At 74.0% G+C, this 55,623-nt stretch carries 50 protein-coding genes and 1 tRNA gene (1 of these 51 cut by a window edge); 26 read left to right on the forward strand and 25 right to left on the reverse strand.

Going from position 1 to position 55,623, the window contains the following annotated elements; genetic code table 11:
• The first annotated feature begins 1,159 nt into the window (after positions 1-1,159).
• Entirely contained in the window at positions 1,160-2,551 is a 1,392-nt protein-coding gene (locus ACIGXE_RS29885) for an aldehyde dehydrogenase family protein (protein WP_399752078.1), read from the forward strand.
• A gap of 44 nt (positions 2,552-2,595) precedes the next feature.
• Positions 2,596-3,675: a Zn-dependent alcohol dehydrogenase gene (locus ACIGXE_RS29890; RefSeq protein WP_399752080.1), complete on the forward strand. Its 1,080-nt coding sequence runs from the start codon at positions 2,596-2,598 to the stop codon at positions 3,673-3,675.
• A gap of 104 nt (positions 3,676-3,779) precedes the next feature.
• On the opposite strand, the gene ACIGXE_RS29895 is transcribed toward ACIGXE_RS29890, so the two are convergent.
• From ACIGXE_RS29895 to ACIGXE_RS29905, 3 genes are all read right to left on the reverse strand, one after another.
• The gene (locus ACIGXE_RS29895) at positions 3,780-4,766 is read right to left on the reverse strand and encodes a DMT family transporter (protein ID WP_399752082.1); all 987 of its coding nucleotides are present in this window, start codon (positions 4,764-4,766) and stop codon (positions 3,780-3,782) included.
• A 65-nt stretch (positions 4,767-4,831) separates the two neighbouring features.
• Positions 4,832-5,527, reverse strand: coding sequence for an ArsR/SmtB family transcription factor (locus ACIGXE_RS29900; RefSeq protein ID WP_399752085.1), 696 nt, complete (start codon positions 5,525-5,527; stop codon positions 4,832-4,834).
• 262 nt (positions 5,528-5,789) lie between these two features.
• On the reverse strand, positions 5,790-6,452 hold the full coding sequence (locus ACIGXE_RS29905) for a TetR/AcrR family transcriptional regulator (RefSeq protein WP_399752211.1): 663 nt from the start codon (positions 6,450-6,452) through the stop codon (positions 5,790-5,792).
• A 61-nt stretch (positions 6,453-6,513) separates the two neighbouring features.
• Between ACIGXE_RS29905 and ACIGXE_RS29910 the strand changes: the two genes are divergently transcribed.
• The 3 genes from ACIGXE_RS29910 (at position 6,514) to ACIGXE_RS29920 (ending at position 8,730) form a co-directional block, all read left to right on the forward strand.
• On the forward strand, positions 6,514-7,665 hold the full coding sequence (locus tag ACIGXE_RS29910; RefSeq protein ID WP_399752088.1) for an acyl-CoA dehydrogenase family protein: 1,152 nt from the start codon (positions 6,514-6,516) through the stop codon (positions 7,663-7,665).
• A gap of 71 nt (positions 7,666-7,736) precedes the next feature.
• Positions 7,737-8,024 carry a YiaA/YiaB family inner membrane protein gene (locus ACIGXE_RS29915; RefSeq protein ID WP_399752090.1) on the forward strand — a complete coding sequence of 96 codons (288 nt, stop codon included), beginning with the start codon at positions 7,737-7,739 and terminating at the stop codon, positions 8,022-8,024.
• 79 nt (positions 8,025-8,103) lie between these two features.
• Complete coding sequence (locus ACIGXE_RS29920; RefSeq protein ID WP_399752093.1) at positions 8,104-8,730, forward strand: TetR/AcrR family transcriptional regulator; 627 nt, start codon at positions 8,104-8,106, stop codon at positions 8,728-8,730.
• Here the strand turns inward: ACIGXE_RS29920 and ACIGXE_RS29925 are convergent.
• Positions 8,721-9,182, reverse strand: a complete 462-nt coding sequence (locus tag ACIGXE_RS29925; RefSeq protein WP_399752095.1) for a MaoC family dehydratase — start codon at positions 9,180-9,182, stop codon at positions 8,721-8,723. The two genes, ACIGXE_RS29920 and ACIGXE_RS29925, sit on opposite strands and share 10 nt — an antisense overlap.
• Before the next feature lie 118 nt (positions 9,183-9,300).
• On the opposite strand from ACIGXE_RS29925, the gene soxR reads away from it, so the two are divergent.
• Complete coding sequence (soxR, locus tag ACIGXE_RS29930; RefSeq protein ID WP_399752097.1) at positions 9,301-9,765, forward strand: redox-sensitive transcriptional activator SoxR; 465 nt, start codon at positions 9,301-9,303, stop codon at positions 9,763-9,765.
• A 145-nt stretch (positions 9,766-9,910) separates the two neighbouring features.
• Here the strand turns inward: soxR and ACIGXE_RS29935 are convergent, their stop codons facing one another.
• Positions 9,911-10,984 carry an RNA ligase (ATP) gene (locus tag ACIGXE_RS29935; protein WP_399752099.1) on the reverse strand — a complete coding sequence of 358 codons (1,074 nt, stop codon included), beginning with the start codon at positions 10,982-10,984 and terminating at the stop codon, positions 9,911-9,913.
• Between the two features lie 175 nt (positions 10,985-11,159).
• Between ACIGXE_RS29935 and ACIGXE_RS29940 the strand changes: the two genes are divergently transcribed.
• Positions 11,160-11,885 carry a hypothetical protein gene (locus tag ACIGXE_RS29940; RefSeq protein WP_399752101.1) on the forward strand — a complete coding sequence of 242 codons (726 nt, stop codon included), beginning with the start codon at positions 11,160-11,162 and terminating at the stop codon, positions 11,883-11,885.
• Here ACIGXE_RS29940 and ACIGXE_RS29945 read toward each other — a convergent pair.
• The gene (locus tag ACIGXE_RS29945; protein ID WP_399752103.1) at positions 11,831-12,544 is read right to left on the reverse strand and encodes a 3-keto-5-aminohexanoate cleavage protein; all 714 of its coding nucleotides are present in this window, start codon (positions 12,542-12,544) and stop codon (positions 11,831-11,833) included. The two genes, ACIGXE_RS29940 and ACIGXE_RS29945, sit on opposite strands and share 55 nt — an antisense overlap.
• Positions 12,544-13,155: a hypothetical protein gene (locus ACIGXE_RS29950; RefSeq protein ID WP_399752104.1), complete on the reverse strand. Its 612-nt coding sequence runs from the start codon at positions 13,153-13,155 to the stop codon at positions 12,544-12,546. The genes ACIGXE_RS29945 and ACIGXE_RS29950 overlap by 1 nt, the downstream gene beginning before the upstream one ends.
• A 112-nt stretch (positions 13,156-13,267) precedes the next feature.
• Here ACIGXE_RS29950 and ACIGXE_RS29955 point away from each other — a divergent pair, with 112 nt between their 5' ends.
• Positions 13,268-13,441, forward strand: coding sequence for a hypothetical protein (locus ACIGXE_RS29955; RefSeq protein WP_399752106.1), 174 nt, complete (start codon positions 13,268-13,270; stop codon positions 13,439-13,441).
• An 80-nt stretch (positions 13,442-13,521) separates the two neighbouring features.
• On the opposite strand, the gene ACIGXE_RS29960 is transcribed toward ACIGXE_RS29955, so the two are convergent.
• The 3 genes from ACIGXE_RS29960 to ACIGXE_RS29970 all read right to left on the reverse strand — a co-directional run bounded on the left by ACIGXE_RS29960 (position 13,522) and on the right by ACIGXE_RS29970 (position 17,477).
• Positions 13,522-14,718, reverse strand: coding sequence for a serine-threonine protein kinase (locus ACIGXE_RS29960; protein ID WP_399752108.1), 1,197 nt, complete (start codon positions 14,716-14,718; stop codon positions 13,522-13,524).
• 81 nt (positions 14,719-14,799) lie between these two features.
• Positions 14,800-16,146, reverse strand: coding sequence for an erythromycin esterase family protein (locus tag ACIGXE_RS29965; RefSeq protein WP_399752110.1), 1,347 nt, complete (start codon positions 16,144-16,146; stop codon positions 14,800-14,802).
• A gap of 77 nt (positions 16,147-16,223) precedes the next feature.
• Complete coding sequence (locus ACIGXE_RS29970; RefSeq protein WP_399752112.1) at positions 16,224-17,477, reverse strand: exo-beta-N-acetylmuramidase NamZ domain-containing protein; 1,254 nt, start codon at positions 17,475-17,477, stop codon at positions 16,224-16,226.
• A 161-nt stretch (positions 17,478-17,638) separates the two neighbouring features.
• Here ACIGXE_RS29970 and ACIGXE_RS29975 point away from each other — a divergent pair, with 161 nt between their 5' ends.
• From ACIGXE_RS29975 to ACIGXE_RS29990, 4 genes are read left to right on the forward strand one after another with little or no spacing between them, the layout of a single operon-like run.
• Positions 17,639-18,403, forward strand: a complete 765-nt coding sequence (locus tag ACIGXE_RS29975; RefSeq protein ID WP_399752114.1) for an SDR family oxidoreductase — start codon at positions 17,639-17,641, stop codon at positions 18,401-18,403.
• Entirely contained in the window at positions 18,400-20,220 is a 1,821-nt protein-coding gene (locus ACIGXE_RS29980) for an AMP-binding protein (RefSeq protein ID WP_399752116.1), read from the forward strand. The genes ACIGXE_RS29975 and ACIGXE_RS29980 overlap by 4 nt, the downstream gene beginning before the upstream one ends.
• A 29-nt stretch (positions 20,221-20,249) precedes the next feature.
• Positions 20,250-20,843: a TetR/AcrR family transcriptional regulator gene (locus tag ACIGXE_RS29985; RefSeq protein WP_399752212.1), complete on the forward strand. Its 594-nt coding sequence runs from the start codon at positions 20,250-20,252 to the stop codon at positions 20,841-20,843.
• 29 nt (positions 20,844-20,872) lie between these two features.
• Positions 20,873-25,198 (forward strand): caspase family protein, encoded by a 4,326-nt coding sequence (locus ACIGXE_RS29990; protein ID WP_399752118.1) that lies wholly within the window; start codon positions 20,873-20,875, stop codon positions 25,196-25,198.
• Here the strand turns inward: ACIGXE_RS29990 and ACIGXE_RS29995 are convergent, their stop codons facing one another.
• Both ACIGXE_RS29995 and ACIGXE_RS30000 read right to left on the reverse strand, forming a co-directional pair.
• Positions 25,199-26,413, reverse strand: coding sequence for an acyl-CoA dehydrogenase family protein (locus ACIGXE_RS29995; protein ID WP_399752120.1), 1,215 nt, complete (start codon positions 26,411-26,413; stop codon positions 25,199-25,201).
• A gap of 5 nt (positions 26,414-26,418) precedes the next feature.
• Positions 26,419-27,456: a phosphotransferase family protein gene (locus tag ACIGXE_RS30000; RefSeq protein ID WP_399752122.1), complete on the reverse strand. Its 1,038-nt coding sequence runs from the start codon at positions 27,454-27,456 to the stop codon at positions 26,419-26,421.
• Between the two features lie 163 nt (positions 27,457-27,619).
• On the opposite strand from ACIGXE_RS30000, the gene ACIGXE_RS30005 reads away from it, so the two are divergent.
• Entirely contained in the window at positions 27,620-28,903 is a 1,284-nt protein-coding gene (locus ACIGXE_RS30005) for an enolase C-terminal domain-like protein (RefSeq protein WP_399752124.1), read from the forward strand.
• 23 nt (positions 28,904-28,926) lie between these two features.
• Here the strand turns inward: ACIGXE_RS30005 and ACIGXE_RS30010 are convergent, their stop codons facing one another.
• The 6 genes from ACIGXE_RS30010 to ACIGXE_RS30035 form a co-directional block, all read right to left on the reverse strand.
• The gene (locus tag ACIGXE_RS30010; RefSeq protein ID WP_399752127.1) at positions 28,927-29,838 is read right to left on the reverse strand and encodes an MBL fold metallo-hydrolase; all 912 of its coding nucleotides are present in this window, start codon (positions 29,836-29,838) and stop codon (positions 28,927-28,929) included.
• Between the two features lie 303 nt (positions 29,839-30,141).
• Complete coding sequence (locus ACIGXE_RS30015; protein ID WP_399752128.1) at positions 30,142-30,456, reverse strand: DUF202 domain-containing protein; 315 nt, start codon at positions 30,454-30,456, stop codon at positions 30,142-30,144.
• A complete protein-coding gene (locus tag ACIGXE_RS30020; protein WP_399752130.1) occupies positions 30,453-30,848 on the reverse strand; it encodes a YidH family protein in 396 nt (131 codons plus the stop codon). The genes ACIGXE_RS30015 and ACIGXE_RS30020 overlap by 4 nt, the downstream gene beginning before the upstream one ends.
• A gap of 9 nt (positions 30,849-30,857) precedes the next feature.
• Positions 30,858-31,373 carry an NUDIX hydrolase gene (locus ACIGXE_RS30025; protein WP_399752132.1) on the reverse strand — a complete coding sequence of 172 codons (516 nt, stop codon included), beginning with the start codon at positions 31,371-31,373 and terminating at the stop codon, positions 30,858-30,860.
• Positions 31,374-31,424: 51 nt separating this feature from the next.
• The gene (locus tag ACIGXE_RS30030; RefSeq protein ID WP_399752134.1) at positions 31,425-32,189 is read right to left on the reverse strand and encodes a glucose 1-dehydrogenase; all 765 of its coding nucleotides are present in this window, start codon (positions 32,187-32,189) and stop codon (positions 31,425-31,427) included.
• Positions 32,186-32,848 (reverse strand): TetR/AcrR family transcriptional regulator, encoded by a 663-nt coding sequence (locus ACIGXE_RS30035; RefSeq protein WP_399752136.1) that lies wholly within the window; start codon positions 32,846-32,848, stop codon positions 32,186-32,188. Before ACIGXE_RS30035 ends, ACIGXE_RS30030 begins: the two co-directional genes overlap by 4 nt.
• A 94-nt stretch (positions 32,849-32,942) precedes the next feature.
• On the opposite strand from ACIGXE_RS30035, the gene ACIGXE_RS30040 reads away from it, so the two are divergent.
• The 3 genes from ACIGXE_RS30040 to ACIGXE_RS30050 all read left to right on the forward strand — a co-directional run bounded on the left by ACIGXE_RS30040 (position 32,943) and on the right by ACIGXE_RS30050 (position 38,711).
• Positions 32,943-34,610, forward strand: a complete 1,668-nt coding sequence (locus ACIGXE_RS30040) for an FAD-binding dehydrogenase (RefSeq protein ID WP_399752138.1) — start codon at positions 32,943-32,945, stop codon at positions 34,608-34,610.
• 76 nt (positions 34,611-34,686) lie between these two features.
• Complete coding sequence (locus ACIGXE_RS30045; protein ID WP_399752140.1) at positions 34,687-35,115, forward strand: hypothetical protein; 429 nt, start codon at positions 34,687-34,689, stop codon at positions 35,113-35,115.
• Positions 35,112-38,711, forward strand: coding sequence for a HEAT repeat domain-containing protein (locus ACIGXE_RS30050; protein WP_399752141.1), 3,600 nt, complete (start codon positions 35,112-35,114; stop codon positions 38,709-38,711). Before ACIGXE_RS30045 ends, ACIGXE_RS30050 begins: the two co-directional genes overlap by 4 nt.
• Here the strand turns inward: ACIGXE_RS30050 and ACIGXE_RS30055 are convergent.
• Together ACIGXE_RS30055 and ACIGXE_RS30060 are read right to left on the reverse strand one after the other, a co-directional pair.
• Positions 38,659-40,056 carry a gluconate:H+ symporter gene (locus ACIGXE_RS30055; protein ID WP_399752143.1) on the reverse strand — a complete coding sequence of 466 codons (1,398 nt, stop codon included), beginning with the start codon at positions 40,054-40,056 and terminating at the stop codon, positions 38,659-38,661. The genes ACIGXE_RS30050 and ACIGXE_RS30055 overlap by 53 nt on opposite strands.
• A gap of 54 nt (positions 40,057-40,110) precedes the next feature.
• Positions 40,111-40,647 (reverse strand): gluconokinase, encoded by a 537-nt coding sequence (locus ACIGXE_RS30060; RefSeq protein WP_399752144.1) that lies wholly within the window; start codon positions 40,645-40,647, stop codon positions 40,111-40,113.
• Between the two features lie 147 nt (positions 40,648-40,794).
• On the opposite strand from ACIGXE_RS30060, the gene ACIGXE_RS30065 reads away from it, so the two are divergent.
• The 4 genes from ACIGXE_RS30065 (at position 40,795) to ACIGXE_RS30080 (ending at position 45,388) form a co-directional block, all read left to right on the forward strand.
• The gene (locus tag ACIGXE_RS30065; protein ID WP_399752146.1) at positions 40,795-41,496 is read left to right on the forward strand and encodes a FadR/GntR family transcriptional regulator; all 702 of its coding nucleotides are present in this window, start codon (positions 40,795-40,797) and stop codon (positions 41,494-41,496) included.
• 312 nt (positions 41,497-41,808) lie between these two features.
• Complete coding sequence (locus ACIGXE_RS30070) at positions 41,809-43,293, forward strand: amino acid permease (protein ID WP_399752148.1); 1,485 nt, start codon at positions 41,809-41,811, stop codon at positions 43,291-43,293.
• A 380-nt stretch (positions 43,294-43,673) separates the two neighbouring features.
• The gene (locus tag ACIGXE_RS30075; protein WP_399752150.1) at positions 43,674-44,759 is read left to right on the forward strand and encodes an S-(hydroxymethyl)mycothiol dehydrogenase; all 1,086 of its coding nucleotides are present in this window, start codon (positions 43,674-43,676) and stop codon (positions 44,757-44,759) included.
• Positions 44,759-45,388, forward strand: a complete 630-nt coding sequence (locus ACIGXE_RS30080) for an MBL fold metallo-hydrolase (RefSeq protein WP_399752153.1) — start codon at positions 44,759-44,761, stop codon at positions 45,386-45,388. The genes ACIGXE_RS30075 and ACIGXE_RS30080 overlap by 1 nt, the downstream gene beginning before the upstream one ends.
• Here the strand turns inward: ACIGXE_RS30080 and ACIGXE_RS30085 are convergent.
• On the reverse strand, positions 45,372-46,304 hold the full coding sequence (locus ACIGXE_RS30085) for a pseudouridine synthase (protein WP_399752155.1): 933 nt from the start codon (positions 46,302-46,304) through the stop codon (positions 45,372-45,374). The genes ACIGXE_RS30080 and ACIGXE_RS30085 overlap by 17 nt on opposite strands.
• A gap of 62 nt (positions 46,305-46,366) precedes the next feature.
• A tRNA-Leu gene (locus ACIGXE_RS30090) sits at positions 46,367-46,454 on the reverse strand.
• 212 nt (positions 46,455-46,666) lie between these two features.
• On the opposite strand from ACIGXE_RS30090, the gene ACIGXE_RS30095 reads away from it, so the two are divergent.
• From ACIGXE_RS30095 to ACIGXE_RS30105, 3 genes are all read left to right on the forward strand, one after another.
• The gene (locus tag ACIGXE_RS30095; RefSeq protein ID WP_399752157.1) at positions 46,667-47,992 is read left to right on the forward strand and encodes a M20/M25/M40 family metallo-hydrolase; all 1,326 of its coding nucleotides are present in this window, start codon (positions 46,667-46,669) and stop codon (positions 47,990-47,992) included.
• A gap of 138 nt (positions 47,993-48,130) precedes the next feature.
• Positions 48,131-48,364, forward strand: a complete 234-nt coding sequence (chpH, locus tag ACIGXE_RS30100) for a chaplin ChpH (protein ID WP_399752158.1) — start codon at positions 48,131-48,133, stop codon at positions 48,362-48,364.
• 120 nt (positions 48,365-48,484) lie between these two features.
• A complete protein-coding gene (locus ACIGXE_RS30105; RefSeq protein ID WP_399752160.1) occupies positions 48,485-49,351 on the forward strand; it encodes a chaplin in 867 nt (288 codons plus the stop codon).
• A 54-nt stretch (positions 49,352-49,405) separates the two neighbouring features.
• On the opposite strand, the gene ACIGXE_RS30110 is transcribed toward ACIGXE_RS30105, so the two are convergent.
• The gene (locus ACIGXE_RS30110; protein ID WP_399752162.1) at positions 49,406-49,594 is read right to left on the reverse strand and encodes a DUF5703 family protein; all 189 of its coding nucleotides are present in this window, start codon (positions 49,592-49,594) and stop codon (positions 49,406-49,408) included.
• Between the two features lie 47 nt (positions 49,595-49,641).
• Between ACIGXE_RS30110 and ACIGXE_RS30115 the strand changes: the two genes are divergently transcribed.
• Positions 49,642-50,277, forward strand: a complete 636-nt coding sequence (locus ACIGXE_RS30115) for a hypothetical protein (protein ID WP_399752164.1) — start codon at positions 49,642-49,644, stop codon at positions 50,275-50,277.
• A gap of 115 nt (positions 50,278-50,392) precedes the next feature.
• Here the strand turns inward: ACIGXE_RS30115 and ACIGXE_RS30120 are convergent, their stop codons facing one another.
• Positions 50,393-52,612: a helix-hairpin-helix domain-containing protein gene (locus ACIGXE_RS30120; RefSeq protein WP_399752166.1), complete on the reverse strand. Its 2,220-nt coding sequence runs from the start codon at positions 52,610-52,612 to the stop codon at positions 50,393-50,395.
• Positions 52,609-53,592, reverse strand: a complete 984-nt coding sequence (locus ACIGXE_RS30125) for an aldo/keto reductase (protein ID WP_399752167.1) — start codon at positions 53,590-53,592, stop codon at positions 52,609-52,611. Before ACIGXE_RS30125 ends, ACIGXE_RS30120 begins: the two co-directional genes overlap by 4 nt.
• Positions 53,593-53,754: 162 nt before the next feature.
• Between ACIGXE_RS30125 and ACIGXE_RS30130 the strand changes: the two genes are divergently transcribed.
• Both ACIGXE_RS30130 and ACIGXE_RS30135 read left to right on the forward strand, forming a co-directional pair.
• The gene (locus ACIGXE_RS30130) at positions 53,755-54,804 is read left to right on the forward strand and encodes an LLM class F420-dependent oxidoreductase (RefSeq protein ID WP_399752169.1); all 1,050 of its coding nucleotides are present in this window, start codon (positions 53,755-53,757) and stop codon (positions 54,802-54,804) included.
• A 214-nt stretch (positions 54,805-55,018) separates the two neighbouring features.
• Positions 55,019-55,623 carry the 5' portion of a ferritin-like domain-containing protein gene (locus ACIGXE_RS30135; RefSeq protein ID WP_399752171.1) on the forward strand. 181 nt of this gene lie beyond the right edge of the window, so only the first 605 of its 786 coding nucleotides appear in the window; it begins with the start codon at positions 55,019-55,021; its stop codon lies beyond the right edge, outside the window.

Below are 55,623 nucleotides of genomic sequence, written 5' to 3' on the forward strand. Positions count from 1 at the left end.
ATACGGTGGCCTTGCCGCGCGTCCGGCCTTGCCGCGCGTCCGGCCGCCCGTGCGTCCGGCCGCCCGTGCGAACTCCGCGGCGGCCTCCCGCGCGGCCCGGCGCGTCGAGCGCGACCGCGCATACTGCCCTGGTCTCCGTCTCGGCGAGCCGCCCGCCTGCCCGGCGGGCTGACGCCACCTCGGCCGCCGCCTCTGTCGCCGCTGTCCGCCTCGGCCGCTGTCACCTCGGCGGCCCGCCCGGGGCGCCCGTACGCCGGTGGCGCCGAGGCCATGCCATGTGCCATCCGCCGTGCCCGTCTCCGGCGGCCGGCGAGCAGCGCGAGCGCCCCTTCGGGGCGCCCCTCGTGCACGGCCGGTTCCGCCCGCGCGCGACCGCTCACTGCGCCTCGTACCGCGCGCCTGGTGGCTCCCGTGCGACCTGACGTGATGGACCGTTCCGCCGGACCGGCCGGTGCTTCCGTGCCCGGATCGGCCGGCGCTTCCGCGCGCGGCTCGGCCGCCCGTCTCCGTGCGCGAACCGGGCGCGACCCAGGCCGTGTGGCCGGCACCACACGGCCTTCGCCCTCGGCGTCCCCGACGGCCGTCCCGGCCGGCTCGCGGGCCTCGGGCCCCGGTCGACTCCTCGATCAGCAGGTGCGGCGCGGCCGGAACGGCCGACTCGACGCCGGCGCGGTTGCCCCCCGAGCGCAGCCCCCGCCGCCTCCGTGAAGCGGTCCTGGGGCCGGGCAAGGCGGAATCCGCCAGTTCGCGGCGGTCAGGGCTGTCCGGGCGGGCCGTGGACAGGGCGGGGGGCGGGAGGCGACGATCGCTCCGTACCGGGACGTACCTGGGACGAGCCCGTGCGGAGGAGCCCGGCGGGCCGGAGGGGCAGGGGCCTGGCGCCAGAAAACTAACAGCGCTAGTTTGGGTACTCGCGCGTAGCCCGGCCCGGCGACGACGCCGCCCGGACCACGCGCGGAACCGGTCGCCTCGGGCACCGCCCGGCGACGACCACCCGGAGAACCCGGCCCGGCCCCCGGCCCCGGCCGGCCGCACCCCCGGCCCCCGGCCGTACGCGCGAACACGCCCGGCCCAGGCCGTACGCGTACGCGCGTCCCGGCCCGGCCGGAGCCCGACGCGCGGCCGGACCACCGTCACGACCAGCGAGGAGAGACAGCGGATGAAGGCCCACGACGCGATGTACATCGGCGGGGAGTGGCGCGCCGCCGCCTCCACGGAGACGATCCCCGTGCTGGACCCGGCGACCGAGGAGGTCGTCGCCCATGTCCCGGCCGGCACCGCCGAGGACGTCGACGCCGCCGTGCGCGCCGCCCGCGCGGCCTTCCCCGGCTGGGCCGCCACCCCGCCCGCCGAGCGTGCCGCCCGGCTCGCCGCCCTGCGCGACGCGCTCGCGGCGCGGGCCGAGGAGATCGCCGCCACCGTGACCACCGAGCTCGGCGCCCCGCCGCAGCTCGCCGCCGCCGTGCACACCGGGCTGCCGATCGCCGTGGCCGGCTCGTACGCCGAACTCGCCGCGACCCACCCCTTCGAGGAGAAGGTCGGCAACTCGACCGTCTACTCCGAGCCGGTCGGCGTCGTCGCCGCGATCACCCCCTGGAACTACCCGCTCCACCAGATCGTCGCCAAGGTCGCCCCGGCCCTCGCCGCCGGCTGCTCGATCGTCCTCAAGCCCGCCGAGGACACCCCGCTCACCGCCCAGCTGTTCGCCGAGGCCGTGCACGAGGCCGGGGTCCCGGCCGGTGTCTTCAACCTCGTCACCGGCCTCGGCACGGTCGCCGGACAGGCGCTCGCCGAGCACCCCGACGTCGACCTCGTCTCCTTCACCGGCTCCACCGCCGTCGGCCGGAAGATCGGCGCGCTCGCCGGCGGCGCCGTCAAGCGGGTCGCCCTGGAGCTCGGGGGCAAGTCCGCCAACGTGATCCTGCCGAGCGCCGACCTCGGCAAGGCCGTCGCCGTCGGCGTCGCCAACGTCATGTCCAACTCCGGGCAGACCTGCAGCGCGTGGACCCGGATGCTGGTCCCCGCCGACCGCTACGAGGAGGCGGTCGAGCTGGCCGCCGCCGCAGTCGCCAAGTACGTCCCCGGGGAGCGCGTCGGCCCGCTGGTCAACGCGAGGCAGCGCGACCGGGTCCGCGGCTACATCGAGCAGGGCGTCGCCGAGGGCGCCCGGATCGTCGCGGGCGGCCCGGAGGCCCCGCGCGAGACCGGCTACTACGTCGCCCCGACCGTCTTCGCCGACGTCACCCCCGACATGACCATCGCCCAGGAGGAGATCTTCGGCCCGGTCGTCTCGATCATCCGTTACGAGGACGAGGCCGACGCCCTCGCCATCGCCAACGGCACCGTGTACGGGCTCGCCGGCGCGGTCTGGGGCGAGCCGGAGGAGGCCGTCGCCTTCGCCCGACGCATGGAGACCGGCCAGGTCGACATCAACGGCGGCCGCTTCAACCCGCTGGCCCCGTTCGGCGGCTGGAAGCAGTCCGGCGTCGGCCGCGAGCTCGGCGCGCACGGCCTGGCCGAGTACCTCCAGACCAAGTCCCTGCAGTTCTGAGCGCCGTACGACCCTGGCCGCACCGACCCGAAGGAGCCCCCCGCGTGATCCGCGCCGCCGTCCTGCCCGCCGTCGGCTCTCCCCTGGAGATCATCGGCATCGAACTGCCCGAGCCCGGCCCCGGCCAGGTGCGGGTCCGGCTCGCCGCCGCCGGCGTCTGCCACTCCGACCTGTCGCTGACCAACGGCACCATGCGAGTGCCCGTCCCCGCCGTTCTCGGCCACGAGGGCGCCGGCACGGTCGTCTCCGTCGGCGAGGGCGTCACCCATGTCGCCCCCGGCGACGGCGTCGTCCTCAACTGGGCGCCGTCCTGCGGCAGGTGCCACCCCTGCTCGCTCGGCGAGGTCTGGCTCTGCGCCGACGCGATGAGCGGGGCGGCGAATGTCCACGCCCGCACCGAGGACGGCACCGAGCTGCACCCCGGGCTCAACGTGGCCGCCTTCGCCGAGGAGACCGTGGTCGCGGCGAACTGCGTGCTGCCCGTGCCCGACGGCGTCCCCCTCACCGACGCCGCGCTGCTCGGCTGCGCGGTCCTCACCGGCTGGGGCGCCGTGCACCACTCCGCCCGGGTGCGGGAGGGTGAGACCGTCGCGGTCTTCGGCGTCGGCGGCGTCGGCCTCGCCACCCTGCAGGCCGCCCGGATCGCGGGGGCCGCGACGATCGTCGCGGTGGACGTGTCGCCCGAGAAGGAGGCCCTGGCGCGGGCCGCGGGCGCCACCGAGTACGTCGTCGCCTCCGAGACCACCGCCAAGGACGTCCGGAAGCTGACGGGCGGCCACGGCGTCGACGTGTCCGTCGAGTGCGTGGGCCGCGCGGCGACCATCCGCGCCGCCTGGGACGCCACCCGGCGCGGCGGCCGCACCACGGTCGTCGGCATCGGCGGCAAGGAGGAGAAGGTCACGTTCCACGCCCTGGAGATCTTCCACTGGGGCCGTACGCTGTCCGGCTGCGTCTACGGCAACTCCGACCCGGCGAAGGACCTCCCGGTGCTCGCCGAGCACATCCGCGCCGGCCGCCTCGACCTGAGCGCCCTGGTCACCGAACGCATCACCCTGGAGGGCATCCCGGGCGCCTTCGACAACATGCTGGCGGGCAAGGGCGGGCGCGCGCTGGTCGTGTTCTAGACGGGACCCGGGCGGAGCCTTCGTCGCGAGGGCTCCGCCGAGGGCCCCGCCGCAGTCCCGGCCGGACCGTCGTCGTCAGGCCGTCTCCCTCGGGGGCGGCCCGCTCAGGCCGGTTCCTTCCGGGCAGCCGGCTCCGTTCCGGCCGGCTCCGTTGTTCCGGCCGGCTCCTGCCGGGCCGGCTCCGTGGGCCCGGCCGCAGGCACCACGGGGGCCTTCGGCCGGGACCGCGAGACCGCCACGCCCGCCAGGCACAGCGCGCCGCCGCCGAGCGTGAGCAGCGCGGGCAGCTCGCCGAGCAGCGCCCAGGCCATCAGCACCACCAGGGCCGGTACGGCGTACGTCGTCGCGCCCATCCGCCCCGCCGTCGTACGGGCCAGGGCGTAGGCCCAGGTGGTGAAGGCCAGGGCGGTCGGGAACACGCCGAGGTACAGCATGTTGAGGGTCGCCGACAGCGGTGCCTCGGCCGCCTCCTCGACGAGCTGCCCGGCGAACGGCAGACAGGCCACCGCGCCGACCAGGCACCCGAAGGTGGTCACCTGCAGCGCGCTGCCGTGGGCGAGCGCGGGCTTCTGGGCGACGACCCCGCCGGCGTACGCCATCGCCGCGATCAGGCACAGCACCACACCGAGGACCGAGGCGTGGCTCTCGCCGGAGCCGCCCGACATCGAGAGGCCGACGGCCACCGCGCCGGCGAAGGACACGCCCATCCCGGCGAGCAGCCGCGGCGGCAGGGCCTCGCCGAGCACCTTCGCGCCGAGCAGGGCGATCAGGATCGGGCCGATGTTCACGACCATCGCGGCCGTGCCCGCGTCGACCTCCTGCTCGCCCCAGTTGAGCACCACCATGTAGACGCCGAACCACATCAGTCCGGACAGGGCGATGCCCTTCCAGGCGGCGCGCGGCGGCAGGCCCTCGCGCCGTATCAGAAGGACGATCCCGAGGACGAGGGAGCCGGCGAGGAGCCGCCCGAGGGCGAGGGCGCCGGGCGAGTAGGCGGCCCCCGCGCTGCGGATGGAGACGAAGGCGGAGGCCCACAGGACGACGGTGACACCGGCGGCGGCGAGCGCGAGACGGGAGGTTCGGTTCGGCATGGGACGACCGTAGGGCGCGGACCGTTCGGCGGTCACCGCAATATCCCGCGGGGGCGCCGGCCGGGTCATCGGAGCGCCGCCGGTTCGATGCCGAGGGCCGTGCGCAGTGCGTGTTCCCCGTCCGCCGTCACCTTCACCGCGCGCTCGGAACCGATCCGTACGCACCATCCGGCGTCCATCGCGTGCCGGCACAGCGCCGCGCCGGCGATCCCGGCGAGGTGCGGCCTGCGCTCGGTCCAGTCCAGGCAGCCCCGCGCGACGGGCCGCCGCCCCCGGGCCACGAGCGGAATGCCCTGCTCGGCGAACCAGGCCAGGCCGCCGTCGGTGAGCGCGAACCCGGTGTCCTGGCGCAGCAGTCCGCGTACGGTCATCGCCTCCGTGATGGCGATCCCCAGCCGGCCGGCGAGATGGTCGTAGCAGGTCCGGCCGCGCGCCATCGCCTGCCCGGCGCTCGCGGCCCGCAGGGTGCGCGGCGCCTCGGGCACGGCCGGTTCGGAGCGGGCGGCGAGGTCCTCGACGAGGTGGGCGATCCCGGCGTCGGCGAGCCGCACGTAACGGTGCCTGCCCTGCCGCTCCTCGGCGAGCACCCCGCCCGCGACGAGCTTGCCGAGGTGCTCGCTGGTGGTCGACGGCGCCACCCGCGCGTGCCGGGCCAGCTCCCCGGCCGTCCACGCCCGCCCGTCGAGCAGGGCGAGCAGGAAGGCGGCGCGGGTCTCGTCGGCGAAGAGGGCGGCGAGGGAGGCGAGGTCTTTGGGGGCCATTCCCTCAGGATGCCGCAGTCATGCTTCGGCCCCGGCCGAACCGTCCCCGCGCTCCTCCGGCGCTCCTCCGGCGCCCGACGCCGCCCGCCCGGCGGCCGTGCCCGGCCCTCCGCGCCGTCCAGCCGCGCCCGGCCTCCTGGCCCTCCGCGTCTACTCCGCCCGTCCCGTCGCCGTCCGTGCCGCCGCGTCCATGCCGCCTCGGCCTCCCGCCTCGCGCCCGGCCCGCCTAGGCGTTCACGCCCCGCGCCCGGCCCGCGCGCCCTTACGCGCCCCGCTCCGTCCCGTACGCCGCGAACTGGGCCTGCAGTCCGTCGAGCAGGGCGCGCAGGCCCGTCGTGAAGGCGCCCTCGTCGACCTTCTCGCGGTGTTCGGCGAGCAGGTGCGCCTGGCCGAGGTGGGGGTAGTCGGCGGGGTCGTAGGCGGTCTCGTCGTCGACGAAGCCGCGGGCGAAGGAGCCGAGCGCGGAGCCGGTGACGAAGTAGCGCATCAGGGCGCCGATATAGGTGGCCTGGGCCGGCGGCCAGCCGGCCCGGACCATCGCGCCGAAGACCGCGTCGGCGACCTTCAGGCCCGCCGGGCGGCGGCCCGGGCCCTGGGCGAGGACCGGGACGACGTGTGGGTGGTCGGCGAGCGCGGCCCGGTAGGACACCGCCCAGTCGTGGAGTGCTGTGCGCCAGTCACGGGGGTCGTCCGCCGCGAACATGGACAGGTCGATCTTGGCGCTGACCGCGTCCGCGACGGCGTCCAGGATCTCGTCCTTGGTGCGGAAGTGGTTGTAGAGGGAGGGCCCGCTCACGCCCAGCTCGGCCGCGAGCCGCCGGGTCGACAGTGCGTCGAGTCCCTCGGCGTCCACGAGCGCCGCCGCCGTCGCGACGATGCGGTCTCGGCTGAGGAGGGGCTTGCGCGGTCGGGCCATGGCGCACATAGTAGGCCTGGCCACGAAAACTAGCAGTGGTAATTAAGTTCTGGGAGAAGGCGGTGGCGCGGTGAATCTGGAGCTCAGCGAGGAGCAGGAGGCCGTACGGCGGCTCGCCGAGGACTTCGTCGCCCGCGAGGTCGCCCCGCACGTCGTGGAGTGGGACCGCGCCGAGGACGTCGACCGGGCGATCGTGAAGAAGCTCGGCGCCGTCGGCTTCCTCGGTCTGACGATCCCGGAGGAGTACGGCGGCTCCGGCGGCGACCACCTCTCCTACTGCCTCGTCACCGAGGAGCTGGGCCGCGGCGACTCCTCCGTGCGCGGCATCGTCTCCGTCTCGCTCGGCCTGGTCGCCAAGACCGTCGCCGGCTGGGGCGACGAGGAGCAGAAGCGGACCTGGCTGCCCCGGCTCACCTCCGGCGACGCCCTCGGCTGCTTCGGCCTCACCGAGCCGGGCACCGGCTCCGACGCCGGGAACCTGGCCACCCGCGCGGTCCGCGACGGCGACACGTACGTGATCAACGGCAGCAAGACGTTCATCACCAACGGCACCTGGGCCGACGTCGTCCTGCTCTTCGCCCGCAGCAACGACACCCCCGGCCACAAGGGCGTCTCCGCCTTCCTCGTGCCCACCGACACCCCGGGCCTCACCCGCCGCGCCATCCACGGGAAGCTCGGTCTGCGCGGCCAGGCCACCGCCGAACTGGTCCTGCAGGACGTCCGCGTCCCGGCGAGCGCGCTGCTCGGCCCGGAGGGGAAGGGCTTCTCCGTCGCCATGTCCGCCCTCGCCAAGGGCCGCATGTCGGTGGCGGCCGGCTGTGTCGGCATCGCCCAGGCCGCGCTCGACGCGGCGGTGCGCTACGCGGGGGAGCGCGAGCAGTTCGGCAAGCCCATCGCCTCGTACCAGCTGGTCCAGGAGCTGATCAGCGACATCGCCGTCGACGTGGACGCGGCCCGGCTGCTGACCTGGCGGGTCGCCGATCTGATCGACCGCGGCGAGGAGTTCGCCACGGCCGCGTCGAAGGCCAAGCTGTACGCCTCCGAGGCCGCCGTGCGCTCGGCCAACAACGCCCTCCAGGTCTTCGGCGGCTACGGCTACATCGACGAGTACCCGGTCGGCAAGCTGCTGCGGGACGCCCGCGTGATGACCCTCTACGAGGGCACCAGCCAGATCCAGAAGCTCATCATCGGGCGGGCGCTCACGGGTGTGTCCGCGTTCTGAGTACCCCGCGGCACGCTGCTGAGTATCCGGGCGGATGTGGCCGAGGCCACGTCCGCCCGATCCTGTCCGGCATGAGCGACACACCGGTCAAGCAGCAGAACACCGCCGCCTACTACCTGCAGGCCGTCATCTCCTTCGGGCTCGCCCTGGTGGCGGTGACCGTCGGGATCTACCAGCTGGAGGCGAGCGCCTGGGTGCGGGCCTTCCTCGCCGTATCCGTCCTCTACCTCACCACCTCCGCCTTCACCCTCTCCAAGGTCGTCCGCGACCGGCAGGAGGCGGGGCAGATCGTCAGCCGCGTCGACCAGGCCCGTCTGGAGAAGCTGCTCGCCGAGCACGACCCGTTCCAGAAGCTCTGACACCGCCGCATCTCTCTAAGCGCTTGCTCACCGGCGTTGTATGGTGTTCGTCCTTGGACGGCCCGAGAAGGAGTGTGCGATGAGCGCGGCGGAGGAGACCCCCGGCGGCGAGGAGATGCCGTGGGGCGAGGTCACGCCCGAGGCCGCCCGGCGCCTGCTGGTCGCGGCCGTCGAGGCGTTCGCCGAGCGCGGCTACCACGCCACCACGACCCGGGACATCGCGGGCCGGGCCGGCATGAGCCCGGCCGCGCTCTACATCCACTACAAGACCAAGGAAGAGCTGCTCCACCGGATCAGCCGGATCGGCCACGACAAGGCCCTGGAGATCCTGCGGGAGGCCGCCGACGGTGACGGCACGGCCGCCGAGCGGCTCGCCGACGCCGTACGGTCCTTCGTCCGCTGGCACGCCGAGCGCCACACCACCGCCCGGGTCGTGCAGTACGAGCTCGACGCCCTCGGCGCCGAGCACCGCGACGAGATCGTGGCGCTGCGCCGCGAGTCGGACGCCACCGTGCGGCGGATCATCAACGAGGGCGTGGCGGCCGGGGAGTTCGACGTCCCCGACGTGGCCGGCACGGCGGTCGCCGTGCTCTCCCTCTGCATCGACGTCTCGCGCTGGTTCAACGTGCAGGGCCGCCGGACGCCCGACGAGGTCGGCGCGCTCTACGCCGACCTCGTGCTGCGGATGGTCGGCGGTCAGAAGTAGTAGCGGGAGACCGACTCGGCGACGCACACCGGCTTGTCGCCGCCCTCGCGCTCCACGGTCACCGTCGCCGTGACCTGCACCCCGCCGCCGGCCTCCGTCACGTCGGTGAGGACGGCGGTGGCGCGCAGCCGCGAGCCGACCGGGACCGGGGCGGGGAAGCGGACCTTGTTGGTGCCGTAGTTGATGCCCATCTTCATGCCCTCGACACGCATGACCTGCGGGACGAAGGTCGGCAGCAGCGAGAGCGTGAGGTAGCCGTGCGCGATCGTCCGCCCGAACGGGCCGGTGGCGGCGCGCTCCGGGTCGACGTGGATCCACTGGTGGTCGCCCGTGGCCTCGGCGAACTGGTCGATCCGCTTCTGCTCGATCTCCAGCCAGTCGCTGTGCCCCAGCTGCTCGCCGACCCCGGCGCGCAGCTCCTCGGCGGAGGTGAAGATCCTCGGCTCGGCCATGTTCCTCGTCCCGTCTCTCGGCAGTCTCAAAAGGTGGTGTCTAAGCGCTTGCTCAGGATGTGCGGGGAGGGCTCGCCTTGTCAACGGAACGGAACGGTCCTGACGTAGGGTCGACCGAGTGCCGCAGATTCCCGAGAAGATCCACGAGCTCACCGTCGGCCAGCTCTCCGCGCGCAGCGGGGCGGCCGTCTCCGCCCTCCACTTCTACGAGGCGAAGGGCCTCATCAGCAGCCGCCGCACCAGCGGCAACCAGCGCCGCTACGGCCGCGACATCCTGCGCCGGGTCGCCTTCATCCGCGCCGCGCAACGGGTCGGCATCCCCCTCGCCACCGTCCGCGACGCCCTGGCGCAGCTCCCGGAGGAGCGCACGCCCACGCACGAGGACTGGGCCCGGCTCTCGGCGACCTGGCGGACGGAACTCGACGAGCGGATCAAGCAGCTCGGCCGGCTGCGGGACCACCTCAGCGACTGCATCGGCTGCGGCTGCCTGTCCCTGGAGAAGTGCGTGCTCTCCAACCCCGACGACGTCTTCGGCGAGCGCCTGACCGGCTCGCGCCTGCTGCCCGAGCGCACGGAGGACTGACACCCCGCGGGGCCGCGGCGGCGGGAACGAAGGCGGCCAGCGAGCAGGAGCCCACCACCGCGGCACCGAAGGCGGCGGCGGAGAAAAGCGAGCAGGAGCCCACCACCCCCGTGGGTGGGCCCCTGCTCGGTCCGGGACGCGGGCGTCACTCGTACTCGGTGCCGCCCTTGCGGGTCAGATACGCCGGGCTGACCGCCTTCGCGATCGCCCGTCCGCCGACGACCGGGCTGTACCGCTCGGTCACCGGGCGGATCACGACCCCCTCGCGCAGATGCAGCGCGCGGCCGGAGACCGTCTCCCGACCGCTCGCCAGCGCGAGCACGGTGTCCAGGTCGTACGGACCGGTGTGCAGGCGCGGTACGAGCGGCAGCTCGCCCGGCTCCAGCACCTCGGCCGGGTCCAGCCAGCGCACCTGCCCGTCGATCTCGGCGGACACGTCGAACACGGCGAAGCCGAGCCCGTCCTCGGCGCGGGCGTTCGCCCCGTAGGCCAGGTCCTGCACCCCCGCGCCGTACACCTCGCCGAAGACGCCGACGCGGGTCGCCCCGAGCCGCTCGGCGAGGCGGGCGGCGACGGCGGGCACGCCGTGCGCGTGGACGGCGCGCCAGTACAGATTGCGCGGGTCCTCCTTCAGCGCGAGGCCCTTGGCGCCGAAGCCCTTGGAGGAGACTAGCGTCCGGTCCGCCTCGGCGAGATGGGTGACGAGGCAGGCCGTGCCGTGCAGCTTCTCGGTGAGGACCACCGGCTCGCCCGGCTCGAAGACGTCCGGGAAACGATGCAGGTTCTCGATCTCCACCCAGGGCAGCAGGTCCGGCTCCGCCGCCACCTCCCCGCTCATGGTCGGCGGGATCGGCGGCGCCCACTTGGTGATCCCGAGCAGCTCCGCGAAGTCCGTCCCTTCCTCCGCCGCCCGCCGGAGATCCACCCCGTCGAGCGCCTTCGGCAGGCACACCAGTCCCTGCGACAACTCCCCTCGCAGCCGTACCGCCTTGACCCGGTCGCTCGCCTTCCCGGCGAGCCGCCCGGTCAGCCCCAGTTCGTCGACCAGCGCGGCCGGCAGTACCGCCTGCTCCGGAATGTAGAGCGCGACGTCACCCGTGCGGTACCGGCCCTTGGCGACCACGGCCCGGTACAGCCCGACCTGCGCGAGTTCGAGCGCGTCGGCGTTGGGGTGGTCGTGGACGGTCAGGCTTTCGGCGGTGACGCGCAGCGTCGACATGTCAGAACTCCGGTCGCTCGGCGGGTTTCCCGTAGGTGGTCATCGCCGCACACTGTGCCGGGTCCGAATTCCCCTGGGCCAGCGGATTGTTGGCTGGTAGCGTCATCCTCTTCGCGGGGCGCGGCCCCGACGGAGTCCCGGCAGGACCACCGTGTCGACCGATCACCACACCCCCATGTCAGCGGCGCTCGCCGCCGCCCACCGCCGCGTGAAGCGGGTTTTCGCCGGCCGGACCGCGCGCCCCGGCGGCTGCGGATACTGCTACGCCCCACACGAGTTGGAGCTGCTGACGCTGCCCGACACGCCGGTCGGTGACGATCTTCTGCGGATGATGTTCCACGAGACGCCCGACCACTTCACGGACCATCCCGGTGTGATGCGGCGGCTGCTGCCGCAGTTCCTCGCGTACGCGGCCGAGGGCCGTTTCGCGGGGGCGGGATACCTGCCCACGGGCCTCGGCCGCACGGACTGGCAGCGATGGCCCCGTAAGGAGGCGGAGGCCGTCGACGCCTTCCTCGCCACCTGGTGGGCCGAGACGCTGGCCTCGCCCACGCCCCGTCCCGATGTGCGCACCGTCTACGAGCTGTGCGCCGACATGCGCCAGTCCGTGACGCCGATGCTCGACCACTGGGCGGCTCGCCTCGGCGCGGAGGCGGAGCGGCGGCACCTGGTGGCATGGCTGGACCACGGCATCGACGACCTCCTCCAGGACGACGCCTCGCGCTGGACGTCCGCCTGGGCCCCCGATCCGCTCGTGGAGGTGCGGGCCTGGCTCCTCCGGCACGCCTCCCACCTCGACGCCCGGGTCCCCCTGCTCGCGCTGCCGCCCGAGGAGCGGTGGATCGCCTACGCCGACATGGTCGCCGCGGCGGACTCGGCGAGCGCCGCCGACACCAGCTGAGCGTTCGAGCCCGCCGGCGTCCCGTCCGGGAGCAGCAGGGTGTCCTCCAGGCCGGTACGGGCGGCGAGGCCCAGCCGGCGCGCGAGCCGGAAGAGCGGCCAGGCCGCGGTCCCGCGGCCGTACAGCAGGACCGGGCGGGTGTGCGGCGAGCGGGCGAGCGTCGCGAGGAGGGCGATCGCCGCCTCCTCCGACGCGGCCTCCGCGAGGACGCGCGGCACCCGCGGTGCCAGGGAGGAGCGCAGGAAACGGGCCGGGCCGTCGGTGCCCTGGCGCAGCACCGCGTCGACGGCGACGCCCCGGTCGAGCAGCGCCGCCGCCAGGACCTCGGCGCCCGGTTCGTGCCACGCCACCGTCGCGCGGTCCGGCAGCGCCGTCCAGGAACGGACCCGGGCGAGCCGGCGGACCGGGTCGGGCTCCGCCGACGCACCGGTCGTCACGCCGACCGGCACGGTCACGGCCGCGCGGAGCGCGGCCAGGGTGTCGGCGAGCACCCGCGGCGAGAGCGTGTCGCCGCCGCAGGGCGTCCTGGGATGGACGTGCACCTCGTCCGCGCCGGCGGCCACGGCCGCCCCGGCCGCCTCGGCCATCGCGACCGGGGACATCGGCACCGCCGCGCCGTCCCCGGGCCCGCGGCCCCCGTTGAGACAGACCTGGAGCATCAGGCCACCGACGCCAGCCGCGGCACGCCCTCGCCGCGCGTCCGGGCGAGCGCCCGCGGCGTCAGCACGGCGCGGGGTATCAGCACCCCGCAGTCCGCGCACACCGGCCCGAACCACGGCTCGTCCCGCAGCTCGGCCCGCCATTCGATGTGCGGCCCCGCGCACACCGGGCAGCGCTCGCCCGGGCCGCGCCGCAGCGCGTCCACGAGCCGGCCCACCACCTCGGGCAGCGGCGCCGACGGATGGTGGGCGGGGTCGTCGCAGCGGGCCACCCCGTTGCCGCCCCAGATTTTGCGGTGCCACTCGTCGAGCGCGCCCGGCCGGCGCAGCCCGCCCTGTTTCTCGCGCCGCCGCCGCTCGGCGAACTCGCTCTCGTACGCGAGCCACACGGCCCGCGCCGCCTCCAGCTCCTCGAGCGCCGCCACGAGGCGCCCCGGGTCGGCGTCCCGGTCCTCGGGCCCGAATCCGTGCCTCCGGCACAGATGATCCCAGGTCGCCCTGTGCCCGTACGGCGCGAACCGCTCCAGGCACTTGCGCAGCGAATAGCGCCGCAGCGCCGTGTCGCTCCCAGGATCGCGGACCTGTCTCGCAAGACTCCGGAACCCGGCCATCGTCTGCCACCTCCGTCGCTAGCACCGGCGATATGAGATGGACGAACGAGCCGCCCGTCCTGTTCCATCGATTCGACGATGGAAGCCATCAAGGGTGCCGACGGGAGACACGGTGCGAGAGGCGCTGCTGGGACTCACCGAGAACCCGGCCCTGGCGGCGCAGCTGTGCGAGCGGCTCGCGAGTGGCGGCGAGGAGGAGCCGCTGCCCCCGGCTCGCGGGCCGCGAGGAACCGCCACCGCGCAGGTCGGAGGCCTGCTGAGGGTCAGTGAGGCGCCCCGCCGGTGACAATGGCCCGGCCCGTGCCCATGGCCCGGCCCCGGCCCCGACGGTGACGTGGCCCCGCACGTCATGCGGTCCGGCGCCGTTCACTCGCCGAAGCGGCCCGCGCGGGCCACCAGGCGGGCCAGCTCCTCGTGGCAGATGTCGCTGTGTTCGGACACCACCTGGGCGGCGTCCACGCTGATGCAGCCCGATGCCGGGAGGCCGTCGCGCAGGGCCGCTGCCAGGGTGCGGGTCAGGGTGCCGGGGACGGCCTGGACGCCGTCGTAGCCGATGGCCCACCAGCGGCGGTCCTCCTGGCCGATGAGCGAGTGGTCGTCGCGGGCCAGCCGGGAGGCCAGCGGGTAGAAGACGCGCAGGGCCGAGTCGTGCTGCGAGTGGCAGGCCACCAAGGGGCCGTCGACGCGCGACTGGAGGTCGCGGAGCGAGCCGCCGTGGTCCTGGGCGTGCGGCAGCCGGGCGGCGAAGGCGTAGTGCGAGAAGGCGCCCTGGATGAGCGTCAGCGACTTCACGTTGCGGGCGTCGGCGGGCACCCCGCGCAGCGCGTGGGCGACGAGCCGGCCGCCGAAGCTGTGCCCGACGAGATGGACGCGCAGGCCGGGCGCCGTGCGGGAGAGTTCGCCGAGCAGCGGGCCGAGCCCCCGCTCGCCGACCACGCCGGCCCGGCACTTCATCGTGTAGTACGTGGCCTGCCGCAGGGCCTCCCGGGCGCCCTTCCACAGGCGCTTCAGCCGGTCGCCGCCGAGCAGCGACTCCGCGACCCCCGGGCCCGCCGCGCTCTCCTGCGCGTCGGCGAACATCCCGTAGACCGCCGGCGGATCCCCGACCAGGAAGCCGGGGATGTCGGTGCCCGCCAGGCCTTGCCGGTCCGTGTCCGTCAACTCCCTGAGCAGCGCGGCGAACTCGACGAGCGCGGCCTCCTCCGCCGGCTCCTCCTCGGCCAGCTCCGCGAGCCGCCGGACGGTCGCCGCCCGCTCCGGCACGACCGCGGCCAGCGAGTGGAAGTCGGGGACCGGCTCGTCGGAGAACATCATCGAGGGCCACACCAGGCCGGCGTAGCCGAGCCGCACGCCCGGGCCCGTCACCCCGGGGAAGGGTTGGAAGAAGCGGTCGAAGAGGCCCGTCGCCACCGACGGCGAGTTGTTCCAGCCGTGGGCGAAGACCACCAGGTCCGTGCATCCCTGCCGGGCCAGGGCCGCCAGGGCGCCCGCCTGGCCGGCCGGGCCGTCGCCGTCCTTGTCGAACACGACCTCGCGGTACGGCTCGACACTCGTCACCGTCATGGCCCCGTCCCTCCGCGTCGAAGGCGCGCCGCCGCCCGGGCGTTCCCGGACATTCTTCCCCGGCGGAGGGACGGCCAGTCGTCAGCCGCGCCGCCGCGCCGCCGTGATCACCGGGAAGTGCACGACCGCGTCGTACGAGGTGCCCAGGCGTACGTCCGTCACGTCGCCCGGCCACGGGTACGCGGTGCCGATCGACCGGGTCGGCCGGGCCACGTCCAGCCACTTCCGGGCGGCCGGGGTCGCCCTGCGCAGGTCGAGCACGAAGGGGCGGGCCGCGACCCGGTCGAGGACGTGGGCGTTGCTGTCGGCGCCCAGCGGACCGACCGTGAAGACCCGTACCGGCTCGCCCGCCTCCCGTGTGTCGTGCGCGTTGAAGGAGCCCCGCCCGAAGGAGGCGCCGACGCTCACGTAGTCCCGGCCCAGCGCGTCGCGCAGGAAGGCGCCCTGGGTGCGCGGGTACTGCTCGGGCCAGGTGGTCTCGTACGTGAGGTGCCCGTTGTGCGCGGACACCACCATCCGGTCGCCGGTGTGCCGCTGCCACCACACGGTGTTCTCGGCCATGATCCGGTCGCGGTAGAGCATGGCCTGCGCCGTGCCGCTCTCGGTGCCGAGCTCGTACGTGTACTCCGTGCCGACCTGGGCGATCGCCCGGGCGTGCTGCACCGCCCACGCGTGCGCCGCGCGGTCCTCGGGAGCGGCGGGCCGCTGCCCCTCCAGGAGGGCGAGGGCCCGGTTCACGTCCGCGGCCATGGCCCGGCGCTCGGCGAGCGGCTTCGTCAGGTAGGCGCTCATCCAGCTGTCGACCGGGCCGGACGGGCGCGAGCTCCGGTACAGCTCGCGGAAGCGGGGGAGCAGCTCCGGCCGGGTCCGGGCGACGTAGCCGGTGACCTCGTCGAAGAGGTTGGGCCCCGCGTAGCCGAGGTCGTTGCCCACGAACCGCACCGGGTGGTCCGGGTGGCGCTCGTTGTGCCGGCGCATCCAGACGAACAGGTCCAGGTACTCCTCGTTGTTCCAGAAGGCGTACGAGTTCTGGAACTCGTCGCTCATGATCTTCCGGATGTCGCCCTCGCCGGTCCGCACATAGGCGTCGACGAGCAGGCCGGTGCTCCAGGGCGCCTCCAGCGCGAAGGCGGTGAACCCCTGTTCCTCCACGAGCCGCTCGAAGATCCGGTGCTTGGCCGTGAAGAACTCGGCCGAGCTGTGCGTGGCCTCGCCGAGACCCACCACCTTCGCCGCGCCCACGATCCGTTTCAGGGCCGGGCCGTCGTCCAGCGGGCGGGCGGTGACGGCGAGTTCACGGGCGGGATCGCGGGCCGGGCCGGGCCCGGGCGGTTCGGCCGCGACCGCGGCGGGGGCGAGCAGGCCCACGCAGAGGGCGGCCAGCAGGGCGGCGAGGGGGCGGCGGCGACGTCGTGAGAGAACGTTCATGACCTCAGCCTCCGTTCCGGGGACCGGGCGGGGACATCCCGCCCGCCCCCGTAACCGCGCGGGGGCCAGCCCCCCTCTCAGTGGTACATCAGATACTCCCGCCGCACCGCGTCGAAGGCCGCCAGGTCGCTCTCCCAGGCGCCCACCACCTCGTCCGCCGGCGCGCCGGCGTCGATCATCGTGCGGACGCGGGCCGAGCCGGTCAGCTTGTCGATCCAGTGGTCCGCCCGCCACGCGAAGCCGCTCCATACGCGCCGGGCGGTGACCAGCAGGGCGATCCCGGTCCGCACCGGGTCGAAGACCTCCCGGTCGTGCACCATCAGCTGCACCCCGCCGACGGTCCGGCCCTGGAACTTCGAGAAGGTCGGCGCGAAGTACGCCTCCCGGAAGCGGACGCCCGGCAGGCCGAGCGCGTTCGCGGCCTCCGCCCACCGGCCGTCGATCCCCTCCGCGCCGAGCAGTTCGAAGGGGCGGGTCGTGCCCCGCCCCTCGGAGAGGTTGGTGCCCTCGAAGAGGCAGGTGCCCGAGTAGACGAGCGCCGTCTCGGGCGTCGGCATGTTGGGGCTCGGCGGCACCCACGGCAGCCCGGTCGCGTCGAAGAAGTCACCGCGCCGCCAGCCGCTCGCCGCCACCGTCTCCAGCGCCACCGGCCGCGCCAGGAACTCGCCGTTGAACAGCCGGGCGAGCTCCGCCACCGTCATCCCGTGCGCCTGCGCGATCGGCTCGCGGCCCACGAAGGTCGCGAACGCCCGGTCCAGGACCGGCCCGAGCGCCGCCCGCCCGGTCACCGGGTTCGGCCGGTCCAGCACGACGAACCTCTTGCCCGCGAGCGCGGCCGCCGCCATGCAGTCGTAGAGCGTCCAGATGTACGTGTAGAAGCGGGCGCCGACGTCCTGGATGTCGAAGACGACCGTGTCCACGCCCGAGGCGGTGAAGACGTCCGCGAGCGGCTGACCGCTCTTCAGATAGGTGTCGTAGACGGGCAGCCCGGTCGCCGGGTCGTCGGAGCGGCCCTCCGAGCCGCCCGCCTGCGCGGTGCCGCGGAAGCCGTGCTCGGGGCCGAACACGGCCACCAGGTCCACCCGCTCGTCGGCGTGCATGACGTCCACGACGTGCCGGGCCTCGGCCGTGATCCCGGTCGGGTTGGTGACCACGCCGACCCGCTGCCCGGCGAGCGCCGCGTAGCCGTCGGCGGCCAGCCGCTCGAAGCCGGTGCGGACCCGCCGGCCCCGCCCGGCCGGTGCGTCGGCGGCCGCCGGGGCCGCTCCCGCGGCGGACCCCGCCGCCAGCGCGCCGCCCGCGGCCAGCAGACCTCGTCTGGACAGGCTCATGGAAACCTCCTTGATCGCCTTCCCTGACATGGCCCCGCACGCTAGCGCCCACCGCCGCCGCGCGGAACGAGGCGTGCGGGACGGGCTGCCGACGACCCCTTCCCCGACTCCATACCGACTGGTTAGTCTGCCAGCACAGCCGCAACGGAGAGGTGGACCGCATGAGCACGGTGCAGGGCGCGGGAGTCGTCGTCACGGGGGCGGGAGGCGGTATCGGCGCCGCGCTCGCCCGCCGGTTCGCCGCCGAAGGGGCCCGCGTCGTCGTCAACGACCTCGACCCGGACCGCACCAAGGCCGTCGCCGACGAGATCGGCGGCGTCGCCGTCCCCGGCGACGCGTCCGCCGTCGTCGAGGAGGCCCGGGCCGCGCTGGGCGGGACCGTCGACGTCTGGTGCGCCAACGCCGGGCTCGCCTCGCCCGGCGACGCGTTCGCCGACGAGGAGGTCTGGGCCGCCGCCTGGGACGTCAACGTGATGGCCCACGTCCGCGCGGCCCGGGCGCTGCTGCCCGACTGGCTGGAGCGCGGCAGTGGCCGCTTCGTCTCCACCGTCTCGGCCGCCGGACTGCTCACGATGGTGGGCGCGGCCCCGTACAGCGTCTCCAAGCACGGCGCGTACGCCTTCGCCGAATGGCTCTCGCTCACCTACCGCCACCGCGGCCTCAAGGTCCATGCCATCTGCCCGCAGGGCGTGCGCACCGACATGCTGACCGCCGCCGGATCGGCCGGCGAGCTGGTGCTCGCCCCCACCGCGATCGAGCCCGGGGCCGTCGCGGACGCACTCTTCGACGCCATCGACGCCGACCGCTTCCTCGTCCTGCCGCACCCCGAGGTCGCCGGTTACTACCGGGCCCGGGCGGCCGACCCCGAGCGGTGGATCGGCAACATGAACCACATCCAGCAGAAGTGGGAAGGGGCAGACGCATGACGGACGCCACGCGAGGAGCACGGGCCGGCGACGGTACGGGCACGGGTACGGACCCTGCCGCGCACGCCACGGGTACGGCCACGAGCCCGGCCGCTCACACCACGGGTACGAGCACCAGCCCCGCCACGGACGCCACGGCCACGGACGCCTCCCGCACGCACCCCGGCGGCGCCGGCTCGATCTACGCCGCCAAGCCCTGGCTCGGCAAACTCACCGACGCCCAGCGCGCGCCCGTGAACCCGCCGCCCACCGTGCTGCACGCCTTCCGGGCGGCCGCCGCCCGGACCCCCGACCACCCGGCGCTCGCCTACTTCGACGCCCGGATCTCCTACCGCGAGGTGGACGCGCTCTCCGACTCCGTCGCCGGGCACCTCGCCGCCCGCGGCGTCGAGCGCGGCGACCGGGTCGTGGTCATGCTGCAGAACAGCCCGCACTTCGTCCTCGCCCTGCTGGGCGCCTGGAAGGCCGGAGCCACGGTCGTCCCGCTCAACCCCATGTACAAGGCCGCTGAGGTCGCCCACGCCCTGCGCGACTCCGGCGCCCGTGCCGTGATCTGCTCCGACCGCGCCTGGGACGACTACGTGCGCGACACCGCCGCCGAGACCGGCGTCGCCGCCGCCCTCACCGCCGACGAGCGCCAGCTGCAGACCCGCGACGACGCCCGCGTCCTCGGTTTCGCGCCCGTCCCCACCGAGGTCGACGACCTCCTCGCGGTCGCCCGCGCCGGCCACCCCGCCCCGGCCGGGCGCGAGCTCGTCACCGACGACATCGCCCTGATCAGCTACACCTCCGGCACCAGCGGCACCCCCAAGGGCGCGCTCAACCTGCACCGGGGGATCATGCACAACGCCGAGCGCCAGCGCACCGGCCACCCGATCCCCCCGGGCGGCGTCTACTTCGTGCTCGCGCCGCTCTTCCACATCACCGGACACGTCTGCCAGCTGGCCACCTGCTTCGCCAACGGCGGCACGCTCGCCCTCGCGTACCGCTTCGAGCCGGGGGTCGTCCTCGACGCCTTCCTGGAGCACCGGCCCGCGTACACCGTCGGCCCCTCCACCGCCTTCATGGCGCTCGCCGCACACCCGGCGGCCACTCCCGACCACTTCTCGTCCTTCCTCGTGGTGTCCTCCGGCGGCGCTCCCGTGCCCCCCGCCCTGGTCGAGAAGTTCCGCGCGGGCTTCGGCCCGTACCTGCGCAACGGCTACGGCCTCACCGAGTGCACCGCGCCCTGCGCCGCCGTACCGCCCGAGCACGAGGCGCCCGTCGACCCGGCCTCCGGCACCCTCTCGGTGGGTCTTCCCGGGGCCGACACCGTCGTCCGGATCGTCGACGAGGACGGCGCCGACGTCCCCTTCGGCACCCACGGCGAGATCGCCGTCAGCGGCCCCCAGGTCGTCCCCGGCTACTGGCGGCTGCCGGAGGCCACCGCCGCCACCTTCCCGGGCGGCGAGCTGCGCACCGGTGACATCGGCTTCATGGACGAGGACGGCTGGCTCTACGTCGTCGACCGCAAGAAGGACATGATCAACGCCTCCGGCTTCAAGGTCTGGCCGCGCGAGGTCGAGGACGTCCTCTACACCCACCCGGCCGTCCGCGAGGCCGCCGTCGTCGGCGTCCCCGACGCCTACCGGGGCGAGACCGTCAAGGCGTACGTGAGCCTCCGCCCCGGCGCCGAGGTGAAGCCGGCCGAGCTCTCCGCGTACTGCGAGCAACGGCTGGCCGCGTACAAGTACCCGCGCGAGGTCGAGATCCTGCCGGAGCTCCCCAAGACGACAAGTGGGAAGATCCTCAGGCGGGACCTGCGTTCCCGCACATGAGCACGAGCACGAAGGAAAGGCGGCACCGCATGGCCAGGACGACCGACGGGAACGGCGTCCCCGTGCCCCAGAGACTCCTCGCCGCCGCCACCCGGCTCTTCGCGGAGCAGGGCTACGACCGGACCTCCGTCCAGGAGATCGTCGAGGCGGCGGGCGTCACCAAGGGCGCCCTCTACCACTACTTCGGCTCCAAGGAGGATCTGCTCCAGGAGGTCTACGCACGGGTCCTGCGGCTCCAACAGGAGCGGCTCGACGCCTTCGCGGACTCCGACGCGCCGATCCAGGAGCGGCTGCGGGGCGCCGCCGCCGACGTGGTCGTCACCACCATCGAGAACCTCGACGACGCGTCGATCTTCTTCCGCTCGATGCACCACCTGAGCCCGGCGAAGAACAAGCAGGTACGGGCCGAGCGGCGGCGCTACCACGAGCGCTTCCGGGCGCTGATCGAGGAGGGGCAGCAGGCCGGGGTGTTCTCCACCGCGACCCCCGCCGACCTGGTCGTCGACTACCACTTCGGCTCGGTCCACCACCTGTCCACCTGGTACCGGCCCGACGGCCCGCTGACCCCGCAGCAGGTGGCCGACCACCTGGCGGACCTGCTGCTGCGGGCCCTGCGCCCCTGATCCGCCGGACAGCGCGGTATAACTGCTCCGTGGCGGGGGACACGGAGCGCACGACGGGGGCCGGGGACACGGACGGCGCGGGGCGGCGCGAGCCGGGCCGCGAACTCGTGGTCGTCGGCGTGGGCAGCTACGACCACGCCGCCGAACTGGAAGCCGTCCCGGCGGAGTTACGGGCCGCCGTCCGCCTCTTCGGCGGGCTCGGCTACCGCCTCGACGAGCGGATCGACGACCCCACCGCCGAGGAGCTGCGCGGTCGTCTCCGCGACTGGGCCTACCGGGCCGACCGATCGGCCTCCGCCGTCGTCCTCTACTGGACCGGCCACGGCGTCGAGGAGGACGACCGGCACTACCTGCTCTGCCGCGACAGCCAGGAGGGCCGGCTCCTGGGGACGGCGATCGCCGCCGAGGACGTCACCCGCTACGTCCTGGAGTCCCGCGCCCGGCGCGTGCTCCTCGTCATCGACACCTGTCACGCCGGGCAGGGCGCGGACGACGCGGCCGACGTCGCCGAGCGGCTGACCGCCGCCGTCCGCGCCGGCGCCGGCGAGAGGCGCCGCAAGCTCACCGACTTCGTGGTCGTCGCGGTCGCCCGCGCCGAGGAGTTCGCCCACACGATGGCGTTCACCACCGCCCTGGAGACGGCGCTCGACCGGCTCTCCGTCTCCCGGAAGCAGCGCCGCCTCGCCGTGGAGCAGGTCGTCGAAGCCGTCAACGACGTCTACCGCGGGGCGGGCCTCGAGCAGACCGCCAGTGTCCATGTCAGGAGCCAGGGCTTCGCCTTCTTCTCCTTCGAGAACTCCGGCTACCGCCCCGAGGCCGCCGGGGACGACGCCCAGGACCTCGCCGAACTGCGGGTGCGGCTCAGCCCCGAGGGCCGCCGCCGGCGCGCCGAGCTCGAGAACCACTTCGCCCCCCGCGGCCGGGGCTTCACCGACGCCCAGGGCGCCCGCACCGGCTCCTACTTCGTCGGCCGCACCGCCGAGCTCGACCGGCTCACCGCCTGGCTGGGCCACCGGGAGAGCGAGTGGGGTCGTGGCGTCGCCGTCACCGGCGGGCCCGGCGTCGGCAAGTCCGCCCTGCTCGGGCGACTGCTGCTCGGCGCGGGCAAGGACGTGCACACCGCGATCCACGCCCGGCACCGCTTCCTGGAGGACGTCACGGCCGGCATCGCCGACGCCGCCGGGCTCGCCGGGGAGGCCGCCACCTCGCCGCGGGCCCTCCTCGCGGCCCTCGCCGCGCGCCGCGAACCCCTCCACATCCTGGTCGACGCCCTCGACGAGGCCGGCGAGACCGGTGAGGGAGGGCAGCCGGACGGCGCGGCCGGTCCGGCGGACGCGACGGACGCCTCGGAGCCCCGCCGCATCGCCACCGAACTCCTCGTCCCCCTGGTCCGGATCCCCTGCGTCCGGCTCCTCGTCGGCACCCGGCGGCACGTCCTGGACGCCTTCGACGGCGAGTTCTCCGTCCTGGACCTGGACACCACCCTGGAGGCGGCCACCGCCGACATCGCCCGCTACGCGCGCAGCCTGCTCCTGGCCCCCGACGGCCCCGGCAGCACCAGTCCGTACGACGAGGCCGCGGCCGCGCCCGTCGCCGAGGAGATCGCCGCCCGCGCCCTCGGCGCCTTCCTCTCCGCCCGCATCGCCGCCCGGGTGCTCGCCCGCGCCCCGCGCCCCATCGACGTCACCGAGCCCGACTGGCGCCACCAGGTCCCCGAACTCGGCGAGACCCCCGGCGTCACGTTCCTGCGCGTGCTGCGCCGCCGCCTCGCCACGACCCGGCCCGGCGAGGCCGAGCGCCGCCACGCCCTGCTCGCCGCCCTCGCGGTCGCCGAGGGCCCCGGCCTCCCGCCCGACCGGGTGTGGCGGGCCCTCGCCGCGGCCTGTCTGCCGCCCGGCTCGCGTCACGAACCCTTCGACTGGGACGAACTCGCCGGGCTCCTCGCCTTCGCCGGCGAACACCTCGTCGAGGAACTGGACGCCGACGGGCGGTCCGTCTACCGCCTCTACCACCAGGCGTACGCCGACGCCCTGCGCACCACCCTCGACCCGGACGTCCGCGAGCGGGCCGCCCACGCCCTGCACGCCCTCGTCCCCGAACGGCCCGGCGGAGGCCGTGACTGGGCGGCCGCCCCGCCGTACGTCCTGCGCCATCTGATCGAGCACGCCGAGGGCACCACCCTGCTCGACACCCTCGCCGGCGACCCGGCCCTGCTGCTCGCCGCCGACCCCTCCGCGCTCCACCGCGTCCTGAACCGCGCCGACTCCGGCCCCGCCCGGGCCGCCGGCCGGGCCCTCGGCCACTGCGCCGCGCTGCTGCGTGCCACCGACGACCCCGGCACCCGCGCCGCCCAACTCCGGCTCTCCGCCTTCCAGACGGGCGCCGACACGCTCGCCCACGCCGTACGGGAGCGCTGGCCGGACCTCCCGTGGGACACCGAGTGGGCCGAGGTGACACCCGTCCCGTACCGCACCATCGGCACCTTCACGGGCCGGGTGACCGGCGCGGCCGTCGCCGGCGTGCACGGGCGCCCGGTCCTGGTCACCGCCGAGGCGGAGGGCGGCGGCGTGCGGGTGTGGGACTGGGCCGACGGCGGGCCGCTCGGCGCGCTGCCGGGGGACTTCGGCCCGGTCCGGGCGGTGCGCACCGTGCCGGGCCGCCCCTGGGCGGCGCTGTGTGCCGACGGCCGGGCCTGGCTGTGGGACCTGGAGACCCGCGACCTGATCGACGCCGCCGAGGTGCCGGGGCTCGTCGACTGCGCCCTCGCCACGCGCGGGGGCGAGCCCGTCCTCGTGACGGTGGACGACCGCGGCAACGTGACCGCGGGGGCGGCGACCCACCGCCCGAGGACTCCGTCCCCCTACCGGCCGGCCCGGATCGCCGTCGCCCCGCACGGCGAGGACGGCGGCCTGCTGGTGGCCGTCGCCTGGCGGCACCGCACGCCGGGATCGCCACGGCGGGCCCTGCTCACGCTCACCGCCCTCGCGCCCGACGGCCGCGTCCTGGACCGCCGGCGGCACAGGCTGCGCGGGCGCACGGTCTCGGCGCTCGCGTTCCGGGACGGCACCCTCGCCGTCGCCACCGAGCGGGCCTTCCAGCTGTCCTCCCGGCGGCGCAAGGTGTACGTCACCGACACCGGCGGGCCGCGCGTGGTCGAGTGGGCGGGCGGCTCGCGCGCGGCGGCCGCGCTCCACCTCGCCCCCGGCCCGCTCTGTCTCGTCGCCGGCGCGCACGAGGTGGTGGCCGTCGACGTCGAGGGCCGCGTGGTGGGACGCACCGGCACCGACGCGGCCGTGACCCGCCTGGTGACCGTCGGGGACGGGCCCGAGGTGCTCTCCTGGAGCCGTAGCGCCTTCGCCGCCAAGGCCTGGCGGCTGGAGACCGCCACCGCCGGGGCTGCGCCGGCCCACGGCATGCTGCGGACCGGCGTGAGCGACGGCCGGCCGGTCGTGGTGTCCCGCCGCGGTCCCGTCGTGCGCATGGTGGACGGCGCCACCGGCGCCCTCCTGGGTGAGGTGGCCGACCCCCGCCACGACCTGGACGCCGTGGCGAGTACCGGAGCCCCCGTCCTCCGCCGGCCCCGGCGCGGCGACCTCGTCCACTGGACGGCGGGGAGCGCGACCCCGCTGCCCGACCAGAGGCTCCGCCAGGTGAAGTGGCTGGACGTGGCGGTGCTGGACGGCTCGCCCCGGCTCGTGGTCGTCGGCAGCCCCGCGCTGGACACGGACTGGATCGCCCTGCGCACCTTCGAGGGCGAGTGGAGCGCCAGGGCGGGCATGCCGCTCGACGCGGTGACCGGGCTCCGACAGGTGGAGGCCGACGGCGGGCTCGTCGTCGCGGTGCGGGGGCGCGAGGTGGTCAGCTTCCACTCGGGCGACGACCTGAACCTGGAGATCACGGAAACGTACCACCGGCTCGTCGTGTTCGCCCTGCCCGAGGCGGCGGTCTGGCGCACCCTGACCCTGGACACCGGCCACGAGCTGTTCGACCTGGGGCTGTGGCCCGACGGGCCGGCGCTCGGCGTCTTCACGGCGCGGGGCCGGCTCGTCGTGCACACCCACCTGGACGCGTTCCTCACCGGCCGTCACGGCAGGCGGGTGCCCCTGTACCAGCCGCGCACCGTCCCCCGCCCCGACACCGCTCCCGTCACCCGGCTGCGGCTGCAGACCCGGCACGGGCGGCCGACGGTCCTGACCGCCACCGCGGACGGCATGCTGACGCTGTTCGCCGCCGACACCACCGAGGTCCTGCACCGGATCTTCCTCGGGAGCGAGGTGCTGGACCTCGACTGGCTCGACGGCGAACTGCTGTCCGTGCACACCCCGACGGGTCTGCTCTGCCTCCGGCTGAGCTGATCAGAGGTACTTCTTCAGCTCCCGGCGGGCCAGCGACCGCTGGTGCACCTCGTCCGGACCGTCCGCCAGCTTCAGGGTGCGGGCGGCCGCCCACAGTTCGGCCAGCGGGAAGTCCTGCGAGACGCCGCCGGCGCCGTGCACCTGGACGGCCTTGTCGATGATGTCGACGACCGCGCGAGGCGTCGCGATCTTGATCGCCTGGATCTCGGTGTGGGCACCGCGGTTGCCGACGGTGTCCATCAGCCAGGCCGTCTTGAGGACGAGCAGCCGCAGCTGTTCGATGGTCACCCGGGCGTCCGCGATCCAGTTCTGCACCACGCCCTGCTGGGCGAGGGCCTTGCCGAAGGCCGTACGCGAGACCGCGCGCCGGCACATCAGCTCCACGGCCCGCTCCGCCATGCCGATCAACCGCATGCAGTGGTGGATGCGGCCCGGGCCGAGGCGGGCCTGGGCGATGGCGAAGCCGCCGCCCTCCTCGCCGATCAAGTTCGCGGCCGGGACGCGGACGCCGTCGAAGACCACCTCGGCGTGACCGCCGTGGGAGTGGTCCTCGAAGCCGTACACCCGCATGGCGCGCCGTACTTCGAGCCCGGGCGTGTCGCGGGGGACCAGGATCATCGACTGCTGGCGGCGGATGTCGGACCCGTCCGGATCCGTCTTGCCCATGACGATGAAGATCTTGCAGTCGGGGTTCATCGCCCCGGAGATGTACCACTTGCGTCCGTCGATGACGTACGTGTCGCCGTCCCGCCGGATCCGGGTCTCGATGTTGGTCGCGTCCGACGAGGCCACCTCGGGCTCGGTCATGGCGAAGGCCGAGCGGATCTCGCCCGCGAGCAGCGGCTCCAGCCACTGCTTCCGCTGCGCCTCGTCGCCGAACTGGGCGAGCACCTCCATGTTCCCGGTGTCGGGCGCGGCGCAGTTGAGGGCGGTGGGCGCCAGCTCGGGGCTGCGGCCGGTGATCTCGGCGAGCGGCGCGTACTGCAGGTTGGTGAGTCCGGCGCCGTACTCCTCGTCCGGCAGGAAGAGGTTCCACAGGCCCTGGCGCCTGGCCTCGGCCTTCAGCTCCTCGACGACCGCCGGGGTGTCCCACGGGGAGGCGAGGCGGGCGCGCTGCTCGTGGGCGACGGCCTCCGCCGGGTAGACGTGCTCGTCCATGAAGGCGAGGAGTTTCGCCCGCAGTTCCTCGGTGCGGGCGTCGAACGCGAAGTCCATGGCGGTCAGCCTTCCTGGAGGGTGGTGAGACCGTGTTCGATGAAGACGGGCACGAGTTCGCCGATGCGGTCGAAGCCGGCGCCGACGGTCTGGCCGAGGGTGTAGCGGTAGTGGATGCCCTCCAGGATCACGGCGAGCTTGAACCAGGCGAAGGCCGTGTACCAGGAGAGGGCGCCCGTGTCGCGGCCGGAGCGGGCGGCGTAGCGCTCGATCAGCTCCGCGCTGCTCGGGTGTCCGGCGGCGGAGGCGGTGGTCGAGATGGGGGAGTTCGGCAGGTCGAGCGGCGTGCTGTACATGACGAGCAGGCCGAGGTCGGTGAGCGGGTCGCCGAGGGTCGACATCTCCCAGTCGAGGACGGCCTTGATGCGGTCGTCCGGGCCGATGAGGACGTTGTCGAGGCGGTAGTCGCCGTGCACGACGGTGGCGGCGGGGGAGTCCGGCAGGCCGCGGCCGAGGGCGGCGTGCAGCTCGTCGATGCCGGGCAGTTCGCGGCCCCGCGAGGCGGCGAGCTGCTTGCCCCAGCGCCGCAGCTGCCGGTCGAGGAAGCCCTCCGGCCGCCCGAAGTCGGCGAGCCCGACGGCGGCCGGGTCCACGGCGTGCAGGTCGACGAGGGTGTCGACCAGGCCGAGGACGGCCGCGCGGGTGCGCTCGGCGCCGAGCGGGGCGAGTTCGGCGGCGGAGCGGTAGGGGGTGCCCTCGACGAAGTCCATGACGTAGAAGGGCGCGCCGAGCACCGACTCGTCCTCGCACAGGGTGATGACCTCGGGCACGGGTACGGGGGTCGTGTGCAGCGCGCGGATGACCCGGTGCTCGCGCTTCATGTCGTGCGCGGTGGCGAGGACGTGGCCGAGCGGCGGGCGGCGCACCACCCAGCGGCCGGTGCCGTCGGTCACGGCGTACGTGAGGTTCGAGCGGCCGCCTTCGATCAGCCGGGCCTGCAGCGGGCCGGTGACCAGGCCGGGGCGCTCACGGTCGAGGTGGCGGCGCAGCCGCTCGGGGTCGAGACCGGGCGGCGGGGAAGCGGGCTGCGCGGGCGAACTCATGCGGGCATACCTCCGGGGTGGGCGTCGGGGCCCATCATGACCGACCAGTCGGTATGCCGTCCAGAGAGGCCGGTCCTCGCGGCCTCGGACGATCCGCCCCATGTCCGGGAAACCCGGTGCGCGCCTCTGGCGCCTCGTCTCGGTGTCTGAATAGAGTTCACATATGGATTCAGCGCTGTACATCGACCATGTCCGCCTGACCCCCGTCCTCGTCGCCGACCCGCCGCTCCTCAACACCCAGGGCGTCCACCAGCCCTTCACCCCGCGCCTCGTCGTGGAGGTGGTCACCGCCGGTGGGGTCGTCGGACTCGGCGAGACCTACGGCGACACGGCCTACCTGGAGCTGGCCCGGCCGCTGGCCGATGCCCTTCCCGGCCGCTCGGTCACGGATGTGAACGCCCTGTTCGCCCTGGCCGCCGAGGTCTGCGCCCCGGCGGGGGCGGACGACGTGGACGGGCGGGTGGACGCCGGTGGCCTGCGCGGTGTCCGGACGGCCGACAAACTGCGGCTCTCGGTCGTCTCCGCCGTCGAGACCGCCTGCCTGGACGCCCTCGGCAGGACCCTCGGCCTGCCCGTGCACGCGCTGCTCGGCGGCAGGGTCCGCGACGAGGTCGAGTACAGCGCCTACCTCTTCCACAAGTGGGGCGCCCACCCGGGCGCCGGCCCCGACGCCTGGGGCGAGGCCCTCGACCCGGCCGGCGTCGTCGAGCAGGCCCGCCGCTTCGACCGCGCCCACGGCTTCCCCTCCTTCAAGCTCAAGGGCGGGGTCTTCGCGCCCGAGCGGGAGGCCGCGGCGATCCGCGCCCTCGCGAAGGAGTTCCCCGGCCGCCCGCTGCGGCTCGACCCCAACGGCGCCTGGTCCGTGGAGACCGCCGTCGCCGTGGCCCGTGAACTCGGCGACGTCCTCGAATACCTGGAGGACCCGGTGACCGGCACCGCCGCGATGGCCGAGACGGCCGCCCGTACGGACGTGCCCCTCGCCACCAACATGTGCGTCACGACCTTCGAGGAGGTCCCCGAGGCCTTCGCGCGCGGTGCGGTACGGATCGTCCTCTGCGACCACCACTACTGGGGCGGCCTGCACCGCACCCGCGAGCTCGCCGCGCTCTGCCGCACCTACGGCGTCGGGCTCTCCATGCACTCCAACACGCACCTGGGCATCAGCCTCGCCGCGATGACCCAGGTGGCCGCCACGCTGCCCCGTCTCGACCACGCCTGCGACACCCACTACCCGTGGCTGACGGAGGACGTCGTCACCACCACGCCCCGCTTCCGGGCCGGCCGCCTCGCCGTCTCCGACGCGCCGGGCCTGGGCGTCGAGCTCGACCGCGACCGCCTCGCCGACCTGCACCGGCGCTGGCGGGACGACGACCGCGGCCTGCGCGACCGCGACGACGCGGCGGCCATGCGCGCGGCGGACCCGGGGTGGCGGCCCACGCGCTGGTAGCCGCCGCCCCGGTGGTCCCCCCACTACGCGTGGCAGGCCACCGGCACGCCCCCGTTCATCGCCGCCATGTCCCCGAAGACGGCCACCGGGTCCAGCGGGTGCCCCTCCGGCAGGCCGTCCAGCTCCGCGTACGCGCGATGCAGATTGGCGACCAGCCGCTCGCTCTCCTGCCACGCGGCGAACTCGCCGAGATCGGCGGTGCGTGCCGTCTCCAGCGGCGTCGCGCCCTTCGCGTGCCCCTCGGCCGCCAGCTCCAGCACCCAGCGCAGATAGCGCTCGGTCGTGTCGTACGCCGAGGGGTCGGTGACCCGCCCGTGCCCCGGGACCACGGTCGGCGCGTCGAGCGAGCGCAGCAGGTCGAGCGCGCGCAGCGAGCCGGCCAGCGAACCCATCGGCAGGAACGGCGTGCCGCCGTGGAAGACCAGGTCGCCGGTGAACACCACGCCCTGCTCGGGGAGATGCACGATCGAGTCGCCGGTGGTGTGCGCCGGGCCCGGATGGATCACCCGTACCTCGACCTCGCCGACGTACAGCGTCAGCCGGTCCCGGTAGGTGAGGTGCGGCGGCAGGATGTCGACCCGCCCGAAGTCGGTCTGCGGCCACAGCAGATGGAGCTGGTGCCCGGCGGCGAGCTGCTCGGCGCGGCAGTTCTCGTGCCCGACGATCCGCGCCTCCGGCCGGAACACCCCGTTGCCGTAGGTGTGGTCGCCGTGGTGGTGGGTGGAGACGATCGTGCGGGGCGCCGCGAGGCCCGCGTCGCGGACGGCGTCGCGCAGCAGCAGGGCCCGCCGCTCGGTGGCGGCGGTGTCGACGAGCAGCGTCTCGCCGGAGTCCCCGACGAAGCCGGCGTTGTTCAGGCACCAGCCGCCGTCGGGCTGGACGAAGGCGTGGACGTTCGGCGCGAGCGCGACCACGTACGGATCGGTGGCAGGCAAAGGGAATCCCCCGGATGAGAGCCCAACTGGACAGGGGAAGAGTGCCAGTCGGCCCGGGGCCCGGGGAAGCCGGGGGTACGCGGGGAACGGAGCCGGGACCGGGGGAGGTTGAGGGGGGCGAGGAGCGGGAGCGGGACCGGGGGAGGCCGGGGTCGGCGAGGAGCGGGACCGCGGCCCGGAGGAGGTCGCGGCCGGGAAGCGCGGCCGGGACCGGGGGAGACCGCGGTCGGCGAGGAGCGGGCCCGGGCCCGGGCCGTCCCGTGTCCGCCCGTGGCGCACCGGCGGTGGGCCGGGCCCCGCCGATCAGACCAGCACGGCGACCGCGAACCCCGCGAACGCCACCGTGCACACCGCCGCGAGCAGTGCGCTCCGGTGCGACAGCGGCTGCGGCCGGGCCGTGCCGAGGGCCTGGATCCGGCGGTGGGCGACGGCCAGGAAGCCCACCCATGCCAGGGCCGAGAGGCCCGCCGCGACCAGCCCGGTCGCGGTCACCCCCTCGTGGATCGCCTGCTTGGCCGCGAGCACCGCCGCCACCGTGCACGCCAGGGTCGTACGCCGCCACGCGAGCCGGGTCCGCTCGGGCTGCAGGCCCGGGTCCCGTACGGCCGAGGGGCTCATCGCCCGGCCCAGCCGAAGACCACGACCACCACCATCGCGAGCGCGACCACCGCCACCGCCAGGCTGAGCACGGTCGGGAAGCGCGAGACGGGCAGGTCCTCCCCGCGCCGCATGGCCCGCTCGCAGCGCACCCAGTGGTTCACCGCGCGCAGCGCGCACAGCACCCCGGCCGCGATCAGCGCGAGCGCGAGCCCGACCCGGACGCCCCAGCGCAGGTCCGGCAGGAACTGGTCCACGGCGAAGCCGCCGCCGATCAGCGCGAGCGCGGTCCGGATCCAGGCGAGGAAGGTCCGCTCGTTGGCCAGGGAGAAGCGGTAGTCCGGGGTCTCACCCTCCTCGCGGAGGCGCTGCGGCGCGAGCCACAGTCGCAGGCTCTGTACGAAGTCGCTCACGGACGCACCCTAACGGCCCCGCCAGGTGAGCAGCCGCTCGTAGGCGGCGCGGCCGTCCGGCACCCACTCCCACTCGGCGAGCCGCGCCGTCAGCTCCTCCTCCGGCAGGAAGGCGTGCCAGGCCACCTCCTCGACCTGCGGCCGCACCGGCAGTTCGCAGCGCACCTCGTACACCGCCGACCACCACTTGCCGGCCACGCCCCGCGAGTCGTACAGGAAGCGGAACAGCGGTACCGGCCGGGGCAGCCCCGAGACGCCCAGCTCCTCCTCGGCCTCGCGCAGGGCGGCGTCGTCGTAGGACTCGCCGGCGCCGACGACACCGCCGACGAACATGTCGTGGAGGGAGGGGTAGACCAGCTTCGTCGGGGTGCGGCGGTGCACGAAGATCCGGTCCTGCCCGTCCCGGACCAGGATGAAGGTGCAGCGATGGATCAGGCCTCGCGCGTACACCTCGCCGCGCGGGGCCTGCCCCACCACCCGGTCGTGCTCGTCGACCACGTCGAGTACTTCGTCAGAGGCGCTCATGCGCCCATGAAATCACCGAAGCGGGCCGGTCGACGCCGTGGCCGGCGACCGTCACCGGCCCATGACGTACTTCACGGTGGGGCCGGTGGTCCAGCCGCCGTCGACGGCGAGCTCGGCGCCCGTCACGTACGAGGCGGCGTCCGAGAGCAGGAAGACGACCGCGCCCGCGATCTCGGGCGCCTCGCCGACCCGGCCCATGGGGGTGTTGGGGTAGTTGCCCTCGCCCCGCTCGATGCCGACGGAGGCGGTCATCGGGGTGTACGTCATCCCCGGGTGGACCGAGTTGACGCGGATCCTCGCCGTGCCGAGCTCCACCGCGCCGATCTTCGTCAGACCGCGCACGCCCCACTTGGAGGCGCCGTAACCGGCGGTCAGGGCCAGGCCCATGAGGCCGGCCGCGGAGGAGATGTTCACGATGGAGCCGCCGCCGGCCTCCTTCATGGCGGGGATGGCGGCCTTCATGCCGATGAACACGCCGGTCAGGTTGATGTCGAGGACCCTGCGGAAGTGCTCGACGGACTCGGTCTCCAGGAACGCGCCGGCGGATATGCCGGCGTTGTTCACCAGACCGTGCAGCCCGCCGAACTCCGCGACCGCGTACGCGACGGCCGCGGCCCACTCCTCCTCGGAGGTCACGTCGTGGTGGAGGAAGCGGGCTCGCTCGCCGAGCTCGGCCGCGGTCGCCTTGCCGTCCTCGTCGAGGACGTCGGTGATGACGACGTGGGCGCCGGCGGCCACGGCCTGGCGGGCCGCCTCGGCGCCCAGGCCGCGGGCGCCGCCGGTGATGAGCACGGTCTTTCCGGTGAGGTCGTTCATGCTGGTCCCTTCGGGATCGTCTCGGGGGGTCGGACGCTCCGGGGCTGTGCGGCCCGGAGGAGTGCGGTGGTGGTCTCGACGAGATCGGCGAGGAAGAGCGACTGACTTGTCAGGGGCTCGGAGCCGTCCAGGTACTGCCGGGCCCGGTCCGCCATGGCCGCGCCCACCACGGTCAGTGCCAGGTCGAGCCGCTCCAGGCGCAGCGGCTCGGGCAGTCCGTTCGCGGCGAGGCAGGACTCGAGCCGCTCGATGAGGCGCCAGTAGCAGGTGCCGGCGAGCGTGGGGTGCGGGGTGCGGGTGCGGACCCCGCTCTCGTGGCTGAGCTGCGCGGAGATCCGCAGGCAGCGCCGGCCCCGGTCGGTGCCCAGTTCGCTCGCCTCGGCCGTGACGAGCGCGCCGATCAGGTCGTGGGTGTCGTCGGCGGCGGCGTCGAGGAGCGGGGTGAGCACCCGCTCGGTGCGCTCCTGGCGGCCGGCCATGACGGCGTCGAGCAGTCCGGCGCGGGAGCCGAAGTGGTACTGCACGGCGGAGGGGTTCCCCTGGCCGGCGAGGCTCACGATGTCGCGCAGCTGGGCGCCGTCGACGCCCTTGGCCGCGAAGACCTCCTCGGCCGCGCGGATCAGTTTCTCCCGGGTCTCGGGCCCTGACGTCCTTGCCATGCCCCCATATTAATGCTCGGCATTAGAAAACGGGAGGGCCCGGAAGGCGGCCGGACCGTTGACTGGATACATCCGTGTATCCAAGATGCGGTCCATGTCATCCCATGCGTCGTACGACGCCGACGTCATCGTCATCGGGGCCGGCCTGGCCGGTCTCGCCGCCACCGCCGAGCTGGTCGACGCCGGTCGTTCGGTGATCCTGCTCGACCAGGAGCCCGAGCAGTCCATCGGCGGTCAGGCGCACTGGTCCTTCGGCGGGCTCTTCCTCGTCGACTCGCCCGAGCAGCGCCGGATGCGCATCCGCGACAGCCACGCCCTGGCCCTCCAGGACTGGCTCGGCACCGCGGGCTTCGACCGGCCCGAGGACGCCTGGCCGCGGAAGTGGGCCGAGGCGTACGTCGACTTCGCGGCCGGCGAGAAGCGGGCCTGGCTGCACGGCCTCGGGGTGCGCTTCTTCCCGGTCGTCGGCTGGGCCGAGCGCGGCGGCTACGACGCCAACGGCCACGGCAACTCCGTCCCCCGCTTCCACATCACCTGGGGCACCGGACCCGGCCTCGTCGCCCCCTTCGAACGCAGGGTGCGCGAGGGCGTCGCCCGCGGCCTGGTCCGCTTCCGCTTCCGCCACCGCGTCACCGGACTCGCCCGCACCGCCGGCGCCGTCGACACGGTGACCGGTGAGGTCCTGGCCCCCTCCGACGTCCCGCGCGGCAGCGCCAGCAGCCGCGAGACCGTCGGCGAGTTCGCGTACCGCGCCCAGGCGGTGATCGTCACCTCCGGCGGCATCGGCGGCAATCACGAGCTCGTCCGCAAGCAGTGGCCCGAGCGCCTCGGCACCCCGCCCGCCCGGCTGCTCTCCGGCGTCCCCGCCCACGTCGACGGCCTGATGCTCGGCATCGCCGAGGACGCGGGCGCCCACCACGTCAACCGCGACCGGATGTGGCACTACACCGAGGGCATCGAGAACTGGAACCCCATCTGGGCCCGCCACGGCATCCGCATCCTCCCCGGCCCGTCCTCGCTCTGGCTGGACGCGACCGGCAGGCGGCTCCCCGTGCCGCTGTTCCCCGGCTTCGACACCCTCGGCACCCTCGAACACATCATGCGGACCGGCCACGACCACACCTGGTTCGTGCTCGACCAGAAGATCATCGGCAAGGAGTTCGCGCTCTCCGGCTCGGAGCAGAACCCCGACCTCACCGGCAAGTCGGTCCGCGACGTCCTCGGCCGCGCCCGGGCCGACGTCCCCGGCCCGGTGAAGGCCTTCATGGACAAGGGCGCCGACTTCGTCGTCGAACGCGACCTCGCCGCCCTCGTCCGCGGCATGAACCGCGTCACCGGCCAGGACCTGATCGACGAGGCCGCGCTGCGCCGCGAGATCACCGCCCGCGACCGCGAGATCGCCAACCCCTTCACCAAGGACCTCCAGGTCACGGCGATCCGGGGGGCCCGCCGCTACCTCGGCGACCGGCTGATCCGGACGGCCGCCCCGCACCGCATCCTCGACCCCAAGGCCGGCCCGCTGATCGCCGTACGCCTCAACATCCTCACCCGCAAGTCCCTCGGCGGCCTCCAGACCGACCTGTCCTCCCGCGTCCTCACCGCCTCCGGCGAACCGCTCCCCGGCGTGTACGCGGCGGGCGAGGCGGCCGGCTTCGGCGGCGGCGGCGTCCACGGCTACCGCTCCCTCGAAGGCACCTTCCTCGGCGGCTGCCTCTTCTCCGGCCGCGCGGCGGGCCGCGCGGCGGCGGAGGCGGTGGACTAGGGCGTGTCCGGAAAGTAGCGTCGTCTGCCCGGAGGGCAGGGCCCGTGCTCCGAGGCGTCTGGGGCAAGATGGCCCGGTGACAAGACGCTTATGGCTCCTGGTCGTCGGCGCCGTCCTCGCCCTGGGCGGCCTCGCGGTCTTCCTCACCCTGCGCGGCCTGGACGCCGCCGACAAGTGGAGCAGTGTGCTCAGCCTGTTCTTCACGGTGGCGGGCTTCGCCCTGACGCTGGCCGGCCTCCTCGCCCGCGGAGCGGGACAGGCGGCGGACCGGGCCGTCGCCGGGGGAGACCTGCGGCAGATCCGCGGGGTCAAGGGCGACGTGGTCATCACCGCCGTGCGCGGCGGGCCGGCCGCGGTCGGCGACGGCGGCTCCGCTCCGGGCGACGACCCGGGGGCCGGCGGCGGGGCACAGTCCGCCCAGGGGGCCCGGGCCGGCGGGGACCTGACCCAGATCGACGGCGTCGACGGCTCCGTACGGATCGAGTCGCGGCCCGACACCCCGTGAAGGGGCTGTTCAGGCGCTGGCTGCGGGGGCCCGGCGGCCTCACCGCCGAAGGCGCCACCGCGGCCGGCAACATCACCCTCATCAGCCACGTCGAGGGCTCCGTCACCCTCGTGGACGCGCCGCCCCCGGCCGTGCCCGCCTTCGACGAGGCCCTCGCCCGCTACGCCGCTCTGGTGCGCCAGCGCTACGGCCGCCTCGACCTGGACGTCCTCACCCCGCTGCACGAGCAGGACGAACATCCGGCCGTCCGGCTCCGCGACGTCTTCGTGCCGCAGACGGTCAGGGCCGACCCGCCCCCGGTAGAACTGCCCCAGGAGCTCCTGCGCCGGCTGATGGACCCCCGGCAGGCCGAGTCCCTGCGGCTCCCGCCCGGCGTCGACCAGGAGACCGTGCGGCGGATCCGCCAGGCCTATCAGGCGCGGCCACCGCTCCCGGTGCTCGACGTCCTCGCGGGCCCGGGGCACGACCGCCTCGTGGTGCTCGGCCACCCGGGCGCGGGCAAGTCGACGCTCGCCCGTTACCTCGCCCTCGCCCTCACCGGCGACGAACCCCCGGCCGCCCTCCGGCCGCTGCGCGGCCGGGTCCCCCTGATCGTCGAACTCCGCGACTACGCCCAGGCCGCGTGGCGTGAGCGCGGCTTCGAGGACTTCCTGGAACACCGGTACGCGACCGAGGGGCTCGGCCTGCCGCGCGCCCTCCTCACCCCCGTACTCGAAGGCACCGGTCCGCGCACCGCGCTCGTCGTCTTCGACGGGCTCGACGAGGTCTTCGACCCGGGCCTGCGCGACACCGTCGCCCGTCGCATCGCCGGCTTCGCCGCACGCCATCCGAGCGCCCGGATCGTCGTCACCTCACGCGGTTACGGCTACCAGCGCGCGGTCCTCGACGGCGCGGGCTTCGCCGACGTCATGCTCCAGGACCTCGAACGCGAGCAGATCGGGTCCTTCACCGCACGCTGGTTCTCCCTCTCCTGCCCCGACGACCCCGGGCGGGCGGCCCGGCTGACCGAGCGGGTGCTCTCCGCCGTCGACGGCTCCCGGTCCGTACGCGAGCTCGCCGGCAACCCCCTCATCCTCACGATCCTCGCCATCATCGGCCGCCGCCGCGAACTCCCGCGCGACCGCCGGGCCGTGTACGAACACGCCGTGGCCGTCCTCGTCGAGCACTGGGACCCCGGCAAGTACCTCAAGGACCGCCGGGTCGAGGAACACCTGCCGTACCTCGGCGCCGAGGACCGGCTCGAACTGCTGCGTCTCATCGCCCGTCGGATGCAGGAGGGGCACGGAGGCATCGCGGGCAACCACATCGCCGGCCCCGACCTCATCGGCGGCTTCGAGGACTACCTCAAGGGCCGCTACGAACTCCCCGCCGACCGGGCGGTCCTCGCGGCCCGCGTCATGCTCGACCAGTTCCGGCACCGCAACTTCGTCCTCAGCCGCTTCGGCGGCGAGGTCTACGGCTTCGTCCACCGCACCTTCCTGGAGTACCTGGCGGCGGCGGACATCGCCCACCGCTTCCACCAGGAGCGCTCCCTCTCGCAGGAGGAGCTGCAGGAGCTCTTCGCGACGAAGGCCGAGGACCCCGCCTGGCACGAGACCCTGCTGCTGCTCGTGGGGATGCTCGACGAGCGTTTCGTGGCGGGGGTGGTCGAGCGGCTGCTCGCTCCGCGGGTGCCGGCCCGCCGGCTCGCCTCGGAGGCCGACCGGGCCGCGGCCGGCCTGCCGTTCGCGGCCCGCTGCCTCGCCGAGGTGCGCAGGCCCGGGCTGCTCGCCGCTCAGACCACCCTGCTCGTCGACCGGCTGATCCGGCTGCTGGAGCTCTGCCGGGAGTACCGCGAGGGCTTCGACATGCGCAGCCCCGGGCTCGAGGACGTCGCCGCCGCCTTGCGCGGGCTGGGCGAACGCGCCCCGCGCCGCTTCCTGGAGTGGCACGACGACTGGTGCCGCGGCAACGAGGGGCGGGGACCGCGGGCCGTCTCCCTGGGGGTTGGTTCGGAGGCCGCCGAGATCCGCCTCAACCTGCTGCGGGGCGGGCCCGAGCCATGGCACCTGGCGGTCCGGCGCCTGGCGGTGGAGAGCCCCGATCCCTGCACCCGCTGGGTGGCGGCCTGGACCGCCTCCGAGGAGGGGCTGCCCGGGGCCCCGGAGCTGCTGCGGGACCGCGCCGGCGACGACCCGCATCCCGCCGTGCGGGCCGTCGTGACGGAGGAGATCGGATACGACCCGGAGCCGGGACCGGAGACGGTGTCCTTCCTGCTCGGCCGCCTCCGGACGGAGACCGATCCCGCGGTGCGGAGAGCGGTGTTCGCGAGTCTGACGAGGACGGCGCTGGAAGCCCCGGAAGCGCGGGCATGGCTGCTCGGCGTGCTGCGGGACGGCGACGCCGAGGCACGCGTCGGCATCGCCGACGGGATCACCCTCGACCAGGTCCCTGACCCCGAGATCCGGGCCCTGATGATCCGGATCGCCAGGGACGGAGGACCGGGGGAGTGCCGGAGCGCCCTGCGGTCCCTGGCCTTCACCCCCGATCGTGGCGACGACCCCGAGCTGCTCGCCATCGCCCTGTCCAGGGCCGGGGATCCCCGTGACTCCGGTGTGCGCCTCGCCGCCCTGGACGCCCTCGCGGGTCTCGCCGAACGGCACGAGGGGGCGCGCGCCGCGGTCCTGCGCGGGGCCCGTTACGACCCGGACCCGCAGATCAGGGCCAGGACCGTGGAGATCGTCGGCCGCTGGCGGATCTCCGGCGGGGACGTGCGGGACCTCCTCCTGGACCGGGCGCGACACGACGGGAGCCCGGAGGTCCGGGCGGCGGCCCTCCACGCGTACGGCCTGGTGCACACGCTGCGCGTGGTGGACGTCGCAGCCGTCGAGGTGATCGTGGGGCGGGCGTGGTCGGACGCGTCGCCCGCGGTCAGGCGGGCTGCGGGCGAGGCCCTGTTCGCGCTCGACGCGCTGACCGAGGTCGCCGCCCCGGAGCTGCTCGCCGTCGCGCGCCGGCTCGCCGTGGAGGACGCCAGCCCCGAGGTCCGCGCCGCCATGCTGGGCGTCTTCATGGACCGGGCCGACCGGGCCGACGGGGCCGACCGGGCCGACCGGGCCGGCCAGGAGGAAGGGGCGGACGGGCCCGGCGGGGCGGAGGGGGCGGACGGGGTCGGCGTGGCGGAGGGGGCGGACGGGGTCGGCGTGGCGGTTCGGGGCGAGCGCGTCGACCGGTCCGCCGGGTCGCGCCTCGTCCGCGCCCGGGCCGTGGACGATCCGAGCCCCGAGGTCCGCGCCGCCGCGCTCGGGCTGCTGCGCGAGGGGCGTCGTGACCTCGACACGCTCACCCTCGCGCGGGACCGCGCGGAAAGCGACGAGGACCCGGAGGTGCGGCAGACCGCCCTCCGGGTCCTCGGTGATCTGGGCCGCGACGATCCGCGGACCCTGGACCTGCTGCGCCGAGCCGTGGACCGGGACGGCTCGGCCGACGTCCGGGGCCGGGCCGCGGGGCTCCTCGGGATCCTGGAGAGGGGAAGCCGTGAGCAGCAGGCGGCCCGGGCCGGCGTCACATCACCAGCGACAGCAGCAGCACGAGGACGATGCCGACCACCGAGATGATCGTCTCCATCACCGACCAGGTCTTGACCGTCTGACCGACGCTCAGCCCGAAGTACTCCTTCACCAGCCAGAAACCGGCGTCGTTGACGTGGCTGAAGAAGAGCGAGCCGGCGCCGATCGCCAGGACCAGCAGCGAGACCTCGCCCGTCGACATGCCCTCGGCGAGCGGGGCCACCAGGCCGGCCGCCGAGATGGTCGCCACCGTGGCCGAGCCGGTCGCGAGCCGGATCGCGACCGCGATCAGCCAGGCGAGCAGCAGGGCGGGGATCGACCAGTCCTTCGAGAAGTCGAGGATCATCTGGCCGACGCCGATGTCGATCAGGGTCTGCTTGAAGCCGCCGCCCGCGCCGACGATCAGCAGCACGCCCGCGATCGGGGCGAGCGACTTCTCGACGGTGGAGGAGATGCGCTCCTTGCTGAAGCCGGCCGCCCGGCCCAGGGTGAACATCGCGACTATGACGGCCGCGAGCAGGGCGATCAGCGGCGAGCCGATGACGTCGGTGACCTTCTGCACGCCGTTGTCCGGGTCGTCGACGACGATGTCGACCAGCGCCTTCACCAGCATCAGGACGACGGGAAGCAGCACGGTCGCCACGGTGACGCCGAAGCCGGGCCGCTTCTCGAGCTCCTCCGAAGGCCGGGTGGGGATCATCCGCTCCGGGGCCGGGACGTCCACCCAGCGCGCGGCGACCCGCGAGAAGAGCGGACCGGCGATGATCACGGTCGGGATCGCGACGAGCAGGCCGAGGGCGAGGGTGAGGCCCAGGTTGGCGCCGACCGCGTCGATCGCGACGAGCGGGCCGGGGTGCGGCGGGATGAGCCCGTGCATGACGGACAGACCGGCGAGGGCGGGGATGCCGATCCGCATCAGCGAGTAGTTGCCGCGCTTGGCGACGAGCAGCACGACCGGGATCAGCAGCACGATGCCGACCTCGAAGAACAGCGGCAGGCCGATCACCGAGGCGATCAGGACCATCGCCCACGGCATGGACCGGCCACCGGCCTTCGCGAGGATCGTGTCGACGATCTGGTCGGCACCGCCGGAGTCGGCGAGCAGCTTGCCGAGGATCGCGCCGAGCGCGATGAGCACGCCCACACCGGCCACGGTGTTGCCGAGCCCGGTGGTGAAGGACTTGATGGTGTCCGCGAGCGGGGCGCCCGCGAAGGCGCCGAGCGCCAGCGACCCGATGGTCAGGGCGAGGAACGCGTGCAGCTTGAACTTGGTGATGAGCAGGACGATGACGGCGATGCCGGCGAGGACGGCGATGCCGAGCTGGGCGTTGCCCGCCGAGGTGATCGGTTCGGCGGCGTCCGCTGCCAGGATCTCGACGCTGAGACTGGTCACGGTGGGTCCCTTGGGGGTCAGAGGGATGGGGACGGGGGGTGCGGGGGGTGCGGATCAGTCGGCGAGTCGGCGCAGGGCGGCGACGGCCCGGGCGGTGATGTCCTCCGGGGTGCCGGAGACGTCTACGGCGACGCCGGCCTCGTCCTCCTGGAGCGGCTGCAGGGTGGCGAACTGCGAGTCGAGGAGCGCGGTCGGCATGAAGTGGCCCTTGCGCGCCGCCATGCGTTCCTCGATGAGCGTCCGGTCGCCGGTCAGATGCAGGAAGACCACGCCGGGGGCGGCCGCCCGCAGCCGGTCCCGGTAGCTCCGCTTCAGCGCCGAGCTGCTCACCACGCCGCCGAGTCCGGCGCGGCCGTGCGCCCACGCCCCGATGGCGTCGAGCCACGGCTCCCGGTCCGTGTCGTCGAGCGGGACGCCGGCGGACATCTTGGCCACGTTGGCCGCGGGGTGGAAGTCGTCGCCCTCCGCGTAGGGGAGGCCGAGGGCCCGGGCCACCATCGGGCCGATCGTGGTCTTGCCGGTGCCGGCGACGCCCATCACGACGACGACCGGGGGACGTTCCGTCGTGCCGGGCCGGGGGGTGGTGCTCATGGGTGGTGCCTCGCTGTCTTCTTCGACATCGATCCGTCGCGCTCATGAAACCCATTGAGTACGACGTATTCAAGAGCCTGTGACATAAAAGTCGTACTTTTTGTTCCCGGCTGTGGTCCCGTCACGGAACGCGCATAGGCTGACCACATGACGACACCGGCCCAGGGGCTCCACCCGCACGTCCTCGGCACCCTGGGTCTCGCGATCACCGCCGGGGAGTACCCGCCCGGCAGCGTGCTGCGCACCGACGAGCTCGCCGAGCGCTTCGACGTCTCCCGCACCGTGGTGCGCGAGGTGGTCCGCGTGCTGGAGTCCATGCACCTCGTCGAGTCCCGGCGCCGGGTCGGCGTCATCGTGCTGCCGACCGAGCGCTGGAACGTCTACGACCCCCAGGTCATCCGCTGGCGCCTGGCCGGCGCCGACCGGCCCCGGCAGCTCCGCTCGCTCACCGTGCTGCGCTCCGCGATCGAACCCGTCGCCGCAGGGCTCGCCGCGCTGAACGCCACCCCCGAGCAGTGCCGCGAACTCACCGAGCAGGCCCTCGGCATGGTCGCCACCTCGCGCGGCCGCCGGCTGGAGGCCTACCTGGTGCACGACATCGCCTTCCACCGGGTCGTCCTCAACGCCTCCGGCAACGAGATGTTCGCCCGGCTCGGCGACGTGGTCGCCGAGGTGCTCACCGGCCGCACCCGCCACCAGGTGATGTTCGAGGACCCCGACCCGGCCGCCGTCACCCTCCACGTCCAGGTCGCCGAGGCCGTGCGGGAGAAGGACTCGGCCCGGGCCGAGGAGCTGACCCGGCAGATCGCGGTCGGCGCGCTCAAGGAACTGGACGTCCTCGCTCCGTGACGGCGCCTCGGCGGTCCGTCCCTCCGTACCTGACCTCGGCATCACGCCGTACATCCGTACGTGACCTCGGCATCGCGCCGTACATCCACACGTGACTTCCGAACCACGCCGTACACCCGCGCGTGACCTACGAATCACGTTGTACACCCGCGCGTAACCTCTGAACTAGCTCAAATATGGGCGTTCAGTGACATCCGCCACAGTCAGCGGCCGCCGTTGCCGTGAGGATGTGCGCGGGCCGTGCCGGAAGTCCCCACAAGGGCACGGCCGGGTACCGCACAGACCCTCCCCCTCACGAAGGCGAACAACTCCATGAGTGACCGCAGCACTGCGGCCGACCCGCTGTCCGCCACCCCGGCGACTCCCACAGCGGCTTCGTCGGCCCCCTCGGTGTCCTCCCACGTGGACGCCGGCGACGCCGGATACCGCAAGGACCTCAAGTCCCGGCACATCAACATGATCGCCATCGGCGGCGCCATCGGCACGGGCCTCTTCCTCGGCGCCGGTGGGCGCATGTCGAACGCCGGCCCCTCCCTCTTCATCGCGTACGCGGTGTGCGGCCTCTTCGCCTTCTTCGTGGTCCGCGCCCTCGGCGAGCTGGTGCTCTACCGCCCGTCCTCCGGTGCCTTCGTGTCCTACGCCCGTGAGTTCATGGGCGAGAAGGGCGCCTACACGGCCGGCTGGCTGTACTTCCTCAACTGGTCGACCACCGCCGTCGCCGACATCACCGCCGCGGCCACCTACGCCCACTTCTGGTCGATGTTCAGCGACATCCCGCAGTGGGTGCTCGCCCTGATCGCGCTCGCGATCGTCCTCGCCGCCAACCTCATCTCGGTGAAGTACTTCGGCGAGATGGAGTTCTGGTTCGCCATCGTCAAGGTCGCCGCCCTGGTGATCTTCATGGTCGTCGGCATCTTCCTCGTCGCGACCTCCCACGACGTCGGCGGTCACACCCCGGGCCTGCACAACATCACCGAGAACGGCGGCATCTTCCCGAACGGCGTCATGCCGATGCTGCTGCTCATCCAGGGCGTCGTCTTCGCCTACGCCTCCGTCGAGCTGTGCGGCGTCGCCGCCGGCGAGACCGAGAACCCCGAGAAGATCATGCCCAAGGCGATCAACTCGATCATGTGGCGCGTCGGCCTCTTCTACGTCGGCTCGGTCGTCCTGCTCGCGCTGATCCTCCCGTACACCGCGTACTCGGGCGACCAGAGCCCCTTCGTCACCGTCTTCGACAAGCTCGGCATCCCCGGCGCCGCCGGCGTGATGAACCTCGTCGTGCTCACCGCCGCGCTCTCCAGCCTGAACTCCGGCCTCTACTCCACCGGTCGCATCCTGCGCTCGATGTCCCTGGCCGGCTCCGCGCCGAAGTTCACCGGCGTCATGAACAAGGGCGGCGTCCCCTACGGCGGCATCCTGCTCACCGCCGGCTTCGGCGTCGCCGGCGTCGTCCTCAACGCCCGGATGCCCGAGGACGCCTTCGAGCTGGTGCTCAACTTCGCCTCCATCGGCATCATCGGCACCTGGGCGATGATCATGGTCTGCTCGCTGCTCTTCGCCCGCCGCGCCAAGGAGGGCAAGCTCGTCCGCCCCTCGTACCAGCTGCCCTGGGCCCCGTACACCCAGATCGTGACGCTCGGCTTCCTCGCCACGGTGCTGGTCCTCATGTGGATGGACGGCGGCGTCGGCCGCACCACCGTCAACTGCCTGCCGCTCATCGCCGCGGCGCTGGTCGGCGGCTGGTTCCTGGTCCGCGGCCGGGTCCGCGCCACCGCGGGCGCCCGCCAGGAGGACTGACCTCCCCCCTTCCCGCCCCAACGGGAAGCCCCTCCTTCCCCCCACGGGAAGCGCGAGACCCCCGCGAGCAGCCCTCCCTGCCCGCGGGGGTCTCGTCCGTCAGCGCCCGCCGACGGCGTGGGTACGGGGACGGGCGTCGGCTCGGTCGCGATCTCCCGCGGTCCGCCGCTCTGACCCGGCTCCGGCCGGATCACCGGCGACACGGCCAACGCGTCCACGAACGGCTCGAGTTCACCGGCCGTCCGTTCCCCCTGAGGCTGCGTCATGTCATCACCGGCGAAGACCTGACAGGGACGGGCGAAGGTCGCGGGCTGGGCGTAACCTGGCCGATATCGTCACATCCGTAACGCGGATCACCGTTTCGGAGGAAGGAAGTCACGATGGCGCAGCAGGTCCAAGGGGTCATCGCCCCCGCCAGGAACGAGCCGGTGCGGGTCGAGACGATCGTCGTGCCCGATCCCGGCCCCGGCGAGGCGGTGGTGAAGATCCAGGCCTGCGGGGTCTGTCACACCGACCTCCACTACAAGCAGGGCGGGATCAACGACGAGTTCCCCTTCCTCCTGGGCCACGAGGCCGCCGGGATCGTCGAGTCGGTCGGCGCGGGCGTGACCGACGTCGCCCCGGGCGACTTCGTGATCCTCAACTGGCGTGCCGTCTGCGGCCAGTGCCGGGCCTGTCTGCGCGGCCGCCCCTGGTACTGCTTCGCCACCCACAACGCGAAGCAGCGGATGACCCTGCTCGACGGCACCGAGCTCTCCCCGGCGCTCGGCATCGGCGCCTTCGCCGAGAAGACCCTCGTCGCGGCCGGTCAGTGCACCAAGGTCGACCCGGCCGTCGCCCCCGAGATCGCGGGTCTCCTCGGCTGCGGTGTGATGGCCGGCATCGGCGCCGCGATCAACACCGGCAACGTCGGCCGCGGCGACTCCGTCGCCGTCATCGGCTGCGGCGGCGTCGGCGACGCGGCCGTCGTCGGCTCCCGCCTCGCCGGGGCGGCGAAGATCATCGCCGTCGACATCGACGACCGGAAGCTGGCCAAGGCCACGGAGATGGGCGCCACGCACACGGTCAACTCCCGGACCACGGACCCCGTCGAGGCGATCCGCGAGCTCACCGGCGGCTTCGGCGCCGACGTCGTCATCGAGGCGGTCGGCCGACCCGAGACCTACCAGCAGGCCTTCTACGCCCGCGACCTGGCCGGCACCGTCGTCCTGGTCGGCGTCCCGACCCCCGAGATGAAGCTGGAACTCCCGCTCCTCGACGTCTTCGGCCGCGGCGGCGCCCTCAAGTCCTCCTGGTACGGCGACTGCCTGCCGTCCCGCGACTTCCCGATGCTCATCGACCTGCACCAGCAGGGCCGGATCGACCTCGGCGCCTTCGTCACCGAGACCATCGGACTCGGTGACGTCGAGAAGGCCTTCGCGCGGATGCACGAGGGTGACGTCCTGCGCTCGGTGGTGGTCCTCTGATGGCGGCCCGCATCGACCACCTGGTCACCTCCGGCACCTTCAGCCTCGACGGCGGCACCTGGGACGTCGACAACAACGTCTGGATCGTCGGCGACGACAGCGAGGCGATCGTCATCGACGCCGCCCACGATGCCGAGGCCATCCTCGCCGCCCTCGACGGGCGCACCCTGCGCGCCATCGTCTGCACCCACGCGCACGACGACCACATCGACGCGGCCCCGGCCCTGGCCGCCGCCACCGGCGCCCGGATCCTGCTGCACCCGGCCGACCAGCCGCTGTGGAAGCTGACCCACCCCGATCACACCCCGGACGGGGACCTCGCCGACGGTCAGGTCCTCACCATCGCCGGGACCGACCTCCGCGTCCTGCACACTCCCGGCCACGCCCCCGGCGCGGTCTGTCTGCACGCCCCCGACCTGGGCACGGTCTTCACCGGGGACACCCTCTTCCAGGGCGGCCCGGGCGCGACCGGCCGGTCTTTCTCGGACTTCCCGACGATCGTCGCGTCGATCCGGGAGAAGCTCCTGGTCCTGCCGCCCGAGACCACGGTCCGCACGGGCCACGGCGCCACGACCACGATCGGCGCGGAGGCCCCGCACCTGGAGGAATGGCTCAGGCGCGGCCACTGAGCCGCAGCCGGCTCTCGAACCGCAGCGGGCCGCCGCCGAAGGGGTCGGTGAACTCCAGGCTTCGCGCGAGCAGTTGCAGCGGCCGCTCGAAGTCCTCCGCCCCCTCCTCCCGCACGACCGGGAACAGCGGGTCGTGCAGGATCGGCAGCCCGAGCGCGTTCATGTGCACCCGCAGCTGATGGGTACGCCCGGTCGCCGGCACCAGCCGGTACCGGGCGAGTCCGCCCGCCAGCCGCTCGGCCGACTCGATCCGGCTCTCGCTGTTGGGCTCGCCGGGCACCTCCCGCGCGGCCAGGGTGCCGCGCTCCTTCTCGATCCGGCTGCGCCGGGTCACCGGCAGTTCGAGCCCGGGGTCGTACCCGGCCACGGCCTCGTACTCCTTGCGCACCGCCCGGTCCCGGAACAGCGTCTGGTACGCCCCCCGGTCCTCCGGCCGTACGACGAACAGCACGAGTCCCGCCGTCAGCCGGTCCAGCCGGTGCGCCGGCTGCAGCGCCGGTATCCCCAGCTCCCGCCGCAACCGGGCGACCGCCGTCTCCGTCACGTGCCGCCCCCGCGGCATCGTCGCCAGGAAGTGCGGCTTGTCCGCCACGACGATCCGCTCGTCCCGGTACACCACCCCGACCTCGAACGGCACCCGCTGCTCCGCCGGGAAGTCCCGGTGGAACCAGAGGTACCGGCCGGCGGCGTACGGCTCGTCGCCGTCCACGGCCCGCCCGTCGGCCCCGACGAACCGCCCCTCGCGCACCATCGCGGCGACCCGCGCCTCTCCGACGGCCCCGCCGTACCGCGCCACGAGATGCTCCCGCACGGTCCCCCAGGCCCCGTCCGGGTCCTCGGGCAGGCGCAGCCGCACGGCGTCGATGCCGTCCCGCTGCGGGAGAGGGGAGGAGGGGGCCTGGGATCTGCGTCTCACCCGACCACCCTAAACGTCCCCTGACATGCGAAAAGGCCCCACATCAGTGGGGCCTCTCCGGCTGGTGTCCGAGGGGGGACTTGAACCCCCACGCCCGATAAAGGGCACTAGCACCTCAAGCTAGCGCGTCTGCCATTCCGCCACCCGGACCAGGTGTTTTCGTCTTCTTGGGCCGTTCGGCCCCTTCCGACGAGGAAAACCATAGCAAACATTCGAGGTGGTCGATCACCACCCCTTCCCGGTCTCGGCATGTGACAGCCGCATGTCGGCCCGCGGACGCCCTTGGGCGTCGAGCGGGGCGCGCGGGAGGATGGGGGAGATCAGCAGCAGTCCACGTGGGGCACGTAGGGGAAGGAAGCAGCGTGAGCGAGTCGAACACCGGCCGGGGCGTCACGGGCGAGGACGAGGTCGTCGACCTCTGTCGTGACCTCATCCGCATCGACACCAGCAACTACGGCGACCACTCGGGCCCGGGCGAGCGGGCGGCGGCCGAGTACGTCGCGGAGAAGCTCGCGGAGGTCGGCCTCGAGCCGAAGATCATCGAGTCGCACAAGGGGCGGGCCTCCACCGTCGCCCGGATCGAGGGCGAGGACCCGTCGCGGCCGGCCCTGCTCATCCACGGCCACACCGACGTCGTCCCGGCGAACGCCGAGGACTGGACCCACCACCCCTTCTCGGGCGAGGTCGCCGACGGCTGCGTCTGGGGCCGGGGCGCCGTCGACATGAAGGACATGGACGCGATGACCCTCGCGGTCGTCCGTGACCGGCTGCGCAGCGGCCGCAAGCCGCCGCGCGACATCGTCCTCGCCTTCCTCGCCGACGAGGAGGCCGGCGGCACCTACGGCGCCCGCCACCTGGTCGACCACCACCGTGACCTCTTCGAGGGCGTGACGGAGGCGATCGGCGAGGTCGGCGGCTTCTCCTTCACCGTCAACGAGAACCTGCGGCTCTACCTCGTCGAGACGGCCCAGAAGGGCATGCACTGGATGCGGCTCACCGTCGAGGGCACCGCTGGCCACGGCTCGATGACCAACGACGACAACGCCATCACCGAGCTGTGCGAGGCCGTCGGCCGGCTCGGGCGGCACACGTGGCCGGTGCGCGTCACCAAGACCGTACGGTCCTTCCTGGACGAGCTCTCCGACGCGCTCGGCACCCCCCTCGACCCCGAGGACATGGACGCCACGCTCGCCAAGCTCGGCGGCATCGCCAAGATGGTCGGCGCCACCCTGCGCAACTCCGCCGCCCCGACCATGCTCGGCGCCGGCTACAAGGTGAACGTCATCCCCGGCCAGGCCACCGCGCACGTCGACGGGCGCTTCCTGCCCGGCTACGAGGAGGAGTTCCTGGCCGACCTCGACCGCATCCTCGGCCCCCGCGTGAAGCGCGAGGACGTGCACGGCGACAAGGCCCTGGAGACCAGCTTCGACGGCGCCCTGGTCGACGCGATGCAGCTGGCCCTGCGTGCCGAGGACCCGATCGCCCGGGCCGTGCCGTACATGCTCTCCGGCGGCACCGACGCCAAGTCCTTCGACGACCTCGGCATCCGCTGCTTCGGCTTCGCGCCGCTCCAGCTGCCGCCCGAGCTCGACTTCGCCGGCATGTTCCACGGCGTCGACGAGCGGGTCCCGGTCGACGGCCTGAAGTTCGGCGTCCGGGTCCTCGACCGGTTCATCGACGCGAGCTGACGATCGGAAAATCGGCCACCCGTTCAGGTCTGCCCGGAAAGAGTGAATGCCCCAGGGGGCTCGTAGCCCCCTCCCTTCCCCCTCGTTGGAGGTGATGCGGTCCGCGGCTGGGACCGCTTTTGCCAACAAGGAGGAATAATGATCAAGAAGGTCGTCGCTGCTGCGGCTGCCACCGGCGGTCTCGTTCTCGCGGGTGCGGGCATGGCCGTTGCCGACGCGGGTGCCCAGGGTGCGGCCATCGGTTCCCCCGGTGTCCTCTCGGGCAACGTGGTCCAGGTGCCGGTTCACGTTCCCGTCAACGTGTGCGGCAACACGGTGACCATCATCGGGCTGCTGAACCCCACCTTCGGCAACACCTGCGTCAACGCCTGACGTCGCGCCTCGACCCCCTGAGGGTCTGAGCCAAGGCCGGCCCCGGAGTGCGCGCCATGCACTCCGGGGCCGGTGGTCATTTCTCGCGAGCCGAGCAGGCAGGGAAGCAGGTCATCAGCAATGCGACAGGTCACACGCATCATCACCCGCAAGAGCATCTTCACCGTCGCCGCGGCGGGCGGCATGATCGCCCTCGGCGGCGGCTACGCCCACGCCGACGCGGGCGCCGCCGGTGCGGCGTCCCACTCGCCGGGCGTCGCGTCCGGCAACAACGTCCAGGTGCCCGTCCACGCGCCGGTCAACGTCTGCGGCAACACCGTCAACGGCGTCGGGCTCATGAACCCGGCGTACGGCAACTCCTGTGCCAACAAGAGCGGCCAGGGGGGCGGCTATGGCGACGAGTACGGCTCCGGCTCATCCGCCGGCGGCCACGCCTCGAACTCGCCCGGCGTCGCCTCCGGCAACCACGTCCAGGTGCCGATCGACGCCCCGGTCAACGTGTGCGGCAACAGCGTCACGGCCGTCGGCCTGGGGAACGCGGCGTCCGGCAACGACTGCGGAAACGGCACCGGACCGACGCACCCGGGGAATCCGGGGAACCCCGGCAATCCCGGGAACCCGGGGAATCCTGGGAACCCCGGCAACCCGGGCAATCCCGGGAACCCCGGCACCCCCGGCAACCCGGGGACGCCCGGCACTCCGGGGAATCCCGGCACCCCCGGCACCCCCGGTAACCCGGGGAATCCCGGCACCCCGGGTACGCCCGGCGGTCCCGGCGACTCCGGTGGCCACCAGCCCGGGAACCCCGGCACGCCCGGCGGCCCGCAGGGGCCGAACACGCCCGGTACGCACACGGTCACGCCGCACCGGCCCACCGAGGAGCTCGCGCACACCGGTGCCGGGACGCTCGGGGTGGCCGTCCCCCTCGGCGCGGGCATGCTGCTGGCCGGCTCGGTGATCTACCGCCGGGCGCGCCGCGGCGCGTAGCACGTCCCCCCTGGGAAACCGGAAGGGCCCCGCACCGCGGGGCCCTTTCTCATGTCACCAGGTGGCTCGGATCTGACGGATGATGCGCCGTCGCAGCCGCACCCGGCGGCTGCCGTCCCGGTGCAGGCTCAGGCGGTCCAACTCCCAGTGTCCGTACTCCGCACGGTCGGTCAGAAGCCGCGTCGCCTCCTTGCGGGAGACGCCACGCGGCACGTACACGTCGACAAATTCGTATTCCGGCATCGCATCTATTGTGCGGCCAAGGGGTCGGTACGGATAGCGTCTGTCCTATGTCTGATGCTGCGCAGCCCACCGCTGCCGAGGTACGTGCCGCCGCCGAGGCGGTCAAGGCCGCACTGGACCGTCACCTCGCGGCGGTCGAACGCCGCACCGGGGACGACGACCCGGCCGTCTACGAGGCCTTCAACGCGCTCGCCGCGGCGGCGGAGGCGTACGACGAGGCCCTGTACGACCGGTACGACGAGGTCACACCCTTCGAGATCCCCGGCGCCGACGACTCCCTGCCGCCCTACGCGGGGCCGGAGGAGCCGCACGCGCTCAGCGTGCTGATCCGCCGAGACTACGCCGTGGTGGAGCCGCAGCGGCTCATCGCTCAGGCCCGGCGTGTCACGGACCTCGAGCGGGACGAGGAGGCGGGGACGACCCACGCCGCGCTCGGTGTCCTCTTCGGCGAGTACGAACCTGACGAAATCGCGTCCCGTCACAAGGAATTCGGCCTGGAGGAGGGCGACTCCACCCTGTGGGTCGAGGTCGCCGAGGACCTCCCGGAACCGGGCGAGTGGCTGCACGCCCCCTTCGACCACGCCGACCCCGAACGGATCGTCTGCCGTTTCGACATCAGCGCCGTCTTCGACGACGAGGACGAGCCGGACGAGGAACCGCTGGAACGCGTCCCCCGGGCCTGACGGAACGCTTCGACCGGACGGCGGCCGGGAGCGACAGCCGTCACCGAACGCTGCTCACGGGCGCTCCTCCCGCATGTGTCACGCGGGAGGGGCGCCCGTCGGCTCGTGGTGCCCCTCAGGCCTCGTCGTCGTCCTTCAGGAGCGCCTCCAGGAGCGGGCGGAGGCGGGTCGTGCGCTCCGCGGGCAGACCCTCGGCGACCGCGCGCGGCAGCGCCTGGTCCACGCCGTGGACGACGGACAGATGCCGCTCGGCGCGCCCGAACGCCGTGTAGACCCAGGCCCGGCTCAGGCCCCCGGCCGCGTCCCCGGGCAGCACCACGACTGCGGCCGGCCAGCGCGCGCCCGCCGCCTGGTGCGCGGTCAGCGCCCAGCCGTGCCGCAGTGCCGGCTCGACCCGCTCCTTCGGCACGACGACCCGCTCGCCGCCGCAGTCCAGGTGCAGGCCCGCGGCGTCGGCCGACACGACCGTGCCCGTGACCGTACGGCCGGGGGCGGGGGAGTGGGCCACCCGGTCGCCCGGGTCGTAGCCGCCGAAGCGGCCCGGGCCCGGGTTGAGCCGCTGCTTCAGGGCGGCGTTCAGGGCGCGGGTGCCGGCGGAGCCGCCGTGCCCGACCGTGATCACCTGGGTCTGCTCGGCCGGCACGCCGATCGCCCGCGGGATCGAGTCGGCGACCAGCTGCACCGTGCGGTGCACCGCCTCACCGGCGTCCCGGACCGGGACGATCACGACCTCCTTGCCGGGGGCGTCCACCTGGTGCAGCTCGCCGATGCCGATGCCCGAGACCAGCTCGCCGAGCGGGCCCGGGTCCGGCGTGCGGGAGGCGATCTGCGGGGCGAGCCGGGCGGCGAGCAGATCCGCGAAGACCCGGCCCGGACCGGGCGCTCCGAGGACGTGCGGGTCGCCGGACAGCACCAGACGGCAGCCGTCGGGCAGCGCCTCGACCAGCGCGGCGGCGCTCTCGACGTCGAGCTGCGGCGCGTCCAGGACGCACAGCAGGTCGAGGGCGAGCGCGCCCTCCGCGTCCCGGCCCGGGCCGGCGGCGCCGGACAGCAGGGCGGCGAGGGGCACGGCGCCGTCGCGGGCGGTGTGCGCCGCGAGCGCGGCCCGCAGGCCTCGGGCGCGGGCGGCCTCGGCCAGCGCGGCCGGCTCGGCGCGGGCGGCCTCACCGCCGGTGTGCAGCACGAGCCCGTGCGCCCCCGCGGCGCGGGCCAGCTCGGGGCCGTCCCACTCCGCCGCCTCGACCGTACGGATCAGGCGGGCGAGTCCGTCGGCGAGGCTCTCCTCGGCGAGGGCGTACCGCTCGAGGCCCAGCAGCACGGGAGCCTGCGGCTCCTGCGCCGCGGCGGCCGCCGGCTCCGACTCCTCCTCGAACTCCTCCTCGCCCTCCTCGTCCTGTGGCTCCTCCTCCTGGAAGACGAGCACCGCCGCCTCCGAGACGGCGAGCTCGACCGCCTTCTCGGGCTCCGGCACCGACAGCTTGGCCAGTCCGTCCCGTACGGCGCCGATCTCCAGGGCCGTGTGCCCCTTGAGGGCCGCCTGCTCCAGGAGCCACGCGGCCAGGGCCACCGCGCGGCGCGGATCGGCGGGACCGCACTGGGCGCCGAGCAGCGCCCGCGCGAAGCCGTCCGCCTGCTCGGGCCGCACCCCCGGCACGGAGAGCAGCTGCCACGGATCGTCCTCCAGGGCGCGCGCCGCGCCCTCGCCGAGCACCGTGGCCACCTGGCCGGCGAGCGTCTCCGGGGCCCCGCCCCGCGCGAGGACCTGCCGCACGGCCGCCGTCGTCTCCTCGGTCACCACGGGGGCCCGGGGCGCCGGCGGGCGCACGGTCGTCTCCGGCGCCGTGGCCGGGGCCGGCCGGGGCGGAGCCGCCGGCGCCTCGACGCGCGGGACCGCCACCGGCTTGGCGCCGCTCTCCACGGCCCGTACCGCCGCCAGCAGATCGGCGGCCGTCCCGCTCAGTTTTCCGCCGGCCTCGACGGGGCCGCCCCGCTCGGCCTTCCGCTGCTCGATCCGGGCCCGGAACTCCCGCTGCGCGGCGAGCTCCGCCTCCGCCTCGGACAGCGCGGGCGTCTCCGCCGCGGCCTGGCCGCTCGCGGCGGCCGCCCCCTCGGCCCCTTCCGCCGCACCGGACTCCGCGCCCTCGGCGCCGTCCCCGTCCCCGTCGGCCGGGTCCCCGGTCCCGGCCGCGTCCGCGTCGACCGCCTCGGGGCCGGAGGCGGTCGCGGTGTCGGGTGCCTCCGCGCCGTCCGTCGGCTCGGCGGCCGTGGGCTCTTCAGGCTCGCCCGGCGGGGTGGCGGCGGCCTCGGGCGGGGTGTCGCCGGAAGGCTCGGTCACAGGGTGCTCCAGTCGTGATCCGGGTAGCGGTGCACGGGCGCCGACACGTCGTCGAGAGCCCTGCAGATCTCGTCAGGAAGACTAAGGCTCTCCACTGACAGCGCAGCCGTGAGCTGCTGCGCGTTGCGCGCGCCGACGATCGGCGCCGTCACTCCGGGGCGGTCGCGGACCCAGGCGAGGGCGACCTGCAGCGGGGTCGTGGCCAGGCCGTCCGCCGCCGTGCTGACCGCGTCCACGATCCGGCTCGCCGTCTCGTCGAGATACGGCTCCACGAACGGGGCCAGGGCCTCCGAGCCGCCGCGCGAGTCCGTCGGTGTGCCGTGCCGGTACTTGCCGGTGAGGACCCCGCGGCCGAGCGGCGAGGAGGGCAGCAGCCCGATGCCGAGGTCGAGGGCGGCCGGCAGCACCTCGCGCTCGATGCCCCGCTGGAGCAGCGAGTACTCCATCTGCGTCCCGGCCAGCCGGGTGCGCTCCCCGGCCAGCTGCCAGGTGCCCGCCTTGGCGAGCTGCCAGCCGCAGAAGTCGGAGACGCCGACATAGCGGGCCCGGCCGGTGCTGACGGCGATGTCGAGCGCCTGGAGGGACTCCTCCAGTGGCGTGTACGGGTCGAAGGCGTGGAGCTGCCAGAGGTCCACGTAGTCCGTGCCGAGCCGGGCGAGCGAGGCGTCGAGCGCCGCCAGCAGGTGTCCGCGCGAGCCGTCGGTGCGCCGGTCCGGGTCGGGAACGCTGCCCGCCTTGGTCGAGATCACCAGATCCCGGCGCGGCACCAGGGCCTTGTCGCCGACGAGTCGCCCGAGCAGATACTCCGCCTCGCCGCCCCCGTACACGTCCGCGGTGTCCACGAGCGTGCCGCCCGCGTCCCAGAACGCCTTCAACTGCTCGGCCGCGTCGTGCTCGTCGGTGTCCCGGCCCCAGGTGAGGGTGCCGAGCCCGAGCCGGGACACGCGCAGGCCGGTACGTCCGAGATGCCTCTGCTCCATGGCCGCGAGATTACTGGCCACGGCACCACGGGGAGAGAGCCTGTGGACAACCTGTCCACAGGCGGTGCCCGTACCGTCCCGGATCGCCTCCTGACGGATGTGGGGGCCGCGCGCTAGAGTCCCGCAGACAGGGACGTTACCGATGGGTAAGGGGTACGTGGCATGCGGCTCGGCATCAACCTCGGCTACTGGGGCGCGGGCATGGACGGCGACAACCTCGCCGTGGCCCAGGAGGCGGACCGCCTCGGCTACGACGTCTGCTGGGCGGCGGAGGCCTACGGCTCCGACGCCCCGACCGTGCTGTCCTGGGTCGCCGCCAAGACCGAGCGGATCGACGTCGGTTCGGCGATCATGCAGATCCCGGCGCGGCAGCCCGCGATGACGGCGATGACCGCCGCGACCCTCGACTCGCTCTCCGGCGGCCGCTTCCGCCTCGGCCTCGGCGTCTCCGGACCGCAGGTCTCCGAAGGCTGGTACGGCGTCAAGTTCGACAAGCCGCTGGCCCGCACCCGCGAGTACGTCGAGATCGTCCGCAAGGCCATGTCCCGCGAGCGCCTCAGCTACGAGGGCGAGCACTGGACGCTGCCGCTGCCGGACGGCCCGGGCAAGCCGATCAAGCTCACGGTCCACCCGACCCGCCCGCACATCCCGCTCTACATCGCGGCCATCGGCCCCAAGAACCTGGAGCAGACCGGCGAGATCGCCGACGGCGCCCTGCTCATCTTCCCGGCCGCCGAGCACCTGGAGGAGACCGCGCTGCGCCACCTCCGCGCGGGCCGTGAGAAGGCCGGGCTCACGATGGAGGGCTTCGACGTCCACCCGACCCTGCCGCTCGCCCTCGGCGACGACATCGACGCGCTGGCCGACATCTTCCGCCCGTACACCGCCCTCTACGTCGGTGGCATGGGCAGCCGCAAGCAGAACTTCTACAACCAGCTCGCCCAGCGCATGGGCTACGAGAAGGCCGCCGCCGAGATCCAGGACAAGTACCTGTCCGGGGACAAGGAAGGCGCCGCCGCGGCCGTGCCGCGGCAGCTCATCGACCAGACCACCCTGCTCGGCTCCGTCGACCGCATCGCCGACCGCATGAAGGCCTACGCGGCGGCCGGCGTCACCACCCTGACCCTCGCCCCGGCCGGCTTCACCCTGGACGAGCGCCTCGCGGCGCTGCGGGCGGGCGTCGAGGCCCTGGAGCGGGCCGGACTCGCGTAAGGCCCCGGAACACGTCTGCGGCCGTGGTGGGGGCTCGGGGGTCTTCCCCGCCACGGCCGTCACGCAGCACAACGCGTGAGCGCCCCCGGGGTTACGCGCCCCGCCACACCTCCCGCGCCGCATCTCCCGTACGCCGTTCGGCCCAGCCTCCGGGCCCTCGTGTTGCCCGCCCCGGCGCGGCGCACTTGACTCGTACACCACGGAGGTGCCAGCCATGCTCACGGCCAAGAACCTGTTCCAGGAAATCATCGACAACGACGAGTCGTTCCAGCTCTTCTGCTCCATCGCCGCCAGCGGCGAGGCGCAGGGCGGCTGGGAGAACGGCCGGATCGCCGCGCTCGTCGCCCCCGGCCTGCGCGACCTGGCCCCCAAGATCTCCCGGCACGGTGCCGACGAGGACAAGCACGGCCGGATCTTCCACGCGCTGATGAGGAAACGCGGGCTAGAACCGGTGCCGGTGCCGCCCGAGACCGACTACACGATGCTCCTCGAACAGCGCGGGATCGGCCTCGCCCACGACAAACTGCGCCGCGAGGAGCCGCTGAGCGAGCAGGACATCGTCGTCTACCTCAGCCACAGCCGGGTCACCGAACAACGGGCCGCGGACCAGATGGAGTTGCTGGTCAAGTACTTCGGCGACCACCCCGAGCTCGGCCGGGCCATCCACATGATCGACAACGACGAGGTCAACCACCTCGCGTACTGCCACGAGGAGCTGCTGCGCCTGAACCGCCAGGGGCACGGACGGCTCATCCAGCGCGTCCTGCGGGAGTGCGCCCTCGCCGAGATCCAGGTCTACCGGGACGTCAGCCTCGCCGT

Source organism: Streptomyces sp. NPDC053431 (assembly GCF_044544925.1).
Lineage (GTDB): Bacteria > Actinomycetota > Actinomycetes > Streptomycetales > Streptomycetaceae > Streptomyces.

Coding starts and splice junctions, on each gene's coding strand:
- ACIGXE_RS29895 (WP_399752082.1), bottom strand. CDS start 4,766: ATGCCGAACCGAACCTCCCGTCTCGCGCTCGCCGCCGCCGGTGTCACC.
- ACIGXE_RS30065 (WP_399752146.1), top strand. CDS start 40,795: ATGACGACACCGGCCCAGGGGCTCCACCCGCACGTCCTCGGCACCCTG.
- ACIGXE_RS29945 (WP_399752103.1), bottom strand. CDS start 12,544: ATGCTCCAGGTCTGTCTCAACGGGGGCCGCGGGCCCGGGGACGGCGCG.
- ACIGXE_RS29940 (WP_399752101.1), top strand. CDS start 11,160: ATGTCAGCGGCGCTCGCCGCCGCCCACCGCCGCGTGAAGCGGGTTTTC.
- ACIGXE_RS30015 (WP_399752128.1), bottom strand. CDS start 30,456: ATGAGCCCCTCGGCCGTACGGGACCCGGGCCTGCAGCCCGAGCGGACC.
- ACIGXE_RS30005 (WP_399752124.1), top strand. CDS start 27,620: ATGGATTCAGCGCTGTACATCGACCATGTCCGCCTGACCCCCGTCCTC.
- ACIGXE_RS29960 (WP_399752108.1), bottom strand. CDS start 14,718: ATGACGGTGACGAGTGTCGAGCCGTACCGCGAGGTCGTGTTCGACAAG.
- ACIGXE_RS29885 (WP_399752078.1), top strand. CDS start 1,160: ATGAAGGCCCACGACGCGATGTACATCGGCGGGGAGTGGCGCGCCGCC.
- ACIGXE_RS30030 (WP_399752134.1), bottom strand. CDS start 32,189: ATGAACGACCTCACCGGAAAGACCGTGCTCATCACCGGCGGCGCCCGC.
- ACIGXE_RS30060 (WP_399752144.1), bottom strand. CDS start 40,647: ATGAGCACCACCCCCCGGCCCGGCACGACGGAACGTCCCCCGGTCGTC.
- ACIGXE_RS30110 (WP_399752162.1), bottom strand. CDS start 49,594: ATGCCGGAATACGAATTTGTCGACGTGTACGTGCCGCGTGGCGTCTCC.
- ACIGXE_RS30025 (WP_399752132.1), bottom strand. CDS start 31,373: ATGAGCGCCTCTGACGAAGTACTCGACGTGGTCGACGAGCACGACCGG.
- ACIGXE_RS29980 (WP_399752116.1), top strand. CDS start 18,400: ATGACGGACGCCACGCGAGGAGCACGGGCCGGCGACGGTACGGGCACG.
- ACIGXE_RS29900 (WP_399752085.1), bottom strand. CDS start 5,527: ATGGCCCCCAAAGACCTCGCCTCCCTCGCCGCCCTCTTCGCCGACGAG.
- ACIGXE_RS30080 (WP_399752153.1), top strand. CDS start 44,759: ATGGCGGCCCGCATCGACCACCTGGTCACCTCCGGCACCTTCAGCCTC.
- ACIGXE_RS30130 (WP_399752169.1), top strand. CDS start 53,755: ATGCGGCTCGGCATCAACCTCGGCTACTGGGGCGCGGGCATGGACGGC.
- ACIGXE_RS29965 (WP_399752110.1), bottom strand. CDS start 16,146: ATGAACGTTCTCTCACGACGTCGCCGCCGCCCCCTCGCCGCCCTGCTG.
- ACIGXE_RS29970 (WP_399752112.1), bottom strand. CDS start 17,477: ATGAGCCTGTCCAGACGAGGTCTGCTGGCCGCGGGCGGCGCGCTGGCG.
- ACIGXE_RS29985 (WP_399752212.1), top strand. CDS start 20,250: ATGGCCAGGACGACCGACGGGAACGGCGTCCCCGTGCCCCAGAGACTC.
- ACIGXE_RS29915 (WP_399752090.1), top strand. CDS start 7,737: ATGAGCGACACACCGGTCAAGCAGCAGAACACCGCCGCCTACTACCTG.
- ACIGXE_RS30115 (WP_399752164.1), top strand. CDS start 49,642: ATGTCTGATGCTGCGCAGCCCACCGCTGCCGAGGTACGTGCCGCCGCC.
- ACIGXE_RS30125 (WP_399752167.1), bottom strand. CDS start 53,592: ATGGAGCAGAGGCATCTCGGACGTACCGGCCTGCGCGTGTCCCGGCTC.
- ACIGXE_RS30040 (WP_399752138.1), top strand. CDS start 32,943: ATGTCATCCCATGCGTCGTACGACGCCGACGTCATCGTCATCGGGGCC.
- ACIGXE_RS30070 (WP_399752148.1), top strand. CDS start 41,809: ATGAGTGACCGCAGCACTGCGGCCGACCCGCTGTCCGCCACCCCGGCG.
- ACIGXE_RS30000 (WP_399752122.1), bottom strand. CDS start 27,456: ATGAGTTCGCCCGCGCAGCCCGCTTCCCCGCCGCCCGGTCTCGACCCC.
- ACIGXE_RS29995 (WP_399752120.1), bottom strand. CDS start 26,413: ATGGACTTCGCGTTCGACGCCCGCACCGAGGAACTGCGGGCGAAACTC.
- ACIGXE_RS29905 (WP_399752211.1), bottom strand. CDS start 6,452: ATGTGCGCCATGGCCCGACCGCGCAAGCCCCTCCTCAGCCGAGACCGC.
- ACIGXE_RS30075 (WP_399752150.1), top strand. CDS start 43,674: ATGGCGCAGCAGGTCCAAGGGGTCATCGCCCCCGCCAGGAACGAGCCG.
- ACIGXE_RS30035 (WP_399752136.1), bottom strand. CDS start 32,848: ATGGCAAGGACGTCAGGGCCCGAGACCCGGGAGAAACTGATCCGCGCG.
- chpH (WP_399752158.1), top strand. CDS start 48,131: ATGATCAAGAAGGTCGTCGCTGCTGCGGCTGCCACCGGCGGTCTCGTT.
- ACIGXE_RS29925 (WP_399752095.1), bottom strand. CDS start 9,182: ATGGCCGAGCCGAGGATCTTCACCTCCGCCGAGGAGCTGCGCGCCGGG.
- ACIGXE_RS29975 (WP_399752114.1), top strand. CDS start 17,639: ATGAGCACGGTGCAGGGCGCGGGAGTCGTCGTCACGGGGGCGGGAGGC.
- ACIGXE_RS29935 (WP_399752099.1), bottom strand. CDS start 10,984: ATGTCGACGCTGCGCGTCACCGCCGAAAGCCTGACCGTCCACGACCAC.
- ACIGXE_RS29920 (WP_399752093.1), top strand. CDS start 8,104: ATGAGCGCGGCGGAGGAGACCCCCGGCGGCGAGGAGATGCCGTGGGGC.
- ACIGXE_RS29950 (WP_399752104.1), bottom strand. CDS start 13,155: ATGGCCGGGTTCCGGAGTCTTGCGAGACAGGTCCGCGATCCTGGGAGC.
- ACIGXE_RS30105 (WP_399752160.1), top strand. CDS start 48,485: ATGCGACAGGTCACACGCATCATCACCCGCAAGAGCATCTTCACCGTC.